Annotated in this window: 52 protein-coding genes and 1 tRNA gene (1 of these 53 running past the window's edge); 36 read left to right on the top strand and 17 right to left on the bottom strand. The window is 71.3% G+C overall.

Annotation, left to right across the window (positions count from 1 at the left end; all coding sequences use genetic code 11):
* The 3 genes from IE267_RS37445 to IE267_RS37435 all read right to left on the bottom strand — a co-directional run.
* Positions 1-116: the 5' portion of an epoxide hydrolase family protein gene (locus tag IE267_RS37445; RefSeq protein WP_189766316.1), read on the bottom strand. 1,036 nt of this gene lie to the left of the window's left edge; 116 of the gene's 1,152 nt are visible here — the first part of the coding sequence; the start codon lies at positions 114-116; its stop codon lies beyond the left edge, outside the window.
* 434 nt (positions 117-550) lie between these two features.
* Positions 551-877 (bottom strand): hypothetical protein, encoded by a 327-nt coding sequence (locus IE267_RS37440; protein WP_189766315.1) that lies wholly within the window; start codon positions 875-877, stop codon positions 551-553.
* A 232-nt stretch (positions 878-1,109) separates the two neighbouring features.
* Positions 1,110-1,183 (bottom strand) — tRNA-Gly (locus IE267_RS37435).
* A 501-nt stretch (positions 1,184-1,684) separates the two neighbouring features.
* On the opposite strand from IE267_RS37435, the gene dcd reads away from it, so the two are divergent.
* Both dcd and IE267_RS37425 read left to right on the top strand, forming a co-directional pair.
* A complete protein-coding gene (gene dcd, locus IE267_RS37430; protein ID WP_167158741.1) occupies positions 1,685-2,260 on the top strand; it encodes a dCTP deaminase in 576 nt (191 codons plus the stop codon).
* Positions 2,261-2,262: 2 nt separating this feature from the next.
* The gene (locus IE267_RS37425; RefSeq protein WP_189766314.1) at positions 2,263-2,769 is read left to right on the top strand and encodes a phosphoribosyltransferase; all 507 of its coding nucleotides are present in this window, start codon (positions 2,263-2,265) and stop codon (positions 2,767-2,769) included.
* A gap of 69 nt (positions 2,770-2,838) precedes the next feature.
* Here IE267_RS37425 and IE267_RS37420 read toward each other — a convergent pair whose 3' ends face one another.
* Positions 2,839-3,807 carry a Yip1 family protein gene (locus IE267_RS37420; RefSeq protein ID WP_167158743.1) on the bottom strand — a complete coding sequence of 323 codons (969 nt, stop codon included), beginning with the start codon at positions 3,805-3,807 and terminating at the stop codon, positions 2,839-2,841.
* A gap of 294 nt (positions 3,808-4,101) precedes the next feature.
* On the opposite strand from IE267_RS37420, the gene IE267_RS37415 reads away from it, so the two are divergent.
* Positions 4,102-5,202, top strand: a complete 1,101-nt coding sequence (locus tag IE267_RS37415) for a GVDTG sorting domain-containing protein (protein WP_189766313.1) — start codon at positions 4,102-4,104, stop codon at positions 5,200-5,202.
* 103 nt (positions 5,203-5,305) lie between these two features.
* Here IE267_RS37415 and IE267_RS37410 read toward each other — a convergent pair whose 3' ends face one another.
* Complete coding sequence (locus IE267_RS37410; RefSeq protein ID WP_189766312.1) at positions 5,306-7,621, bottom strand: (Fe-S)-binding protein; 2,316 nt, start codon at positions 7,619-7,621, stop codon at positions 5,306-5,308.
* Positions 7,622-7,871: 250 nt separating this feature from the next.
* On the opposite strand from IE267_RS37410, the gene IE267_RS37405 reads away from it, so the two are divergent.
* The 9 genes from IE267_RS37405 (at position 7,872) to IE267_RS37365 (ending at position 17,144) form a co-directional block, all read left to right on the top strand.
* Positions 7,872-8,729 (top strand): NAD-dependent epimerase/dehydratase family protein, encoded by an 858-nt coding sequence (locus IE267_RS37405; RefSeq protein WP_167158749.1) that lies wholly within the window; start codon positions 7,872-7,874, stop codon positions 8,727-8,729.
* A gap of 13 nt (positions 8,730-8,742) precedes the next feature.
* Positions 8,743-9,780 carry an MraY family glycosyltransferase gene (locus IE267_RS37400; protein WP_189766311.1) on the top strand — a complete coding sequence of 346 codons (1,038 nt, stop codon included), beginning with the start codon at positions 8,743-8,745 and terminating at the stop codon, positions 9,778-9,780.
* Positions 9,781-9,909: 129 nt separating this feature from the next.
* On the top strand, positions 9,910-10,680 hold the full coding sequence (locus tag IE267_RS37395) for an FkbM family methyltransferase (protein ID WP_229861650.1): 771 nt from the start codon (positions 9,910-9,912) through the stop codon (positions 10,678-10,680).
* Between the two features lie 204 nt (positions 10,681-10,884).
* The gene (gene dnaK / locus IE267_RS37390; RefSeq protein ID WP_161245284.1) at positions 10,885-12,738 is read left to right on the top strand and encodes a molecular chaperone DnaK; all 1,854 of its coding nucleotides are present in this window, start codon (positions 10,885-10,887) and stop codon (positions 12,736-12,738) included.
* Positions 12,738-13,376, top strand: a complete 639-nt coding sequence (grpE, locus tag IE267_RS37385) for a nucleotide exchange factor GrpE (RefSeq protein WP_161245285.1) — start codon at positions 12,738-12,740, stop codon at positions 13,374-13,376. The genes dnaK and grpE overlap by 1 nt, the downstream gene beginning before the upstream one ends.
* Positions 13,377-13,421: 45 nt before the next feature.
* Complete coding sequence (gene dnaJ / locus IE267_RS37380; RefSeq protein WP_167158755.1) at positions 13,422-14,609, top strand: molecular chaperone DnaJ; 1,188 nt, start codon at positions 13,422-13,424, stop codon at positions 14,607-14,609.
* 1 nt (position 14,610) lies between these two features.
* Positions 14,611-15,078, top strand: a complete 468-nt coding sequence (locus IE267_RS37375) for a heat shock protein transcriptional repressor HspR (RefSeq protein WP_167158757.1) — start codon at positions 14,611-14,613, stop codon at positions 15,076-15,078.
* Positions 15,079-15,225: 147 nt separating this feature from the next.
* A complete protein-coding gene (locus IE267_RS37370; protein WP_161245288.1) occupies positions 15,226-16,200 on the top strand; it encodes a helix-turn-helix transcriptional regulator in 975 nt (324 codons plus the stop codon).
* A 113-nt stretch (positions 16,201-16,313) separates the two neighbouring features.
* Entirely contained in the window at positions 16,314-17,144 is an 831-nt protein-coding gene (locus tag IE267_RS37365; RefSeq protein ID WP_167158759.1) for a helix-turn-helix transcriptional regulator, read from the top strand.
* A gap of 5 nt (positions 17,145-17,149) precedes the next feature.
* Here IE267_RS37365 and IE267_RS37360 read toward each other — a convergent pair whose 3' ends face one another.
* Entirely contained in the window at positions 17,150-18,127 is a 978-nt protein-coding gene (locus IE267_RS37360) for a helix-turn-helix transcriptional regulator (protein ID WP_202518835.1), read from the bottom strand.
* Between the two features lie 334 nt (positions 18,128-18,461).
* On the opposite strand from IE267_RS37360, the gene IE267_RS37355 reads away from it, so the two are divergent.
* Complete coding sequence (locus IE267_RS37355) at positions 18,462-18,794, top strand: Rieske (2Fe-2S) protein (protein WP_100573747.1); 333 nt, start codon at positions 18,462-18,464, stop codon at positions 18,792-18,794.
* 109 nt (positions 18,795-18,903) lie between these two features.
* On the opposite strand, the gene IE267_RS37350 is transcribed toward IE267_RS37355, so the two are convergent.
* Positions 18,904-19,317: a pyridoxamine 5'-phosphate oxidase family protein gene (locus IE267_RS37350; protein ID WP_167158761.1), complete on the bottom strand. Its 414-nt coding sequence runs from the start codon at positions 19,315-19,317 to the stop codon at positions 18,904-18,906.
* Between the two features lie 139 nt (positions 19,318-19,456).
* Between IE267_RS37350 and clpB the strand changes: the two genes are divergently transcribed.
* Both clpB and IE267_RS37340 read left to right on the top strand, forming a co-directional pair.
* A complete protein-coding gene (gene clpB / locus IE267_RS37345) occupies positions 19,457-22,063 on the top strand; it encodes an ATP-dependent chaperone ClpB (RefSeq protein ID WP_167158763.1) in 2,607 nt (868 codons plus the stop codon).
* 121 nt (positions 22,064-22,184) lie between these two features.
* Complete coding sequence (locus tag IE267_RS37340; RefSeq protein ID WP_161245293.1) at positions 22,185-22,727, top strand: type III secretion system chaperone family protein; 543 nt, start codon at positions 22,185-22,187, stop codon at positions 22,725-22,727.
* Positions 22,728-22,766: 39 nt separating this feature from the next.
* Here IE267_RS37340 and IE267_RS37335 read toward each other — a convergent pair whose 3' ends face one another.
* A complete protein-coding gene (locus tag IE267_RS37335) occupies positions 22,767-23,807 on the bottom strand; it encodes a putative hexosyltransferase (protein ID WP_308428887.1) in 1,041 nt (346 codons plus the stop codon).
* Positions 23,808-24,087: 280 nt separating this feature from the next.
* Entirely contained in the window at positions 24,088-25,302 is a 1,215-nt protein-coding gene (locus IE267_RS37330) for a pyridoxal phosphate-dependent aminotransferase (RefSeq protein WP_189766309.1), read from the bottom strand.
* Positions 25,303-25,413: 111 nt separating this feature from the next.
* Between IE267_RS37330 and IE267_RS37325 the strand changes: the two genes are divergently transcribed.
* The 14 genes from IE267_RS37325 to IE267_RS37260 all read left to right on the top strand — a co-directional run bounded on the left by IE267_RS37325 (position 25,414) and on the right by IE267_RS37260 (position 39,933).
* The gene (locus IE267_RS37325; protein ID WP_189766308.1) at positions 25,414-25,716 is read left to right on the top strand and encodes a hypothetical protein; all 303 of its coding nucleotides are present in this window, start codon (positions 25,414-25,416) and stop codon (positions 25,714-25,716) included.
* Positions 25,717-26,108: 392 nt separating this feature from the next.
* Positions 26,109-26,633 (top strand): DUF2617 family protein, encoded by a 525-nt coding sequence (locus IE267_RS37320; RefSeq protein ID WP_161245296.1) that lies wholly within the window; start codon positions 26,109-26,111, stop codon positions 26,631-26,633.
* Between the two features lie 84 nt (positions 26,634-26,717).
* Positions 26,718-28,295, top strand: a complete 1,578-nt coding sequence (locus tag IE267_RS37315) for a polyamine aminopropyltransferase (protein WP_189766307.1) — start codon at positions 26,718-26,720, stop codon at positions 28,293-28,295.
* 138 nt (positions 28,296-28,433) lie between these two features.
* Entirely contained in the window at positions 28,434-29,315 is an 882-nt protein-coding gene (locus IE267_RS37310; RefSeq protein ID WP_308428886.1) for an SRPBCC family protein, read from the top strand.
* 78 nt (positions 29,316-29,393) lie between these two features.
* Complete coding sequence (locus IE267_RS37305) at positions 29,394-30,182, top strand: aldose epimerase family protein (RefSeq protein WP_189766305.1); 789 nt, start codon at positions 29,394-29,396, stop codon at positions 30,180-30,182.
* 24 nt (positions 30,183-30,206) lie between these two features.
* On the top strand, positions 30,207-30,755 hold the full coding sequence (pyrE, locus tag IE267_RS37300) for an orotate phosphoribosyltransferase (RefSeq protein WP_161250388.1): 549 nt from the start codon (positions 30,207-30,209) through the stop codon (positions 30,753-30,755).
* 290 nt (positions 30,756-31,045) lie between these two features.
* A complete protein-coding gene (gene fbaA, locus IE267_RS37295; RefSeq protein ID WP_100573756.1) occupies positions 31,046-32,068 on the top strand; it encodes a class II fructose-bisphosphate aldolase in 1,023 nt (340 codons plus the stop codon).
* Positions 32,069-32,298: 230 nt separating this feature from the next.
* On the top strand, positions 32,299-33,447 hold the full coding sequence (locus tag IE267_RS37290) for a MalY/PatB family protein (protein WP_189766304.1): 1,149 nt from the start codon (positions 32,299-32,301) through the stop codon (positions 33,445-33,447).
* Positions 33,448-33,509: 62 nt separating this feature from the next.
* Complete coding sequence (locus tag IE267_RS37285) at positions 33,510-34,964, top strand: MFS transporter (protein ID WP_167159753.1); 1,455 nt, start codon at positions 33,510-33,512, stop codon at positions 34,962-34,964.
* Between the two features lie 283 nt (positions 34,965-35,247).
* Positions 35,248-35,661 carry a DUF3151 domain-containing protein gene (locus tag IE267_RS37280; protein ID WP_189766303.1) on the top strand — a complete coding sequence of 138 codons (414 nt, stop codon included), beginning with the start codon at positions 35,248-35,250 and terminating at the stop codon, positions 35,659-35,661.
* 197 nt (positions 35,662-35,858) lie between these two features.
* Positions 35,859-36,761 (top strand): DUF3152 domain-containing protein, encoded by a 903-nt coding sequence (locus tag IE267_RS37275; protein ID WP_229861648.1) that lies wholly within the window; start codon positions 35,859-35,861, stop codon positions 36,759-36,761.
* 102 nt (positions 36,762-36,863) lie between these two features.
* A complete protein-coding gene (locus tag IE267_RS37270; protein WP_373304638.1) occupies positions 36,864-37,724 on the top strand; it encodes a tryptophan 2,3-dioxygenase family protein in 861 nt (286 codons plus the stop codon).
* Positions 37,717-38,907 carry a kynureninase gene (gene kynU, locus IE267_RS37265; protein WP_189766302.1) on the top strand — a complete coding sequence of 397 codons (1,191 nt, stop codon included), beginning with the start codon at positions 37,717-37,719 and terminating at the stop codon, positions 38,905-38,907. The genes IE267_RS37270 and kynU overlap by 8 nt, the downstream gene beginning before the upstream one ends.
* 135 nt (positions 38,908-39,042) lie before the next feature.
* On the top strand, positions 39,043-39,933 hold the full coding sequence (locus IE267_RS37260; RefSeq protein ID WP_189766301.1) for an alpha/beta hydrolase: 891 nt from the start codon (positions 39,043-39,045) through the stop codon (positions 39,931-39,933).
* 28 nt (positions 39,934-39,961) lie between these two features.
* On the opposite strand, the gene IE267_RS37255 is transcribed toward IE267_RS37260, so the two are convergent.
* Together IE267_RS37255 and IE267_RS37250 are read right to left on the bottom strand one after the other, a co-directional pair.
* Entirely contained in the window at positions 39,962-41,152 is a 1,191-nt protein-coding gene (locus tag IE267_RS37255) for an SGNH/GDSL hydrolase family protein (protein WP_189766300.1), read from the bottom strand.
* 131 nt (positions 41,153-41,283) lie between these two features.
* Complete coding sequence (locus tag IE267_RS37250; protein WP_167158782.1) at positions 41,284-41,853, bottom strand: TetR/AcrR family transcriptional regulator; 570 nt, start codon at positions 41,851-41,853, stop codon at positions 41,284-41,286.
* A gap of 87 nt (positions 41,854-41,940) precedes the next feature.
* Here IE267_RS37250 and IE267_RS37245 point away from each other — a divergent pair, with 87 nt between their 5' ends.
* From IE267_RS37245 to IE267_RS37225, 5 genes are all read left to right on the top strand, one after another.
* Complete coding sequence (locus tag IE267_RS37245; protein WP_189766299.1) at positions 41,941-42,438, top strand: FBP domain-containing protein; 498 nt, start codon at positions 41,941-41,943, stop codon at positions 42,436-42,438.
* A 141-nt stretch (positions 42,439-42,579) separates the two neighbouring features.
* Positions 42,580-43,986, top strand: a complete 1,407-nt coding sequence (locus IE267_RS37240; RefSeq protein ID WP_373304637.1) for a sensor histidine kinase — start codon at positions 42,580-42,582, stop codon at positions 43,984-43,986.
* Positions 43,983-44,648, top strand: coding sequence for a response regulator (locus IE267_RS37235; RefSeq protein ID WP_167158786.1), 666 nt, complete (start codon positions 43,983-43,985; stop codon positions 44,646-44,648). The genes IE267_RS37240 and IE267_RS37235 overlap by 4 nt, the downstream gene beginning before the upstream one ends.
* Positions 44,649-45,427: 779 nt before the next feature.
* Positions 45,428-46,177, top strand: a complete 750-nt coding sequence (locus IE267_RS37230) for a chitinase (protein ID WP_167158789.1) — start codon at positions 45,428-45,430, stop codon at positions 46,175-46,177.
* 191 nt (positions 46,178-46,368) lie between these two features.
* Entirely contained in the window at positions 46,369-47,601 is a 1,233-nt protein-coding gene (locus IE267_RS37225) for a cytochrome P450 (RefSeq protein ID WP_189766298.1), read from the top strand.
* An 18-nt stretch (positions 47,602-47,619) separates the two neighbouring features.
* On the opposite strand, the gene IE267_RS37220 is transcribed toward IE267_RS37225, so the two are convergent.
* Both IE267_RS37220 and IE267_RS37215 read right to left on the bottom strand, forming a co-directional pair.
* On the bottom strand, positions 47,620-49,245 hold the full coding sequence (locus IE267_RS37220; RefSeq protein WP_189766297.1) for an ABC transporter permease: 1,626 nt from the start codon (positions 49,243-49,245) through the stop codon (positions 47,620-47,622).
* Positions 49,242-50,147 (bottom strand): ABC transporter ATP-binding protein, encoded by a 906-nt coding sequence (locus IE267_RS37215; protein ID WP_189766296.1) that lies wholly within the window; start codon positions 50,145-50,147, stop codon positions 49,242-49,244. Before IE267_RS37215 ends, IE267_RS37220 begins: the two co-directional genes overlap by 4 nt.
* 75 nt (positions 50,148-50,222) lie before the next feature.
* On the opposite strand from IE267_RS37215, the gene IE267_RS37210 reads away from it, so the two are divergent.
* The gene (locus tag IE267_RS37210; RefSeq protein ID WP_189766295.1) at positions 50,223-50,810 is read left to right on the top strand and encodes a GbsR/MarR family transcriptional regulator; all 588 of its coding nucleotides are present in this window, start codon (positions 50,223-50,225) and stop codon (positions 50,808-50,810) included.
* Between the two features lie 55 nt (positions 50,811-50,865).
* On the opposite strand, the gene IE267_RS37205 is transcribed toward IE267_RS37210, so the two are convergent.
* On the bottom strand, positions 50,866-51,672 hold the full coding sequence (locus IE267_RS37205; protein WP_229861647.1) for a diacylglycerol kinase family protein: 807 nt from the start codon (positions 51,670-51,672) through the stop codon (positions 50,866-50,868).
* A gap of 176 nt (positions 51,673-51,848) precedes the next feature.
* On the opposite strand from IE267_RS37205, the gene IE267_RS37200 reads away from it, so the two are divergent.
* Positions 51,849-53,132, top strand: a complete 1,284-nt coding sequence (locus IE267_RS37200) for an adenylosuccinate synthase (RefSeq protein WP_167158801.1) — start codon at positions 51,849-51,851, stop codon at positions 53,130-53,132.
* Between the two features lie 112 nt (positions 53,133-53,244).
* Here IE267_RS37200 and IE267_RS37195 read toward each other — a convergent pair whose 3' ends face one another.
* The 3 genes from IE267_RS37195 to IE267_RS37185 form a co-directional block, all read right to left on the bottom strand.
* Complete coding sequence (locus tag IE267_RS37195; protein ID WP_189766293.1) at positions 53,245-54,111, bottom strand: immunity 49 family protein; 867 nt, start codon at positions 54,109-54,111, stop codon at positions 53,245-53,247.
* Positions 54,112-54,116: 5 nt separating this feature from the next.
* Positions 54,117-56,744: a hypothetical protein gene (locus IE267_RS37190; protein WP_189766292.1), complete on the bottom strand. Its 2,628-nt coding sequence runs from the start codon at positions 56,742-56,744 to the stop codon at positions 54,117-54,119.
* A partial coding sequence (locus IE267_RS37185; protein WP_229861646.1) for a DUF6507 family protein occupies positions 56,741-57,233 on the bottom strand: 493 nt, incomplete at its 5' end. The genes IE267_RS37185 and IE267_RS37190, both read right to left, overlap by 4 nt.

The following is a 57,233-nucleotide window of genomic DNA, read 5'->3' as shown; positions in this document are numbered from 1 at the left end:
TCCGATCCGGCGCCGGGCACCGGATACGGCGTGCGGGTGCGGGCGAGACGCTCATGCAGGTCGTCGAGGTCGGACTGCGGGACGTGAATCCGAAACGGGCTGATGTCGGCGCACATGATCACGAATATATGGGCATTCCGGACAGGCTGCCATGGGTGAGCCGAAGAGACCGTGCCGCATGCGCCCGGGACGGTGGGCCCACGGTCCGGAAGGCCGCCGCTCCGGGTGACCGGCGAGCGTCGGGTGAGTTCCGGGGCCGCGTTCCTGGTCGGCGCCGCTGAGTCGCGCCGACCTCCGGCCGCGCGGCGAAGGGCCGGGCGCGAAGGGCCGGGCCGAGAGGGCGGCGCTGGGTGGCCGAAGCCGTCCAACGTGCTTGCGCCTGCGGCCTGTTGGGTGTCGGCGCGGGGGACGGAGGGGCGAGCGTCCACTCCCGAGCGCCCACCCTCTCGTCTTCCCCCGCGCCCATGGTGGCGGCAGCGGTGGCCGTAGGGGTGCCCGCCGGTGCCCGCTCGTCATGCACGGGCACCAGCGACCGCTGCTGCGAACCCCGTCAGGAGAAGACGACGGAGCTGAGCTTGAGCTTGTCGCCGAGCTTGGCGCCGGGCTTCATGACGAAGTAGGTGTCGCCTTCGCAGTCGGCCTCAAGGAAGGCGGTCACGGTGGAGGTGGTGAAGTTGCGGGGCGAGTGGCCGGGGCTGTCCGTCGAGGTACCGGGCAGGTTGACGCAGCGGGCGCTCACCGGGTCGGAGATGGCGGCGTCCCGGCCCGTGCTGGTCTTGTAGAAGAAGTCGCCGGTGGTGGCGTGGGCGGAGGACGGTACGGCCAGGGCCAGCAGGAGCGCGCCGGCGGCCGCGCCGAGGGTCTGGTGAAGACGCATGAGTTCGATGTCCTTCGGTGCAGGGAACGATTCGGCCCGAGCCTGCCGCTGTTCCGTCTCCCCGAAGCCTGCGGCCACTCCGCTTAACCCGGTTGAAGCAATGATGAATCGATCCTGCCCCGCTGTGTGGGTTACGTCGTACCAAGCGGTGCCCGCGGCACGCGCACGGCACGCGGCCCCGACCGGCCCGGACAACGAACAAGGCCCCGGTCGCTGACCAGGGCCTTCGTTGTGGAGCGAGTGACGGGAATCGAACCCGCGCTCTAAGCTTGGGAAGCTTATGTTCTACCATTAAACTACACTCGCATGATCGTTCCCCATGGGGGAGCGGTCGTCGCTCACTCTACCTCATGCCCGGCCCTCGGTGGATTCGCCGAGGGCCGTCGTGCTGTCGTGGGCCCGGATCGCCATGCGGGTGGCGGGAGTTGGGGCGTACGGTGGAGGGCGTGCGCGGGGGGCGGAGTGCCGCGTGCGATCGCGCCCCGTTCATCCCCTAATGTGGTGTTTTCTCCGTCCACGCTTGTTGGGGAAGGGACTTGAGCGACTTGATGGACTCGCTGGAGCGCACCGTCGTCCGTTGCGCCGAGGGGCACGTCTTCACCACGGATTCGTTTCCGATGCAGCAGCTCGGCGCCGAGCGGATCGGGCCTGGCCGGCTGATCCGGTGTCCGAGGTGTGCGCGTTTGCGGCATGCCGTGCCGGTGGCGGTCGGGCAGAGGTAGGGCCCGGCCGGTAACGGCGGTGGAGCACAGGCGCGCGGGACCGTCCGATTGGGGCGGGGCCGCGCGCCTTGCGTATCCTCGGTGCGTGCTTCTCTCAGACAAGGACATCCGGGCCGAGATCGACTCCGGGCGGGTACGGATCGATCCCTACGACGAATCCATGGTGCAGCCGTCCAGCATCGACGTGCGCCTCGACCGCTTCTTCCGGGTGTTCGAGAACCACCGCTACCCGCACATCGACCCCGCCGTCGAGCAGGCGGACCTCACCCGGCTCGTCGAGCCGGAGGGGGACGAGGCGTTCATCCTGCACCCCGGTGAGTTCGTGCTCGCCTCGACGTACGAGGTCATCACGCTCCCCGACGACCTCGCCAGCCGCCTTGAGGGCAAGAGCTCGCTCGGGCGCCTCGGGCTGGTCACGCACTCCACCGCCGGGTTCATCGACCCCGGGTTCTCCGGCCACGTGACCCTGGAGCTCTCCAACGTCGCCACGCTGCCGATCAAGCTGTGGCCGGGGATGAAGATCGGGCAGCTGTGTCTGTTCCGGCTGTCGTCGTCCGCCGAGGAGCCCTACGGGTCCCAGCGGTACGGCTCGCGTTACCAAGGCCAGCGTGGGCCCACCGCCTCGCGGTCCTTCCTCAATTTCCATCGGACCCAGGTGTGAGCATGAACGACCAGAACGACCTGCGCGAGAACCTCACGTACGAGAAGTTCGGCGGAGCCATCCGCGACCTCGCGCAGACCATCGCCGACGACGGCTACGAGCCCGACATCGTGGTCTCCATCGCGCGCGGAGGCGTGTTCGTGGCCGGCGGGCTCGCCTACGCCCTGGACTGCAAGAACATCCACCTGGTGAACGTGGAGTTCTACACCGGCGTCGGCACCACCCTCGAAATGCCGGTCATGCTGGCCCCCGTGCCCAACGCCATCGACTTCTCCGGCAAGAAGGTGCTGATCACGGATGACGTGGCCGACACCGGCAAGACGCTGAAGCTGGTCTACGACTTCTGTCTCGACCACGTCGCCGAGGTGCGCAGCGCGGTCATCTACGAGAAGTCCCACTCCCTCGTGAAGTGCGAGTACGTGTGGAAGCGCACCGACGAGTGGATCAACTTCCCCTGGTCCGTCGAGCCGCCCGTCGTGCGCCGCGAGGGCCAGGTCCTCGACGCCTGATCCCGCCGCGAGAACGTCGAAGGGCCCCGCCGGGCCGCAGCCCGGCGGGGCCCTTCCACGTGTCCGCCGCTAGATCGTGCCCAGCTTGATCAGGGACAGCAGCGCGACCAACTGGATCGCCGAGGCGCCGAGCGCCTTCGGCCAGGGCAGGTCGTGGGACTTGCTCACCATCGACGTGAACAGGGCGCCGGCCGCCAGCCAGGTCGCCCAGCCCAGCACCTGGACCACGCCGTTGTCGCCGCCCAGGAACAGGGCGAGCAGCAGGCGCGGCGCGTCCGTCAGGGACATGATCAGCATCGAGAGGCCCACCGTGGGCTGCCACGCGCCGTCGCCGCCCAGCTGGCGGGCCATCGTGTGGGTCACCGCACCGAGGATCAGGCCGCCGATCACGAAGACGACGCCGGTGATGAGGACCACCGGGATCGCCTTGGAGAAGGTGGTGCTGATGACGTCCTCGCGGGCCTGGTCGAAGCCGAAGATCGCCAGCATTCCGTAGAGGAACGTGATGATCAGCGCCGGGCCCCACACCGGGTAGTCCCGCATCTGCCAGAAGGTCGGCCCCGGGCGCGTCACGATGCCGGACAGGAGTTCCTTCCACGGCAGCCGGGGGCCGCTGGGCTGGGCCGGTGCGGCGCCCGCGCGGTAGGTTGCGCCGTCGCCGTACGGGTCCTCGCCGACGCTGAACGCCTGGGTGTGGCCCGGGTTGTTCGCGTACGGGTCCTGGGCGGGGGCGTAGCCCTGCGGCCGGCCCTGACCCGGTCCCTGGCCCTGGTAGTACGGGTCGCCGAAGTACTCCGGCTCGTCCTGCTGCGGGTAGGGCTGCCCGTACTGCGGCTGTCCGTTCCCGTACTGCGGCGGCTGTCCCTGCCCGTAACCCTGCGGTCGCTGCTGTGCGTGCCCCTGCCCATGCCCGTACTGCGGCTGCTGCCGGTCGTCCGGCCACTGCTGTGCCGGTGCCTGCTGCTGCCCTTGCTGTTGCGGTTGCCGCGGGGGGCGGTTGTTGTCCCGGCCGCCGCGTCCGATCCTGAATCCAGCCACGAATCGAACGTACCTGTTCCGCGGGGATGCCAACCGGGGGGCGGCCGGAACCGGACGCCTTTGCGGCTGACCTGTGACATCCCCTAGGGGGCCGGGAATCCGGGGCGTTTTGGTTGAATCCAGCCCGATTTACACGGCTGCGCCCGAAGCTGACGGTAGCCGTTACATTGCCTACGCATTACGCAAACACGGCACTCGTAGCTTTGTTGATGTCGCCGCCATAAACCTCATCAGATGCGGCATGTGCGACATCACAGACAGGCTTCACGCTCAACGTTACGAGGAAGATCAGCCATGCGCGCCACCCGCCGAACCATCCGCACCGCCGCCATCGCCACCGGAGCCATCGCCGCTCTCGCCCTCCCGGCCGGTGCCGCCTTCGCCGACTCGCCCGCGACCCCGTCCGACGCGCAGCTCCAGCCGCACGGACAGGCGGGCGACGAGACCCCCAAGTCCGACGTGCTGCCGGGCACGGACAAGGGCGACGAGTCGAAGAAGGACGAGTCGGAGAAGGGCGACGAGGCGAAGACGGACGACGCCAAGAAGGACGAGGCCAAGAAGGACGACGCCGGCAAGGGTGACAAGAAGGACGACACCCAGAAGGACGTCCGCGCCTTCGTGAAGTCCGTCAAGCTCGCCGACGGCTCCGTCGCCAAGGTCTACAAGCTCGGCCAGAACCACTACGAGGCCGAGATCTGGGCCAACGGCAGCAAGCTCGACACCCTCGTCGCCAAGGGTGCCTCGGCCGCCGGCCAGAACAACGGCCTGCACGTCGTGCTGAACCCGGACGGCACCGTCACCTCCTGGGTCGACGGCGGCAAGAAGAAGGACGAGAAGAAGGACGACAAGCGGGACGAGCGCAGGAAGGACGAGCGCCGGAAGGACGACAAGAAGTCCTACGTCATCTCCTCCGTGAAGATCACGATGCCCGACGGCCGGATCGCCAAGCTGATCAAGACCAGCAACGGCCCGCGCGTCGAGATCTCCATGGCGAACGGCACCTTCCTCGGCGCGATCGACCCGAAGGACCCGTCCGCGCTCAACGACGGCTGGACGTACAAGATCGTCAATGCCGGCAAGGGCTTCTACAAGTTCGTCGTCATCGACGGCCGGAACGGCGGCAACAGCTGGGTCTACGACTTCGGCGGCAAGCTGATCGAGAAGTACACCGTCCAGAAGGACGGCAAGAAGGCGCAGCCGCACCGCGACACGAAGACCGCGGACCGGACCACGGCCAACGTCGTCCCGAAGGGCGGCGTCAAGGCCGGTGCCGAGGGCGTCTCCAACGGGTCGTCCGACCAGACCCCGATGCTCGCCGCCGGTGGTGGCCTGGCGGCGGCCGGTGCCGCGGGCCTCGGCTTCGCCATGCTGCGCCGCCGCGGCAGCCAGGGCTGATTCTCCGGCCCCGGGCGCGACGGGGCCTCCCGGCACAACGGAAAGCGGCCGGCTCTGCCTTCGGGCAGAACCGGCCGCTCCCGGGTGCGGGGCTACCGGGTGACTACTTGACCGGCTCGGGCTCCGGCTCGCTCTCGGCCTCGGCGGCGCCCGCCGGGTCGACCGGGGTCTTCACCGAGTCGAGGAGCAGCTGCGCCACGTCCACGACCTGGAGGTTCTGCTTGGCTTTGACGCCCGTGGAGGAGCCACTTTCGGATGCAGCCTTCTTGCCGTTGACCGAGTCGGTCAGCATGACCAGGCAGAACGGGCAGGCGGTGGAGACGATGTCCGGGTTGAGGGACAGGGCCTCGTCGACGCGCTCGTTGTTGATGCGCTTGCCGATCCGCTCCTCCATCCACATGCGCGCACCACCGGCGCCGCAGCAGAAGCCGCGCTCCTTGTGGCGGTGCATCTCCTGCTGGCGCAGGCCCGGGACGGCCGACATGATCTCGCGCGGGGGCGTGTAGACCTTGTTGTGACGGCCCAGGTAGCAGGGGTCGTGGTAGGTGATCAGACCGTCCACCGGCGTGACCGGGACCAGCTTGCCCTCGTCGATGAGGTGCTGGAGCAGCTGGGTGTGGTGGATGACCTCGAACTCGCCGCCCAGCTGGGGGTACTCGTTCGCGATCGTGTTGAAGCAGTGCGGGCAGGTCGCGACGATCTTCTTCGCGGACTTCGGCTTCTTCGTCGACTCGTCTTCGTCGTCCTCGCCGTACGCCATGTTCAGCATGGCGACGTTCTCCTGGCCGAGCTGCTGGAACAGCGGCTCGTTGCCGAGGCGGCGGGCCGAGTCACCGGTGCACTTCTCGTCGCCGCCCATGATCGCGAACTTGACGCCCGCCATGTGCAGGAGCTCCGCGAAGGCCTTGGTGGTCTTCTTCGCCCGGTCTTCGAGGGCGCCCGCGCAGCCGACCCAGTACAGGTAGTCGACCTCGGTGAGGTCCTCGATGTCCTTGCCGACGATCGGGACCTCGAAGTCGACCTCCTTGGTCCACTCGACGCGCTGCTTCTTGGCGAGCCCCCAGGGGTTGCCCTTCTTCTCCAGGTTCTTGAGCATCGTGCCCGCCTCGGACGGGAACGCGGACTCGATCATCACCTGGTAGCGGCGCATGTCGACGATGTGGTCGATGTGCTCGATGTCGACCGGGCACTGCTCGACGCAGGCGCCGCAGGTGGTGCAGGACCACAGGACGTCGGGGTCGATGACGCCGTTCTCTTCGAGGGTGCCGATCAGGGGGCGCTCGGCCTCGGCGAGGGCCGCCGCCGGGACGTTCGCCAGCTGCTCCTCGGTCGCCTTCTCGTTGCCTGACCCCGCGCCGCCAGGCGCTGATGGATCCTGCTTGCCGCCGCCGGCCAGCAGGTACGGGGCCTTGGCGTGCGCGTGGTCGCGCAGGGACATGATCAGGAGCTTGGGCGAGAGCGGCTTGCCCGTGTTCCAGGCGGGGCACTGCGACTGGCAGCGGCCGCACTCGGTGCAGGTGGAGAAGTCGAGGATGCCCTTCCAGGAGAAGTGCTCGATCTGCGAGACGCCGTAGACGTCGTCCTCGCCCGGGTCCTCGAAGTCGACCAGTTCGCCGTTGGAGGCCATCGGCTGGAGCGCGCCGAGCGCGACGCCGCCCTCGGACTCGCGCTTGAAGAAGATGTTGGGGAAGGCCAGGAAGCGGTGCCAGGCCACGCCCATGTCGGTCTTCAGCGCGACGGTGATCATCCAGATGAAGGACGTCGCGATCTTCAGGCCGGCGAAGAAGTAGGTGAGGTTCTGGAGCGTGGAGAGGTCCATGCCGCGGAACCAGGCGACCACCGGGTACGAGACGAAGAACGAGGCCTCGTAGCTCTCCACGTGGTGCTGGGCGCCTTCGAGGGCGTGCAGCGTGAAGATGCAGATGCCGACGATGAGGATGACGGCCTCGACGAAGTACGCCTGGCCGGTGTTCGAGCCCGCGAACCGGGACTTGCGGCCCGGGCGGCCCGGACGGTTCAGCTGCCGGATGACGATGAGCGTCAGGATGCCGAGCGTCGTCATCGTCCCGAGGAACTCGACGAACATGTTGTACGGCGGCCAGTCTCCGATGACCGGCAGAATCCAGTCGGCCTTGAAGAGCTGGCCGATGGCGTTGACGATCGTCAGGAGCAGCGAGAAGAAGCCCACGGCCACGAACCAGTGCGCGAAGCCGACGATGCCCCACTTGTTCATGCGCGTATGGCCGAGGAACTCCTTGACCACGGTGATCGTGCGCTGCGTGGGATCGTTCGTGCGGGTGCCGGCCGGGACGTTCTGGCCGAGCCGCACGAAGCGGTAGATCTGCACGACGGCACGGCCGAACAGCGCTACGCCGACCGCGATTAGGACCAGCGACACGATGATCGCGGCGAGTTGCATGAGGGGGCTCCTCGGGCCTGCGAGGTGGGTTACGGGGGACGGGCTCGAACGGATTACTAAGCAGTAACTTATCCAGTCCACCTGAGCGTACCCACTTCCATGGCCGCACTGTAGCCGCGCAGGCGGTGATCTGTGTCGCTCAGCGTGCCCTTGGTCGTCGCCGGATATCCATCGTGTTATTCACCACATATGGGGACATAACAAACTAACTTGTTGTCGGCCACGACGATCGAACCGAATGGGCGTCCCCATGCCAGCTCCCGCCACGTACCTCGTCACCGGTGGTGCCGGATTCATCGGCTCGCACCTGGCCGATGCGCTGCTCGGCCAGGGCCACACCGTGATCGTGCTCGACGACCTGTCCACCGGCGCCCGCGCCAACCTCGCCGACGCCTGGTCCGATCCCCGGCTGCGCTTCGTACGCGGCTCGGTCCTCGACGAGCGCCTGGCCGACGAACTCGTCGCGCGCTGCGACACGGTGGTCCATCTCGCGCCTGTCACCGGAGCCATCGGCGCGACCGCGCTGCGGCACGGCGTCCGGCACCTGACCGCGGCGGCCGACGGCCGCGGCGAGGCGGCCTCGGGCGCCACCGTCGTACGCCTCGGCGACACCGTCGGGCCGCGCCAGTCGCCCGCGCACGTCACCCTGCTCACCCGTCTGGTGCGCCGCGCGATCGCGGGCGAGCCGGTCTCCGTGCACGGCGACGGGGCTCGCACCCGCCGCTTCCTCGACGTCGCCGACGCGGTCGAGGCGCTGCTCGCGCTGCTCGCCCACCCGGGCGCGGCGGGCGCCGAGTTCGACATCGCGGGGCAGGAGGAGATCGCCGTCCTCGACCTCGCCGAACGCACCGTGGCCCGCAGCGGTTCAGCCTCGCCGGTGCGGTACTTCCCGTACGTCGTCGACGGCGTCCCGCACGGCACGTCCGCCGGGGCCGGGGACCGGCCGCTGGACGCCGCGCCGCTGCGCGAGCTGACCGGATGGCGGCCCGCCCGCGGCCTCGACGACATCCTGGACGCGGCCATCGACCGGGCCCGCGACGAGGCCCCCGTCGTCCTGCCCGGCTTGCGAGCGCCCGCCGCTTCGCCGGCCGGCCAGCACCTCGGCTGAGGGGGCGGCCGACATGCTGCACGGGCTCGCGGCCGCGACGGCGGCCCTCGTACTGACCGCGCTCCTCGCCGGCCTGGGCCGCACCTTGATGCTGAGGTTCGGCCGCAAGGGCGGCGACGCCACCCCGCACCTCGGCGGCATCGCCGTCGCGCTCGCCACCCTCGGCGTCGCCTGCGCGGGACCACTGCTCGGCGTCGCCGAACTGGGCCCGGGCGTCGCCCCGTTGCTGGCCGCGGCCGGCGCGGTCGCGCTGCTCGGCCTGCTCGGCGACCTGCGGCCGCTGGGCCTGCGGGTCCGCATCGTGGCGGAGGCGGGCGCCGCCACCGTCGTGGTCACCCTGGCCGGGCTCTCACCGGGCACGGGCGCCCTCGCGGTCCTGTGGATCGTGTTCGTCACCCACGCCTTCCAGCTCCTGGACCACTCCGACGGGGCGATGGGCGCGGTCGCCGCCGTCACCGCGCTCGGTCTCGCGGTGTGCGCCATCGCCGAGGGGCACCCCGGACACGGCCTGCTCCTGAGCGTGCTGGCCGCTGCCCTCACCGGGTTCCTGCTGCACAACTGGCACCCGGCCCGCATCCATCTCGGCGACTGCGGCTCGCTGTTCACCGGATTCCTGCTCGCCTCGTCCGCGGTCACCGTGCACACCGGGGCGCCCGGGGCCCGCACCGGCGCGGAACTCTTCGCGCTCACGCTCCTCGTCCTGACCGACACCCTGCTCGTCCTGGTGTCCCGCCACCGCGCGGGCCGGCCGCTGCTGCGCGGGGGCGGCGACCACATCGCCCACAGGCTGCGCAAACTCGGCCTCACCCCGCAGGGCTCGGCCGTCGTGCTCGGCGTCGCCTCGCTGGCCGCCACGATCGTCGGGCTCCAGTTCCACGACGGGCGCATCGCCCCCGTGGTCGCGCTGCCGCTCGCCCTGCTCGTCCCCGTCGCGGTGGTGCTGCTCCTGCGGGTCCCGGTGTACGGGCCCGCCTCGCGGCGCCGCACCCCTCGCGCCCGCGCCCCGCAGAGCGAGAGCGCCCCCGTCGACCTGGCCCGGGGCCGGGGCTGAACCCCGCCCCCGGCGGCAGCCCGCCCCCGGCGGCAACCCGCCTCCGGCAACCCGGCTCCGGCAACCCGCCTTCGGCAACCCGCCCCGCCAGCAAGCAACCCGCCTCCAGCAGGGAGCAGTACGCCCGTGATGACCACCCTCCTGCACCGGCTGCACCGCGCACTGCGCCGCCTCGGCATCGACGTGGTCCGCCACCGCCCCGGCGGCCACGCCCTGGTCCGGCTGCTCGCCCGGTACGAGATCGACCTGGTCCTCGACGTCGGCGCGCACCGCGGCGACTTCGCCGCCCGGCTGCGCGAGGCCGGCTACCGCGGCCGCATCGTCTCCTTCGAGCCGCTGCGCCAGCCCCGCGCCGAACTCCGCCACCGCGCCGCCCTCGACGACACCTGGAGCGTGCTGCCGTACGCGCTCGGCGACCGCTCGGGCACCGCGACCCTCAACATCTCCGGCGACTGGGGCCCCGCGAGTTCCCTGCGCGCGATGCTGCCCCGGCACCGCGCGGCGGCCCCGCGCACCGCGTGCACCGGCGACGTCATCGTGGAGACGCGGCGCCTGGACGAGCTGTGGGAGCAGGTCACCGCGCCCGGCGAACGGGTCTTCGTCGCGCTCGACGTGCAGGGGTACGAGGCCCAAGTCCTGGACGGGGCAGGGCGGTTCGCGGACGAGATCTGCGGGGTGCGGATCGGGGCGCCGCTGGTGCCGCTCTTCGAGGGCGCCGAGCTCTTCGACGAGCTGCTCGCGCGCACCCGCGACGGCCTCGGCCTGACCCTGATGTCCCTGGAGCCCGGCTTCACCGATCCGCGCGACGGCCGGCTGCTCCAGTGCGACCTGGTGCTGCTGCGCGAGGACGGCCCGGCCCCCGGCGAGCAGGTGCCCGCGCAGGCCGCCGCGGTGGTGTGAGAGCGTCGAACGGGGCACGATGAGACATACTCCAGCGCGAACCGGGTAAGCCTAGAAAGCGCCCCTGACCTGCGCTTATGACTCCTCTTGCAGATAAGCGCAGGATAAAACTTGAGTCGGCTGCACTCAGCTCTGTTGACGCGGCGGGAACGGTCATGCATCCTTGAGCCAGATCCACTCAAGTAGTCATCTGGAGGAATCGAAATGGCACGTGCGGTCGGCATCGACCTGGGCACGACTAACTCCGTCGTCAGCGTTCTTGAAGGCGGCGAGCCCACCGTCATCACCAACGCAGAGGGCGCCAGGACCACGCCGTCCGTCGTCGCCTTCGCGAAGAACGGCGAGGTGCTGGTCGGCGAGGTGGCCAAGCGCCAGGCGGTCACCAACGTCGACAGGACCATCCGGTCGGTCAAGCGCCACATGGGCACCGACTGGAAGATCGAGCTCGACGGCAAGAGCTTCAACCCGCAGCAGATGAGCGCCTTCATCCTGCAGAAGCTGAAGCGCGACGCGGAGGCCTACCTCGGCGAGAAGGTCACCGACGCGGTCATCACCGTGCCGGCGTACTTCAACGACTCCGAGCGCCAGGCGACCAAGGAGGCCGGCGAGATCGCGGGCCTCAACGTCCTGCGCATCGTCAACGAGCCGACGGCCGCCGCTCTCGCCTACGGCCTCGACAAGGACGACCAGACGATCCTCGTCTTCGACCTCGGTGGCGGCACCTTCGACGTGTCCCTCCTGGAGATCGGCGACGGCGTCGTCGAGGTGAAGGCCACCAACGGTGACAACCACCTCGGTGGTGACGACTGGGACCAGCGCGTCGTCGACTACCTGGTGAAGCAGTTCCAGTCCGGTCACGGCGTGGACCTGTCCAAGGACAAGATGGCCCTCCAGCGCCTCCGCGAGGCCGCCGAGAAGGCCAAGATCGAGCTGTCCTCGTCCACCGAGACCTCGATCAACCTGCCCTACATCACGGCGTCCGCCGAGGGCCCGCTGCACCTGGACGAGAAGCTCACGCGCGCCCAGTTCCAGCAGCTCACGTCCGACCTCCTGGAGCGCTGCAAGACGCCGTTCCACAACGTCATCAAGGACGCGGGCATCAACCTGTCCGAGATCGACCACGTCGTTCTCGTCGGTGGTTCCACCCGCATGCCGGCCGTCGCCGAGCTCGTCAAGGAGCTGACCGGCGGCAACGAGGCCAACAAGGGCGTCAACCCGGACGAGGTCGTCGCCATCGGCGCCGCCCTGCAGGCCGGTGTCCTCAAGGGCGAGGTCAAGGACGTCCTGCTCCTCGACGTCACCCCGCTGTCCCTCGGCATCGAGACCAAGGGAGGGATCATGACCAAGCTCATCGAGCGCAACACCACGATCCCGACCAAGCGGTCCGAGATCTTCACGACGGCCGAGGACAACCAGCCGTCCGTGCAGATCCAGGTCTACCAGGGCGAGCGCGAGATCGCGGCGTACAACAAGAAGCTCGGAATGTTCGAGCTGACCGGTCTGCCGCCGGCCCCGCGCGGTGTCCCGCAGATCGAGGTCGCCTTCGACATCGACGCCAACGGCATCATGCACGTGACCGCGAAGGACCTCGGCACGGGCAAGGAGCAGAAGATGACCGTCACCGGCGGCTCCTCGCTGCCGAAGGACGAGGTCAACCGCATGCGTGAGGAGGCCGAGCAGTACGCGGAGGAGGACCACCGCCGCCGCGAGGCCGCCGAGAGCCGCAACCAGGGCGAGCAGCTCGTCTACCAGACCGAGAAGTTCCTCAAGGACAACGAGGACAAGGTCCCGGGCGAGGTCAAGACCGAGGTCGAGGCCGCCGTCGCCGAGCTGAAGGAAAAGCTCAAGGGCGAGGACTCGGCCGAGATCCGCACCGCCACCGAGAAGGTCGCCGCCGTCTCGCAGAAGCTGGGCCAGGCCATGTACGCCGACGCCCAGGCCGCGCAGGGTGCCGCCCCGGGTGCCGAGGGCACCGAGCAGGCCCACCCCGCCGGTGACGACGACGTCGTCGACGCCGAGATCGTCGACGACGAGAAGCCGAAGGGCGGCGCCGCCTGATGACGGAGGAGACCCCGGGCTTCGAGGAGAAGCCCGACGTCCCCTCCGGCGCTCAGGAAGACGCCGAGCCGAAGGCCGCCGACTCCTCCGAGGAGGAGAAGGCGGCCCCGGCCGGGGACGCTGCCAAGGACATCGCCCTGCAGGCCCAGCTGGACCAGGCCCAGACGGCGCTCACCGAGCGCACCACGGACCTCCAGCGCCTCCAGGCCGAGTACCAGAACTACCGCCGTCGCGTGGAGCGGGACCGCGTCACGGTCAAGGAGATCGCCGTCGCCGGCCTCCTGACCGAGCTGCTGCCCACGCTCGACGACATCGGCAGGGCCCGTGAACACGGCGAACTGACCGGCGGCTTCAAGTCGGTGGCCGAGTCTCTCGAGACGGTCGCCGCGAAGATGGGCCTCCAGCAGTTCGGCAAGGAGGGCGAGCCCTTCGACCCGACGGTCCACGAGGCCCTGATGCACAGCTACGCGCCGGACGTCACCGAGACGACCTGCGTGGCGATCCTGCAGCCGGGCTACCGGATCGGCGAGCGTACGATCCGCCCCGCGCGGGTCGCGGTGGCCGAGCCCCAGCCGGGTGCGGCCGCCAAGGAAGAGAAGTCGAGCGACGAGGAGAGCGGTGGCCCCGACAAGGGCTGACGCAGCGGTCATGAGAGCCGTGATCGTCCGGAAGGAGGGACGTCGATGAACACGAAGGACTTCGTCGAGAAGGACTACTACAAGGTTCTCGGCGTCCCCAAGGACGCCACGGACGCCGAGATCAAGAAGGCGTACCGCAAGCTCGCGCGCGAGAACCACCCCGACGCCAACAAGGGCGACACCAAGGCGGAGGAGCGCTTCAAGGAGATCTCCGAGGCGAACGACATCCTCGGCGACCCCAAGAAGCGCAAGGAGTACGACGAGGCGCGCGCCCTGTTCGGCAACGGAGGCTTCCGGGCCGGACCGGGCGCGGGCGGCGGCAGCTTCAACTTCGACCTGGGCGACCTGTTCGGCGGGCAGCAGCCCGGCGGGGGCGGCGCGGGCGCCGGCGGCTTCGGCGGCGGGCTCGGCGACGTGTTCGGCGGCCTGTTCAACCGGGGCGGCGCGGGCACCGGCCAGCGCACCCAGCCGCGCCGCGGCCAGGACCTGGAGTCCGAGGTGAGGCTCAGCTTCACCGAGGCGGTCGACGGGGCCACGGTCCCGATCCGGCTGTCCAGCCAGGCCCCCTGCAAGGCCTGTTCGGGCACCGGCGACAAGAACGGCACCCCCCGGGTGTGCCCGACCTGCGTCGGTACGGGGCAGGTCTCGCGCGGCTCGGGCGGCGGCTTCTCGCTGACCGACCCGTGCGTGGACTGCAAGGGCCGCGGCCTGATCGCCGAGAACCCCTGCGACGTCTGCAAGGGCAGCGGCCGGGCGCGCTCCTCGCGCACCATGCAGGTCCGCATCCCGGCCGGCGTCAGCAACAACCAGCGCATCCGGCTCCGCGGCAAGGGCGCGCCGGGCGAACGGGGCGGCCCCGCGGGCGACTTGTACGTCGTGGTGCACGTCGACGCGCACCCGGTATTCGGCCGCAAGGACGACAACCTGACGGTCACCGTGCCGGTCACCTTCACGGAGGCGGCTCTCGGCGCCGAGGTCAAGGTGCCCACGCTCAGCGGTCCGCCGGTCACCCTGAAACTGCCCGCGGGCACCCCCAACGGCCGTACGATGCGGGCCCGCGGCAAGGGCGCGGTCCGCAAGGACGGCACCCGGGGCGACCTGCTCGTCACGGTCGAGGTGGCCGTGCCGAAGGAGCTGGACGACAAGGCCCGCGAGGCCTTGGAGACCTACCGCGAGGCGACCGCGGGCGAGGACCCGCGAGCAGAACTGTTCCAGGCCGCGAAGGGAGCATGACATGGATCCCCGCCAGCGTCGGCAGCCTCAATTCGGCGGCCGGGCGTACGAGTTGACCGACGAGACGCCGGTGTACGTCATCTCGGTGGCGGCCCAGCTCTCCGGTCTGCATCCGCAGACCCTGCGGCAGTACGACCGCCTCGGCCTGGTCTCGCCCGACCGCACGGCCGGGCGCGGCCGGCGCTACTCGGCCCGCGACATCGAACTGCTGCGCAACGTCCAGGAGTTGTCGCAGACCGAGGGCATCAACCTGGCGGGCATCAAGCGCATCATCGAGTTGGAGAACCAGGTGGCGGCGCTCCAGGCCCGGGTCGCGGAGCTGTCCTCCGCGGTCGAGGGCGCGGCCGTCGCGATGCAGCAGCGCGAGGCCCAGGTGCACGCCTCCTACCGGCGGGACCTGGTCCCGTACCAGGACGTCCAGCAGACCAGCGCGCTGGTCGTCTGGCGGCCCAAGAGGTCCTCGGAGTAGCCCTGCCGGGGCCAGCTCCTGACAGCGCGTCACAGGCCCGTCGTCCCGTTCCGGGGCGGCGGGCCTCGCGCGTGCCGAGCCGTCGTGAACCGGCAACCCGATCGGGATAAGGTCATCGGTCTCGGTGGCAGGGAGGCGGGCAGGGGCATGTCGGAGCAGGTGGCGCATCCGCACGGCGCGGACCGGCTGTGTCCGCCCGCGGAACGGGCGTACGCGGACGCGCTGCGGGCCGGGCGGATCGCGCGCGAGGACGCGCGCGAGGCCACCTGCCTGATCGACCTGGGCCTGCTGCACCCCGACCCGGCCGCCCTCGACTGGCTGCTCCCGACCTCCCCGCAGGCGGTGATGGCCCGGCTGCTGCGCGGCGTCCACGAGGACATCGCGGCGAGCCAGGCCCGAACGGGCGTGGTGGCGGCGGCGTTCGAGCGCTTCGCCGCCCTCGGCGCGCCGGCGGCGGCCGACAGCGAGGCCATCCGCGTCCTGGACGGCATCCCGCGCATCAACGCGGCCATCGACGACGCGATAGCCGGCTGCACCACCGAATCGCTCACCATCCAGCCCCGCGGCATCCGGCCCGAGCACATCCTGTCGCAGGCCCTGCCCCGCGCCCTGGACATGCTGGACCGGGGAGTGCGCATCCGCACCCTCTACACGCACGTGGCCCGCCACGGCCCCGGACTCCACGACTATCTGCACCAGTTGGATGGCCGGGCGGTGGAGGTGCGCACCCTGGACGAGGTCACCGACCGGCTGCTGCTCTTCGACCGTACGGTGGCGATCATCCCCGCCGCCGCGGACGACACCAGCGCCCTGGAGCTGCGCCATCCGGCGCTCGTCGAATACCTCGCCACCGTCTTCGAGCGGCTGTGGCGGCTCGCGGTGCCGCTGAGCGACGCGGTGCCCGCGGCCACCGACTTCGAGGGCATCACGCACCGCGAGCGGGTCATCGCGGCGCTGCTCGCCGAGGGCCACCAGGACGCGGTGATCGCCCAGCGGCTCGGCATCAGCGTGCGCACCTGCCGCCACCACATCAGCCGTCTCGCCGCGGCGCTGGGCAGCTCCAGCCGCACCCAACTCGGCGTCCGCATAGCCCAGTCGGGCCTCGACGCGCACCCCCGCTGATCCGCGGTGCACCGGCATGCGGACATGTCGTCCTTTATTCCGCCTCCAGTTGATGCAGTGCAGCAACATGATGGTGGTGGCCGAGCGGCTCCCGATGCATCGTGGTGGGCAGTATGAACAGCTCGACTCACGGGGATGCGGGGCCGGACGGCGGCGTGGTGGACGCCGCGGCCGTGGCCCTGCTCGTGCGCGGCATCCACGACGGCCTCGCCGAGACGCGCCGCCGCGCGGGCGCGGTGGCCGAGGCCTTCGAGCGGTACGCCTCGCTCACCCCGGGCGCCCCGCGGCCGGGACAGGCCGTCCGGGTGCTCGACGGCTTCGAGGCGATCGACGGGGCCATCGCCGAGGCCTCCGCCGGCTGCGTCACCGAGATGCTGACCGTGCAGCCCGACGGCATCCGCTCGCCCAGCATCCTGGCGCACGCCTCCACCCGGGACCCGGCGCTGGTGGCCCGCGGCGCCCGGATGCGCACCCTGTACACGCACGTCGCCCGGTACGGACCGGCCCTGGGCGCCTATCTGGAGCGGCTCGGCGACGGCGCCGAGGTGCGCACCCTGGACGAGGTCATCGAGCGGATGATGGTCTTCGACCGCACGGTGGCGTTCCTGCCCGCCAACCCCGAGCGCACCAGCGCTCTGGAACTGCGCCAGCCTGCGCTGGTCGGGCATCTGGTGACGTACTTCGAGTGCCTGTGGAACCGGGCCGTCCCGCTGTCCGAGCCCGTCCCGGCGGCGACCGGGATCGCGGGCATCACGCACCGCGAGCGGGTCATCGCGGCGCTGCTGGCCGAGGGCCACCAGGACGCGGTCGTCGCCCAGCGGCTCGGCATCAGTGTGCGCACCTGCCGCCACCACATCGGCCGCCTCGCCGAGGCGCTCGGCACCTCCAGCCGCGCCCAGCTCGGCGTGCGCATCGCCCGGGCCGGCCTCGGCGGCCCGGCGTGAGCGGCTCAGGCGTCCTTGTCCAGGATGCCCGACTGGGCGATGAGGTAGCCGAGTTGGGCCCGGCTGCCGCTGCCGAGGGCCGCGGCGAGCTTGGCGATGTGCGCGCGGCAGGTGCGGACGTTCATGCCGAGCCTGCGCGCTATGGCCTCGTCGACATGGCCCTCCACCAGGAGCTTGGCGATGGAGCGCTGGACGCCGGTGATGCCGGCCGTCTCCAGGTGGTACGGCACCTCGTCGTCCCACGGGACGGCGTACTGCCAGAACTGGTCGAAGACCCCGACCAGGTACTGCACGAGCCCCTCGTGGCGCAGTTCCAGGGCGACTTGGCGGTCGCTGCGGGCGGGGATGAAGGCGACCTTGCGGTCCATGATGATGAGCCGGTCGATGATCTCTTCCAGGGTGCGCACTTCGAGACCGTACGGAGCGATCCGTTCCACATAGCCGATGGTGGCACTGTGGTGGCGGGCGGTGTGCTGGTAGAGGGTGCGCATCTGGACACCGCGGGCGACCAGCGGTTCGATGCGCCGCAGGGCGGCCTCGAAGGTCTCGGGGCGGCGGCCGCTGCCGGGCTGGATGACGAGGAGTTCCTCGCTGCACTCGTCGATCACGCGGTCGAGCGTCGCGTTGATCAGTTCCAGGCCTTCGAGGACGGTGATCGCGTGGGTGCCGCTGAGCGAGGGCGTCGCGATCGACATGAACGGCTCGAAGGTGTTGGCGAGGGCGACCGAGAGCTTGCGGCGCTCCTGGATCTCGCGTTCCAGCGGCTGGGTCAGCAGGTTGAGCACCACGGTGGGTGGAACCGGCCGCAGCAGCTGGGCGTCGTCGGGATCGGGGCGCAGCAGGGTCAGGTCGACCAGACACGGGGCGGAGTCGGCCTCTGAGCGGGTAATCCCGCCCGTACGCAGGGCAAGGGCGTACAGAGCCGTTCCTGTCTCGCACAGATCAACTGGGCCGTGATCGTGTCCTATATGCCCCTGTTTCAACCTAGTTGCACCCCCCTCATCCTTTTGAATTACAGGAACATGATGCCTGGCTGCGCTGGTGGAAGTGGTCGGAGTGGGCCATCGTCGTATCCGCGGGGGGAGGTAATGATCAAAAGAGGTGGAGATCGGCCATGAGCAGGATGGTTCGAGCACTAAGCACGACAGCCGTTGTGGCGGCTGCTCTCTGCGCTCTCTCGGCGCCTGGGGACATTTCTTGGGAGACCCACCCCGCGAAGTCCGGAGTCACGACCGCCCAGGACATCAGCTGGGAGATCGCACCGAAGGGCGCGAACACGGACATCTCCTGGGAGTCCGCACCTGCGGGTGCTGTCGCATGAGCTTCCCGCCCGACGACCGCACCTTCCGGCGCGAAATGGCCACGGCCTACCGCTCGGGGTGGCATTTCATCGACCTCGCCACAGCAGTTCCGTTCCGTGGCGATTCGTTGATGGTCACCCTGCTCGGTGAGCCGATCCTGATCGCCCGTGAGGACGACGAGGACGTACGTGCCTACCGATGCCTGCGCCGGCCGCGCGGGGCGCCGCAGCCCATTCGCTGCGTGGTCCGGTACGGCATGGTCTTCGTCAATCTCGACCAACGTGACCACCAGCTTTTCGAGTCGGAGACACAGCCCGATTCATCCACCGCCACCCCCCGCAGTGCCTGACGCGATCCCCCGTCGTTGTACATCGCGCAGGTGCTTCCCCCACACAGCGGCGCCATCGTGGACCTGAACACGGTGGCGCCGCTGTGCTGCCCGGGGACGGAAGACCCCGTCAGGCGTTGCCCATCGCCCGGGTCAGCCTGATCTCGATCAGCACCCGCTGCGGGTTCTCCCGCGGGACCCGCTGGTAGCGCTCGGTGTAGCGCGCCTCCGCGTCCGCGATCAGCTCGGGTTCCGTGCGGATGAACGCGCGGCCCTCCAGCGTGGCCCAGCGCCTGCCCTCCAGCTGGCAGAGCGCGACCCGCGCGCCCGCCGGATCCGCCTCGGCCGCCGCCCGGATGTTGGCCACTTTTCGGCTGCCCCCGCTGGTGATGATCCGCGCCAGACCCGCCTCCGGGTCGTAGGTCGCCCCCACCGGCACCACGTGCGGCGAGCCGTCCGGCCGCGGTGTCGTCAAGGTGCAGATGTGGCGCTCTCGCCAGAAGCTGAGATAGGCACTGTCGGGCCTGCGTACGTCATGAGCCATGGCCCAGAAACCTAGCGCAGCCGGCCCTTCCCTCATTCCTTCCCCCGCCTTGAGCGGAATGGGCTCAACTTTGTGTACGTTGGAAGGGTCATAGGAAGTGCCGCCATGACCGACGTACGACGAGGAGGAGCGAACGCACGTGGATGCCGAGCTGACCAACAAGAGCCGGGACGCGATCAACGCCGCGAGCAGCCGGGCCGTCGCCGGGGGCCACCCGGATCTGACTCCCGCGCATCTGCTGCTCGCACTCCTGGAGGGCGAGGACAACGAGAACATCGTCGACCTGCTGGCCGCGGTGGACGCGGACCAGGCCGCCGTGCGCTCCGGCGCCGAGCGGCTGCTGGCCGCGCTGCCCAGCGTGACCGGCTCGACCGTCGCCCCGCCGCAGCCCAACCGCGAGCTCCTGGCCGTCATCGCGGACGCGGACCAGCGCGCCAAGGAGCTGGGGGACGAATACCTGTCCACCGAGCACCTCCTCATCGCCCTCGCCGCCAAGGGCGGGCAGGCCGGTGAGATCCTCTCCGGGCAGGGGGCGAGCGCGAAGAAGCTCCTTGCCGCGTTCGAGACGAGCAGGGGAGGGCGCCGGGTGACCACACCCGACCCGGAGGGTCAGTACAAGGCGCTGGAGAAGTTCGGTACGGACTTCACGGCGGCCGCACGCGAGGGCAAGCTCGACCCGGTCATCGGCCGGGACCAGGAGATCCGCCGGGTCGTCCAGGTGCTGTCCCGGCGCACCAAGAACAACCCGGTGCTCATCGGCGAGCCCGGCGTCGGCAAGACCGCCGTCGTCGAGGGACTCGCCCAGCGCATCGTGAAGGGCGACGTACCGGAGTCGCTGAAGAACAAGAAGCTGGTCTCGCTCGACCTCGGCGCGATGGTCGCGGGCGCGAAGTACCGCGGCGAGTTCGAGGAGCGCCTCAAGACCGTCCTCTCCGAGATCAAGGAGAGCGACGGCCAGATCATCACGTTCATCGACGAGCTGCACACCGTCGTCGGCGCGGGCGCCGGCGGCGACTCGGCGATGGACGCGGGCAACATGCTCAAGCCGATGCTGGCGCGCGGCGAGCTGCGCATGGTCGGCGCGACCACGCTCGACGAGTACCGCGAGCGGATCGAGAAGGACCCGGCCCTGGAGCGCCGCTTCCAGCAGGTCCTGGTCGCCGAGCCGTCCGTCGAGGACACCATCGCGATCCTGCGCGGGCTCAAGGGCCGGTACGAGGCACACCACAAGGTGCAGATCGCGGACAGCGCGCTCGTCGCCGCCGCGACCCTGTCCGACCGGTACATCACCTCCCGCTTCCTGCCGGACAAGGCCATCGACCTCGTCGACGAGGCGGCGTCCCGGCTGCGCATGGAGATCGACTCCTCGCCGGTCGAGATCGACGAACTCCAGCGCTCCGTCGACCGGTTGCGCATGGAGGAGCTGGCGCTCAAGAACGAGACCGACGCCGGTTCGCTCCAGCGCCTGGACAAGCTCCGCAAGGACCTCGCCGACAAGGAGGAGGAGCTGCGCGGCCTCAACGCCCGCTGGGAGAAGGAGAAGCAGGGCCTCAACCGGGTCGGTGAGCTGAAGGAGAAGCTCGACGACCTGCGCGGCCAGGCCGAACGCGCCCAGCGCGACGGCGACTTCGACACCGCTTCCAAGCTCCTGTACGGCGAAATCCCGGGCCTGGAGCGGGAGTTGGAGGAGGCCGCCGAGGAGGAGGCCGAGCAGGAGAAGTCCAAGACGGGTGACACCAAAAGCGGGATGGTCAAGGAGGAGGTGGGCCCCGACGACATCGCGGACGTGGTCGGCGCCTGGACCGGCATCCCCGCCGGACGCCTGCTGGAGGGCGAGACGCAGAAGCTGCTTCGCATGGAGGACGAGCTGGGCAAGCGCCTGATCGGCCAGACGGAGGCCGTGCGCGCGGTCTCGGACGCGGTGCGCCGCACCCGGGCCGGCATCGCCGACCCCGACCGGCCGACCGGCTCGTTCCTCTTCCTCGGCCCCACGGGCGTGGGCAAGACCGAGCTCGCCAAGGCCCTCGCCGACTTCCTCTTCGACGACGAGCGGGCCATGGTCCGCATCGACATGTCGGAGTACAGCGAGAAGCACTCGGTGGCCCGCCTGGTCGGCGCGCCTCCCGGCTACGTCGGCTACGAGGAGGGCGGCCAGCTCACCGAGGCCGTCCGCCGCCGCCCGTACTCCGTGGTGCTCCTGGACGAGGTCGAGAAGGCCCACCCCGAGGTCTTCGACATCCTGCTCCAGGTCCTCGACGACGGGCGCCTGACCGACGGGCAGGGCCGCACGGTCGACTTCCGCAACACCATCCTGATCCTCACCTCCAACCTGGGCAGCCAGTACCTGGTCGAGCCCTCGACCAGCGAGGAGGTGAAGAAGCAGCAGGTCCTGGACGTGGTGCGGGCCTCCTTCAAGCCGGAGTTCCTCAACCGCCTCGACGACCTGGTGGTCTTCTCGGCGCTCACCAAGGACGAGCTGTCCCACATCGCGGGGCTCCAGATCGAACGGCTCGCCAAGCGTCTCGCCGACCGCCGGCTCACCCTGGAGGTCACCCCCGAGGCCCTGGCCTGGCTCGCCGAGGAGGGCAACGACCCGGCCTACGGCGCGCGTCCGCTGCGCCGCCTGATCCAGACCGCGATCGGGGACCGGCTCGCCAAGGAGATCCTGGCCGGCGAAGTCCGCGACGGCGACACGGTTCGGGTCGACCGATTCGGGGAGGGGCTCATCGTGGGGGCCGCGAAATAGCGCCGATCGGACCTCCCGGCCCCGATTCGGTCAGCTCCTGGCGGATACCCGGGGTCGGGGCTTGCCAGCCCTGCCCCGGCATGGGGGAGGATGACCGGAACCGTACGAAGGAAGATTCACGATGAGCATCGACCCGTCCTCGATTCCGAATTTCGGGGCTCAGCAGGGCCCGCAGCCCGGCGGCGCGCCGACCGGGCCCGTCGTGCCCGACCAGGATCTGGTGAAGCAGCTCCTGGACCAGATGGAGCTCAAGTACGTCGTGGACGACGAGGGCGACCTCGCCGCGCCCTGGGAGGATTTCCGTACGTACTTCATGTTCCGCGGCGACGACGACCAGCAGGTCTTCTCGGTGCGGACGTTCTACGACCGGCCGCACAGCATCGACGACAAGGTCCAGATCCTGGAGTCGATCGACGACTGGAACCGCCGCACCCTGTGGCCCAAGGTCTACACGCACACCCACGACGACGGCACCGTCCGCCTCATCGGCGAGGCGCAGATGCTGATCGGCACCGGTGTGGCCCTGGAGCACTTCGTGTCCTCCACGGTGAGCTGGGTGCGCGCCTCCATCGAGTTCGACAAGTGGCTCCTGGAGCAGCTCGGCCTGGAGAAGGACGTCGACGGCGACGAGGGCGAGGAGTCCGGCACCCCGGACGCCGAGTGACGCGTTCGCGCGCCTGACGCGTCCTTCGTGCCCGGCGCCTCACAGCGCCATGGAGGCCCGCGTCAGCAGATAGGCCCCGTAGCAGAACGAGAGCCCGGCCAGGGCGACGGTCACCGCGACCGCCGCCCGGGGCCGGGCTTTCGTCAGTGCGAGCGCCGGCGGGATCAGGAGCGGGAAGGCGGGCAGCAGGAAGCGCGGCTTCGACTCGAAGTAGCCGGCCCCGCCGACCGTGATCAGGACGAGCACCCCGGTGTAGACGAGCAGCGGCAGCGACGGCCGGTCGAGCGCGTACAGCACGAAGAGCAGCACCATCACCGCGGTGAGCAGCGCCGCCATCGGGAAGCCCAGCTCGAACGGGAAGGTCGCGAGCCGTTTGGCGAACCGCAGCGTGCCCATGCCGAAGTCGAACCGGGACGTCCAGCCGGACTGCACCGCGAAGTAGCCGCCGAGCGGGTCGCCCTCGCGCACCCCCACCCACAGGACGTAGCCGCACCAGCCGAGCGGCGCGAGCAGCGCCCCCGCCCAGGGCCGCCAGGATCGGTCATCGCCGCGCCGGATCTCCACCGCGGCGGCCACCAGGACCGCCGCGGCCACCGCGATGGCGTTGGGCCGCGCGAGCCCGGCGAGCAGCGCGAGCGAGCCCGCCCACAGCCAGCGGCGCTCCAGGACCGCCCACAGCGACCAGGCCGCAAGGGCCGTCATCACCGGCTCGGTGTACGCCATCGTGAGGACGACGGCGTGCGGGAGCAGCCCCCAGAGCAGCACCAGGAGGGTGCCGACGGGCCGGCCGTACAGGCGCTCGCCGATCAGATAGATCGCGCAGGCCGCGGCGGCCGCCGCCGTCCACGACAGGAGCAGCCCCGCGGTGCCGCCGGTGACCGGCAGGACGGTGGTCACGGCCCGGATCAGGCCCGGGTAGAACGGGAAGAACGCCAGGTCGCTCTGGACCGCGCCGTCCGGCCAGAACAGCGTGCGGCCGTATCCGTGGGCGGCGATCCGGGTGTACCAGTCGGCGTCCCAGGCGGTGGCGAGCCGGGCCCGGGGCGCCATGTCGCGGTGCCAGGCGGCGGCCGCGAACACCAGGAGTCCGGTCAGCCGCGCCGCGGCGAACAGGCCGAGCGCGGGGGCCGCCCGGCGCAGGGCGGCCGCGCAGCGCGAGGCGCTCGTGATGCCGCCGGCCCCGCGGAAGCGGGCGTGAGCGGTGATCTCGGCGGACAGGGGGCACCTCCGGGCGCGCGTGATCGGTCAGACCGACCATCGGCGCGGAGCCCGCGTCCCGCGACCGCAGCGCCCCCGACCGGGTGGAACTCCGCCCGCCCGGCGGTGCGCAAGCGGGTCACGGGGACCGCGCGCGCCCCGCCTAGCCGGCCAGTGCCTTGAGGCGGGCGACCGCCTCTTCGAGTACCGCCGTCTGCTTGCAGAAGGCAAACCGGACAAATGGCGCACCTTCCTCGCGGTGATCGTAGAAGACCGCGTTCGGGATCGCCACGACGCCGCAACGTTTCGGCAGGGCGCGGCAGAACGCGAAGCCGTCGCTCTCGCCCAGCGGGCGGATGTCGGTGGTCACGAAGTAGGTTCCGGCCGGCCGGAACACCTCGAACCCGGCCGCCGCGAGCCCGGCGCTCAACAGGTCCCGCTTGGCCTGGTGGTCCGCGCGGAAGTCGTCGAAGTAGGCCTCCGGAAGCCGCAGCGCCTCGGCCACCGCGTACTGGAAGGGCCCCGAGCCCACGTACGTCAGGAACTGCTTGGCCGAGCGGACGGCGGCCACGAGCTCGGGGGCCGCGGTGATCCAGCCGACCTTCCAGCCGGTGAACGAGAACGTCTTGCCGGCCGAGCCGATGGTGACCGTGCGCTCGCGCATGCCGGGGAAGGACGCGAGCGGAACGTGCTCGCCGCCGTCGAAGACGAGGTGCTCGTACACCTCGTCGGTGATCACCAGGAGATCGCGCTCGCAGGCCAGCTCGGCGACCGCGGCCAGCTCCGCGCGGCTCAGGACCGTTCCGGTCGGGTTGTGCGGCGTGTTGAGCAGGATCAGGCGGGTGCGCGGGGTGATCGCCGCGCGCAGCTCGTCCAGGTCCAGCGCGAAGTGCCGGTCGGCACCCCCACCGAGGGCCCCCTCCTGCGGACGCAGGGTGACGGGCACCCGGGTGCCGCCCGCCATCGCGATGCACGCGGCGTACGAGTCGTAGTACGGCTCCAGGGCGACGACCTCGTCGCCGGGTTCCACGAGGGCCAGCAGGGACGCGGCGATCGCCTCCGTGGCGCCCACGGTGACGAGCACCTCGCGGTCCGGGTCGTACGCCAGGCCGTAGCGGCGCAGCTGGTGCTCGGCGATCGCGGTGCGCAGCTCGGGGACGCCGGGGCCGGGCGGGTACTGGTTGCCGTGCCCCTCGCGCAGGGCGCGGACCGCCGCCTCCCGCACCGCCTCGGGGCCGTCGGTGTCGGGGAAGCCCTGACCGAGGTTGATGGACCCGGTCTGCTGGGCGAGGGCGGACATCTCGGCGAAGATCGTCGTGCCGAACTCGGCGAGGCGGCGGTTGAGGAGGGGGCGCGCGCTGGAGGTCATGACGGCCATCCTGCGGGCAACCTCTGGAGTTGCTCAAGTGTGCTTTGGCGCTCGGAGCCCGAGGGCATCCACCTTCCACGCGGGACGACGGGGGACCGCTGGAGAGAAGGACGGTGGGGGATGGACATCGCGATCGTGCTGGGAATCGCCGCTCTGGTGGTGCTGCTCGTCGTGGCGGCGCGGCGGCGGCGCGGGCCCGCGCGGCGACGCGGACGCTCGTCGGCGGCCGGGTCCTCCGCCGCGGGGGCGAGCTGGTGGGCCGGCGGCGGCTCGGACGGCGGGAGTTCGTCGTGCGGCAGCGGAAGCGGCGGCGGGCACCACGGGGGACACTCGTGCGGAGGCAGTCATTCCTGCGGAGGCGGCGGCCACTCCTCGTGCGGCGGCGGCTCGTCCTGCGGGGGCGGCGGCTGCGGTTCGAGCTGAGGACCCCATTCGGCCGTCGACCGTGCGAGTGCATCGCGCCGACCGCCGGCGGGAGCGACGGGTGACCGGGTCACGGCGGTCGCGGCTGACACGGGGCAGCCGATTCCGCCGCCGGTTCCGCCCGTTGTGCGCCCGGTCGGTCACGGCCGGCCGGGCGCCTTCTTTCACGCCGGTAGTTGAACGTTTGAACCGAGTGGCCCCCGAGGGGATGGAAACCCCATCAAGTTGGGTAAAAAAGCTGTGAGCGCCGCGCACTTCATGATTCCCTCGCAGATGAGAAACGACGCAGCCTTCGGACTCCGGGCGATCAGACAGCGGTCCCCGTCCTTCGTTGCGGTCCGAGGCGACCTCGGCCACCCACCCGCCACATGTGTGTTTTGCGGAGCCCCTCCATGCTCACGACCCTCAAGACCGCCTATACCGACACGCGTGCCGCCGACCTCGCCTGGGCGCTGGGCCGCGAGCCGCTGCCCGCCCTTGCCGTGCTCGACCTCGAACTGTCGGGCGCCAAACTCCAGTTGAGACTCCTCGGCGCCTCCCACCAGGTGCTCCTCGACGAGGAGCGCGGCACCTGCTCGGAGACCGTCGCCTGCATGCCCGGCAGCAGCACCCCGCTGCCGCTCGGCGTGGCGAAACGGCTCGGGGAGTGGGACTACGAGTTCGCCGCGCGCGTCGAGACGCTCTCGCACGGCTCGTTCGCGGGGCGTGCGCAGGAGCTCCTCGCGCTCGTCGCCGATCACCCCAACGGACTAGCGGGAACGTTTCCTGGATCCCCGCACGCGTTCACCGCGATGCTCGCCCAGCGCGGCGAGGGACAGGTGTGGTGGCGTACCTGGCACGCCTATCCGCAGGAGGGCCAGTTGGTGGTGACACGGACCCGGGTCGGCGTGCGGGTGGCCACGCCCGCCGGGCTCTGAGACCCCCGATTCCCCTGCGGTCGGCTCCAGTTGAACCCGTGTGGGTGACATGAAGCGAACGGAGCGTCACGTAGCGTTCGGCAGGTGATCGAACCGCTCCCCGCTCCCGTGAGTAGTCCGCGGTCGGGCCGGTTCCTCGTCCTGGCCGTCGTGTTCGTCTGCGCGGCCTGCGGACTCGTCTACGAGCTCGAACTGGTCGCCCTCGCCTCGTACTTGATCGGCGACTCCGTCACCCAGGCCTCCGTCGTCCTCTCCGTGATGGTCTTCGCGATGGGCGTCGGCTCGCTGCTCGCCAAACAGCTGCGCTGCCGGGCCGCCGTCGGCTTCGGCCTCATCGAGGCCACGCTCGCCCTGGTGGGCGGCTGCTCGGCGATCGCCCTGTACGCCACGTTCGCCTGGTTCGGCGGCTCGCGGTACGCGCTCGTCGCCTTCTCGCTCGCGATCGGCATACTGATCGGCGCCGAGATCCCGCTCCTGATGACCCTCATCCAGCGCGTCTCGCGGCGCGCCGCGGGCGACGCGATCGGCACGGTCGCCGATCTGTTCGCCGCGGACTACGTGGGCGCCCTCGTCGGCGGCCTGGCGTTCCCCTTCCTGCTCCTTCCCCAACTCGGCCAACTGACCGCCGCGTTGCTCACCGGCGCGGTCAACGCGGTGGCGGGCGGCTCGCTCGTGCTGCTGCTCTTCGGCCGCGACCTGTCGCCGCGCGCCCGCTGGGTCCTGATCGGTGCCAACGCCGTCGTCCTCGCGGTGCTCGCGCTGACCACCGCGATGGTCGGCGACTTCGAGCAGGCCGCGCGCCGCGCCGTGTACGGCGGGCAGGTGCGGGTCGCCGTCCAGACCCGCGTCCAGGAAGTCGTCCTGACCGGCAGGGGCGGCGCCCCGCTCGACCTGTTCCTCGACGGGCGGCTGCGGATCGACGGCCGCGACGAGTCCCGCTACCGCGCCGCCCTGGTGGCGCCCGCCCTCGATGCGGGCCCGCACGGCCGCGTCCTGATCCTGGGCGGCGGCGACGGCCTGGCCGCCCGCGAGGTGCTGGCCCGGCCCGGCGTCCGCTCGGTCACCCTCGTCGAGCTCGACCCGGAACTGGTCCAACTGGCGCGCCAGGAACCGCAGTTGGCGGCCCTGAACGCGCACGCCTACCGCGACCCCAGGCTGCGCACGGTGATCGCCGACTCCTTCGGCTGGCTGCGCGGCGACGGCTACGGCGCGGGCACCTACGACGTCATCGTGTCCGATCTGCCCGACCCCGGCATCACCGCGAGCACCAAGCTCTACTCGCAGGAGTTCTACGGGCTCGCCTCCCGGCTGCTCGTGCCCGGCGGGCGGCTCGTGGTGCACGCGGGCCCGGTGGCGGGCCGCTCGCACACGTTCTGGACGGTCGCCGCGACGGTCCGCGCAGCCGGCCTGGACACCGTCGAATACCGGGCGACCGGCAGCGGCGCCGGGTACACCGCGGGCCCCGACCGCGCCTCCGACTCGGCGAGGTCCCCCCGCGACTGGGGCTTCGTCCTGGCCACCCGGCCCGCCCCGCACCCGTTCACCACCGGCGCGGCCGGGCCCCGCGCCGGGCTGCGGCTGCCGCTCGGCAGCGAGCCGCTGGCCCCGCCCCGGGACGCGGTCCCGCCCTCGACGCTGGTGCACCCCCGGTACGCCGACTGAGACGCCGCGCGCGGCCGGTCCGGGTGGCGCGCGGCGGGGCTGAGGCGCGTGTCGCGCAAGGGGCGACAGGGATCGGCGCCGCGTTTGCGCAGACGTGGCGGCCGGTGCTGGGTAGGCTCGATGGCTATGGAGCATGAGGTGTTCGTTCCGGTTGAGGCCCAGTCGCTCCGGCAGACGCTGCGCGACCCCGGCCTGGTCGCGCGCTGTGTGCCGGGGCTCCAGCAGGATGCGGGCGAGCCGCCCATCGCGGGCCGGCTGAAGGTCCGCCTCGGCGGGAGCACCATCACCTACCGGGGCGCCCTGCGCATCACCGAGCAGGGCGAGGACGTGTTCTCCTTCGAGGGCGAGGGCGTCGAGGTCCGCGGCGCGGGCGCCGCCCAGCTCACCCTGACCGTGCGGCTCGCGGACGCCCCCGGCGGCACCACCCTCGCCTTCGCGGGCACGGCCCTGGCCGAGGGCCGGGCCAACGACGTACCGCACGACGCGGCCGTGGCGTCCGCCCTGCGCCTGCTCGACCGGTTCGCCGCGCAGCTGGCCCGCCCCGCCGCCCCCGAACAGCCGGACCCCGCGGCCGCGGCCGACGACCCGGGCGCCCCGAAGGCGCAGGCGGCCGACACCGACCTCAACACGGACCTGGAGGGCTCGGACCACGTGCCCGCCCGGGACCCGGACCGCGTCTCGGGCCTGGACGCCCAGCTGGACGGCGCCCTCGACGCCGATGAACTCGCCTCCGTCTTCGACGCCGAGGTGCCACCGCCGTCCCTGGACCCGCTCGCCGACGAGGAGTTCTCCATCGAGGTCGGCGAACCCGTCCCCGTCGAGGCCGCGCACGCCCGCCGCACGATGATCGGCCGCAGCGCCGAGGAGGTCGACCACGCGCCGCCGCGCGGCCGGTACGCCCCGGTGCCCGCGCCCTCGGGCAGCACCGCGAGCGCCACGCTGCGCTGGGTCGCCCCGGCGGCCGCCCTGGCGCTCGCCTCCGCGGTCGTCGTCGGCCGCGTGCTGCGCCGCCGGCACTGAGCGGCCGGGCGTACCTGTCCGGCCCAATGGCGCGGGCATTGGTCCCAAGGCCGGGGGCCACCGGCTAGGGTCGAAGGCGTGAGCAGTGACCAGATCAAATTGGGCGTCGGCGCAGCTGAATTGACCGTCGACGCGGGCAACGGCTGCCGGATCAGCAGCCTGGTGATCGACGGCACCGAGGTGCTGCGCCAGGGCGACAAGTACGGCTGCTTCCCGATGGTGCCGTGGTGCGGCCGCGTCGAGAACGGCCAGTTCCGCGACGGCGGAGTGAAGTACCAGCTCCCCCTCAACTCGCCGCCGCACGCCATCCACGGCACCGCACGTGACCATGCGTGGAAGACCGCACGGGTCTCGGGCACCGAGGCGGTGTTCACCTACGAACTGGCCGAACCCTGGCCGTTCAGCGGCAAGGTGACCCAGATCTTCGAGCTGACGCCGGACGCGCTGACCGTGCGGATGGGCGTCGAGACGTACGACAACTCCTTCCCGGCACAGGTCGGCTGGCACCCCTGGTTCCAGCGCGAGATCGACGGCAGCCGGGTCGGGCTCGCCTTCGACCCCGCGTGGCAGGAGGAGCGCGGCGAGGACCACCTGCCCACCGGGCGGCGGATCGACCCGCTGCCGGGCCCCTGGGACGACTGCTTCGGGATGCCCGACGGCGTCGACGTCACGCTCACCTGGCCCGGCCTCCTGGAGCTGAAGGTGACCAGTCCCACCGAGTGGGTCGTCGTCTACGACGAGCAGGCCGAGGCCGTGTGCGTGGAGCCGCAGTCTGGTCCGCCCAACGGGCTCAACACGCTGCCCCGCCTGGTCACCCCCATCGAGCCGCTGGAGCTGGCGACGACGTGGAGCTGGCGCCGCCTCTAGGACGCCGCCTTTAAGCTGACTGCCATGACTGACGTACGCGCTGACCTGCTCCAGCAGATCCAGGACAAGGCCGTGGTGCACGGCAAGGTGACCCTCTCCTCCGGGATCGAGGCCGACTACTACGTCGACCTGCGCCGGGTCACCCTTGACGGCGTTGCCGCGCCGCTGGTCGGCCAGGTGATGCTCGACGTCACGGCCGACTTCGACTTCGACGCGGTCGGCGGCCTGACCATGGGTGCCGACCCGGTGGCCGGCGCGATGCTGCACGCCGCCGCCGCCCGCGGCCGCACCCTGGACGCCTTCGTCGTCCGCAAGGCCGCCAAGGCGCACGGCATGCAGCGCCAGGTCGAGGGCCCGGACATCAAGGGCCGCCGGGTCCTGGTGGTCGAGGACACCTCGACCACCGGCGGCTCGCCGCTGACCGCCGTCGAGGCGGTCCGCGCGGCCGGCGCCGAGGTCGTGGCCGTCGCCACGATCGTGGACCGGGCGACCGGTGCCGCCGAGAAGATCACCGAGGGCGCGGGCGTGCCGTACGTCTTCGCCTTCTCCTCGACGGAGCTGGGCCTGGCGTAGGGGCGGGGCCGAGCCCCGTAGGGGCGAGCGCACGGTCCCGCGTAAAGCGCGCGGGGGCCGGTGACCCGGGGCGCGAAAGTCGTGACCTAGGTCCCGGCCTGTTGCGACCGGCGCGCTGACCTGCGGATTCTTGAAAGGGCGGGCTGTTTCACGTGAAACAGCCCGCCCTTGGTGCGTCCGCCGGGTGGAGCCGGGGGCAGAGTCTGGAAAGATAGGCCGCGACGATGACGTCGCCCCCAGGTCAGGGCCAGCACATATCGCACACCCCGCACATCACAAGGAGCGGACAGATGCCCATCGCAACCCCCGAGGTCTACAACGAGATGCTCGACCGGGCGAAGGCAGGCAAGTTCGCCTACCCGGCCATCAACGTGACCTCGACCCAGACCCTGCACGCTGCGCTGCGCGGCTTCGCGGAGGCCGAGAGCGACGGCATCATCCAGATCTCCACCGGTGGTGCGGAGTTCCTGGGTGGCCAGTACAACAAGGACATGGTCACCGGCGCTGTCGCCCTGGCCGAGTTCGCGCACGTCGTCGCCGCCAAGTACGACATCACGGTCGCGCTGCACACCGACCACTGCCCCAAGGACAAGCTGGACGCCTACGTCCGCCCGCTGATCGAGGTCTCCGCCGAGCGCGTGGCCCGTGGGCTGAACCCGCTGTTCCAGTCCCACATGTGGGACGGCTCCGCCGAGACCCTCGCGGACAACCTGGCCATCGGCCAGGAGCTGCTCGCGAAGGCCGCCGCCGCGAAGATCATCCTTGAGGTCGAGATCACCCCGACCGGCGGCGAGGAGGACGGCGTCAGCCACGAGATCAACGACGAGCTGTACACGACCGTCGACGACGCGCTGCGCACCGCTGAAGCGCTCGGCCTGGGCGAGAAGGGCCGCTACCTGCTGGCCGCGTCCTTCGGCAACGTCCACGGCGTCTACAAGCCGGGCAACGTCGTGCTGCGCCCCGAGCTGCTCAAGGACCTCCAGGCGGGCGTGGGCGAGAAGTACGGCAAGGCTTCGCCGTTCGACTTCGTCTTCCACGGCGGCTCGGGCTCCACGGCGGAGGAGATCGCGACCGCCCTGGAGAACGGCGTCGTGAAGATGAACCTCGACACGGACACGCAGTACGCCTTCACCCGGCCGGTGGCGGACCACATGTTCCGCAACTACGACGGGGTGCTGAAGGTGGACGGCGAGGTCGGCAAGAAGTCGACGTACGACCCGCGCACCTGGGGCAAGCTGGCCGAGGCGGGCATGGCCAAGCGCGTCACGGAGGCCTGCGCGAACCTGCGCTCGACCGGTACGAAGCTGAAGTAAGCACGTCGTACGCGACCGCTCGCGTACGTCCGGGCCCGGTGTCCCCCTCGGCGGGGGGCGCCGGGCCCGGCCCGTTTCCGGGCTCGGACACGCGGACGCCGTTCACCCGGCACAGGCACCACCCACCGGCACCAGGCACCGGCATCAGACGCACAGGCACCAGGCACCGGCATCAGACGCACAGGCACCAGGCACCAAGCACAGAGGCTCAGAGGCTCAGAGAGGCACCCATGACCACGTACGACTTCGACGTCCCCGTTGACCGACGCGGTACCTGGAGCATCCAGTGGGACGGGGTGGCCACCCGGTTCGGGGCGGACGGGCTGCTCCCGTTCACCATCTCCGACATGGACTTCCCCTCCCCGCCGGAGGTCATCGCGGCGCTCCAGGAACGGATCGCGCACGGGGTGTTCGGCTACACCGACTGGCAGAACGAGGAGTTCCGCTCGGCCATACGCGACTGGTACCGCGCCCGCCACGACACCGAGATCGACACCGCGCGCCTGGTGTACGCGCCGTCCGTCCTCAACCAGCTCTCCCAGCTGCTGCGGATGTGGACCGAGCCGGGTGACGCGGTCGTCGTCCACACCCCCGTGTACGACGGCTTCCGCAAGGCGGTCGACGGCCTCGGACGCGAGCTGCGCGGCGTACCGCTCGACGACCCGGAAGCCCTTGAGGCGGCGCTCGCCGGACCGCGCAGCCGGGTGCTCCTGCTGTGTTCGCCGCACAATCCGACCGGGCGGGTGTGGACGGAGGCCGAGCTGTCGTCCTTCGCCTCGCTCGCGGCGCGGTACGGGGTCGCGGTGATCAGCGACGAGATACACGCGGACTTCGTCCACGACGGCCACCGCCACCTGCCCTGGACCCGTTTCGGGCGGGGCCGGTGGGCGCTGATCACCTCCGGCACGAAGTCGTTCAACTTCCCCGCCCTGACCGGGTCGTACGGGATCGTCGGGGACGCGGCGGACCACGCGGAGTTCATCCGCCGGATGGAGACGGGCGAGGGGCTCGCCTCGCCGGCCGTCCTCTCCCTCACGGCGCACATCGCGGCGTACCGGTCAGGTGCGCAGTGGCTGGACGCCGTCCGGGCGTATGTGGCGGGCAACCTGGCGCTGGTCGCCGAGCGCCTCGACTCGGCCTTCCCCGAGCTGAGTTGGGCTCCTCCGCAGGCCGGGTATCTGGCCTGGATCGACCTGCGGCCGCTGGGTGTGGCGGAGGGGACGCTGCAGCGGGAGCTGGTGGACGTGGAGAAGGTGGCGATCATGCCGGGCGGGGTGTACGGGGCGCCGGGGTTCGTGCGGCTGAACGTGGGCTGTGCGCGGGGGAAGGCGGAGGCGGGCGTGTCGGCGCTGTGCCGCGCACTGACCCGGCTGAGGTGACCCCCCGGGTTTCGCGAAGGGGCGGGGTGGGGGACAGTCGTGCTGTGGCGGACAACGTACGCATGGGCACCGGCCCCGGCCGCTGGGTGCTGCTCACCACCGTCCTCGGCTCGGGCATGGCCCTCCTGGACTCGACCGTCGTCAACGTCGCGCTGCCGCACATCGGCGCCGACCTCGACACCGACATGGCCGTACTGCAGTGGACCGTCAACGCCTACATGCTGACGCTGGCCGGCCTCATCCTGCTGGGCGGCGCCCTGGGCGACCGGTACGGACGGCGGAAGGTGTTCGTGATCGGGGTGGTCTGGTTCGCCGCCGGCTCACTGCTGTGCGGCCTCGCCCCCAACGCCGGGGTCCTCATCGCCGCCCGCGCCCTGCAGGGCATCGGCGGCGCCCTGCTCACACCCGGCTCCCTCGCCATCATCCAGTCGGGCTTCCACCCGGACGACCGGGCCCGCGCGGTCGGCGTGTGGTCCGGGCTCGGCGGGGTGGGGGCCGCCGTCGGCCCGTTCCTCGGCGGCTGGCTGGTCGACGGCCCCGGCTGGCGCTGGGTTTTCCTGATCAACGTGCCGCTCGCCGTGCTGTGCGTGGCCGTCGCCCTGCGCCACGTACCCGAGTCGCGCGACCCGCACGTCCACACCGGGCGCTTCGACGTGACCGGGGCCGCGCTCGGCGCGCTGACCCTCGCCCTGGTGACGTACGCGCTGATCGAAGCCCCGGGGCAGGGCCCGTCCCGCCTGGTCATCGGGGCGGGAGTGGCCGGGCTCGGGCTGGGCGGCGCGTTCGTACGGCGTGAGCGGCATCTGGCCGACCCCATGCTGCCGCCGGACATCTTCCGCTCCCGTACGTTCACCGCGGTCAACGTGGTCACGGTCTGCGTGTACGCCGCCTTCGGCGGGTTCTTCTTCCTGGCCGCCCTCCAGCTCCAGGTCGTCGCCGGGTACTCGGCGCTCGGCGCGGGCGCCGCCCTGCTGCCCACGACCGTTCTGATGCTGCTGCTCTCGGCCCGCTCCGGCGAGCTCGGCCAGCGGATCGGGCCGCGCATCCCGCTCACCGTCGGCCCGCTGCTCTGCGCGACGGGGATGCTGTTGATGCTGCGCGTGGGGGAGCACGCGTCGTACGTACGGGACGTGCTGCCCGCGCTCGTGGTGCTCGGCCTCGGCATGGTGACCCTGGTGGCGCCGCTCACCGCGACGGTGCTCGCCTCGGTCGACGAGGGGCGGGCCGGGCTCGCCAGCGGCATCAACAACGCGGCCGCGCGTGCGGCGGGCCTGATCGCGGTCGCCGCGTTGCCGCTGGCCGCGGGGATGGGGCCGGAGGCGTACCGCTCGGCGGCGGAGTTCGGGTCCACGTTCCGGCGGGCCATGCCGATGTGTGCGGGGTCGCTGGTGCTGGCCTCGTTGGTTGCCGTGCTCAGTGTGCGGCGGCCGGAGGGGGTGTCCGCGGAGCCCCAGTGCCGCATGCAGGCCGGGGTCTCCGGTCCGGCGATCGAGCCCGGCCGGGGCGAATCGGCCTAGCCGGGGGCGGTTTGCCCGCCCTCCCGCCCGTTGCCCGGGGTTGGTTGGTTCCGGGTCCCCCCTGGGGCTCCGCCCCAGACCCCGTTCGCGCCTTAAGGGCGCTCGTCCTCAAACGCCGGACGGGCTGTAGGTGCCCCAGTGCCGGTGCGGTCTGGGGGCGGAATTCCCGGGCGGGGTGTAGGTGCCCCAGCACCGGTTCGGTCAAGGGTCGGTACCCGGGGGCCGGGTGGGAGGCCCGGTGCAGCGCCCGGTCGTGGGGAATCGCGGTGGCAGACTGGGCCGCATGTCCATTCACGAGAACCTCCTCGGGGGCCCCGCCCCGACCCTGCTGCCCGACGACCCGGAGCCCCGCGAACTGCTGGCCTCCGGCACCGCGCCCGCCGACGTCGCCGCGAAGTACCCCACCTCCTCGCTCGCCTGGGCGCAGCTCGCCGACGACGCGTTCGACGGCGGCCGCACCGTCGAGTCGTACGCCTACGCCCGTACCGGATACCACCGCGGTCTGGACTCGCTGCGCCGTGCCGGGTGGAAGGGGCACGGCCCGGTGCCGTGGGAGCACGAGCCCAACCGCGGCTTCCTGCGCGCGCTGCACGCCCTCGCGCGCGCCGCGCAGGCGATCGGTGAGGACGCCGAGTACGAGCGCTGCACGTCCTTCCTGCGGGACTCCTCGATGCTCGCCGCCGACACCCTGGGCTGAGCCACCGCGGCCGGGGCCCGCCCCAACCCTGGCCGAAAGGGAACGCCCTGGCCGTCCGTGACATCTGTATGTCTGACACGGACGGCCCGGGCAGCCGCGTACGGCACGATCGCGCGCCCGGCCGCATCGACAGGCTGGCGCAGAGGCCCCACTCCTCTCCCCCCAACTCCAGCCGGGGACAAGGGGAGAACTCCGTCTTGGGCAAGCGAGGCGCCCGCAGCAACACCGGCCGTACCGGCGCGGTCGGCGGCCGTACGGAAGCGCGTGAGCGGCAGCATCCACCGCGACGGCGGGACGGACGCGGACCCGGGCGCCCGCGCGTCCTGCTCGTCGTGGGCGCGCTGCTCGGCGCCACCCTGATCGGCGGGGTCGCGCTCGCCCAGTGGCCCGGCGGCGGGGGCCACGAGCCCGCCGCGGAGCCGGGCAACATCGCCGCGAGCCCCATGGAGGAGCGGCCCCCGCTGCCCCTCGACGCGCCGCCTGCCAAACCTTCGCCGTCGCCGGGCACCTCGGGCAGCCCGAAAGCCGACGCCGTACCGCTGTCGGGGCCCGGCACCTTCACCACCGCCCAGGCGTCCGGAAGGATCGTCGGCACCGGCGGGCCGCTGCGCCGCTACCAGGTGCAGGTCGAGGACGGCGTGGACGTCTCCGCCAAGCAGGCCGCGCTCGACATCCAGAGCATCCTGTCCGACCCGCGCAGCTGGGCCGCGCACGGCAAGGGCCGCTTCCAGCTGGTGTCCGGCGGCGCCGACGTCGTGATCAAGATCGCCACGCCCAGGACCACGGACAAGCTGTGCGCGGTCAACGGCGACACCGGCGGCGAGCTGAACTGCGAGGTCACGGGCGGTGTCATCGTCAACCTCAAGCGCTGGGTGACGGGCTCGCCGCAGTACGACGGGCCGCCCGCCGAGTACCGCCACCTGATCATCAACCACGAGATAGGCCACATGATCGGCTACCACCAGCACATGGCCTGCCCGGGCGCCGGAAAGCTCGCCCCGGTGATGATGCAGCAGATCAAGGGCCTGAACGGCTGCAAGTCCAACGCCTGGCCCTACACCTCGGGCGGGACGTTCGTCACGGGGCCCTCGGTGCCCTGACGAAGCGGACGGAACCGTGTTTATGATGCGGGTGGGGACCGGGGCTCCGATGCCGACCTAGGAAGGGGCGGACCGCTACCCGGACACATCGAGGAGACAGCGATGTCATCAAAGATGTCCGAACCGGTCGTGCCACCCGAAGAGGGTGACGAGCCGGAGACCCCGAACCTGGACTTCGAGGGCACCACTCCGTACGAGGACTACGTCCAGGCGGACGTCCTCACCCACCTCCAGCACCTGCGCTCCGACGACCCGGGTGAGATGGTCTTCCTGGTCACCACCCAGGTCATGGAGCTGTGGTTCACGGTCATCGTGCACGAGTGGGAGACCGCGTCGCGGGCGCTGCGCGCGGACCGCATTCCGGTCGCCGTCGACGCCCTCAAGCGTTCGGTGCGCGAGCTGGAGGCCCTGAACGCCTCGTGGACGCCGCTGGCGCAGCTGACCCCGGCCCAGTTCAACTCCTACCGCTCCGCGCTCGGCGAGGGCTCCGGGTTCCAGTCGGCGATGTACCGGCGGATGGAGTTCCTGCTCGGGGACAAGTCCGCCTCGATGCTGGTGCCGCACCGGGGCGCGCCCCGGGTGCACGCCGAGCTGGAGAAGGCGCTGGGCGAGCCGAGCCTGTACGACGAGGTGCTCGCGCTGCTCGCCCGCCGCGGCTACCCGATTCCGGCGGAGGTCCTCCAGCGCGACCTGACCCTCAAGTACGAGCCGGACGCCCGCGTCGAGGCGGTCTGGACCGAGCTGTACACGGGCGACCAGAACGCCGAACTGGTGCGCCTGGGCGAGGCGTTGACCGATGTCGGCGAACTCGTATGGCGCTGGCGCAACGACCATCTGGTCGCGACCCGGCGGGCCATGGGAGCCAAGACCGGCACCGGTGGTTCGGCCGGGGTGGCCTGGCTGGAGAAGCGGGCCACCAAGAGCGTCTTCCCCGAGCTGTGGACCGCGCGCAGCCATGTCTGAGGTGCTGGCCAAGAAGGCCGCGGCGCTGGACGCCGCAGACGAACTCGCCCCGCACCGAGACCTGTTCACGCTCGACGAGGGCGTGGTCTACCTCGACGGCAACTCCCTGGGGGCGCTGCCCCGGCACGTCCCGGCACGGATGCAGGACGTGATCGCACGCGAGTGGGGCCACCTGCGCATCCGCTCCTGGGAGGAGAGCGGCTGGTGGACCGCGCCGGAGCGCATCGGCGACCGGATCGCCCCGCTGATCGGTGCCGGTCCCGGCACGGTGGTGGTCGGCGACTCGACGAGCGTCAACGTCTTCAAGGCGCTGGTCGCGGCGGTGCGCATGGCCGGTGAGGGCCGGGACGAGATCCTGGTGGACGCCTCGACGTTTCCCACGGACGGCTATGTCGCCGAGTCCGCAGCGCGCATGACGGGCCGTCAGATCCGGGCGTTGGCGCCGGCGGAGATCGTCGCCGCCCTCGGGCCGCGTACGGCCGCGGTCCTGGTCAACCACGTGGACTACCGCTCGGGCCGCCTCAACGACCTGCCCGGTATGACGGCGGCGATCCACGCGGCCGGGGCGCTCGCGGTCTGGGACCTGTGCCACAGCGCGGGCGCGCTGCCGGTCGGGCTCGCCGCGTACGACGTCGACTTCGCGGTGGGCTGCACCTACAAGTACCTGAACGGCGGCCCGGGTTCACCGGCCTACCTCTACGTGCGCGCCGACCACCAGGCGCGCTTCGACACCCCGCTGCCCGGCTGGAACTCGCACGAGGACCCCTTCGGGATGCGGCCGGCGTACGTGCCGGGCGACGGCGCCACGCGGGGCCGGGTCGGCACCCCGGACATCCTGTCCATGCTGGCCCTTGAGTCCGCCCTCGACGTGTGGGACGGCGTCCCGGTCGAGGCGGTCCGCGCGAAGTCCCTGGCCCTGACGGACTTCTTCCTGGAGTGCGTCGAGGCGTACGTCCCGGCGGGCAGCGTGTCGTCGGTGACTCCCGCCGCCCACGCGGAGCGCGGCAGCCAGGTGTCCCTGAGCTGCGAAGGGGCGGGCGAGGTGATGCGCGCGCTCATCGACCGGGGCGTGGTCGGCGACTTCCGCCGGCCCGACGTCCTGCGCTTCGGCTTCACCCCGCTGTACGTGGGCTTCGCGGACGCGGAGCGGGCGGCGGCGGAACTCGCGGCGCTGCTGGGCTGAGCCGAGCGGGCCGGGTTCGGGGGCGGTGGGCCGGGAGGAGTCCGGCGCACCGGCCCCGCGGGTGTGCCGCGGACGCCCTGGTAGCGTCCGTGGCACCCGGGTGATCAACCGGCTTGGCCTGGCGAAAGGTTGGGAATGACGGATCCCGCAGAGCGTGACATGGATCCCGCGGAGCGTGACGCGGCCGAAGAGGCCTCCGCCTTCTCGCACCCCGCCGTCGCCCCCGACGCCACCGCCTCCTACGGCGACCATCCCGACCAGGTCATCGACTTCTACGCCCCGCGCGGACCCGGCACCGGCGCTCCTCTGGTGGTGCTGTTGCACGGCGGTGCCTGGCGGGCCCCCTACGACCGGGCGCACGTCACTCCGCTGGCCGACTTCCTGGCCCGGCGCGGGTTCGCCGTCGCCAACGTCGAGTACCGGCGCGGGAGTCTGCTGCCGCAGCAGGGCGGCGAAGGGCCGGTGGCGGGGCGCTGGCCTGACACCTTCGACGACGTGGCCGCGGCCCTGGACGCACTGCCCGCCCTGGCGCGTGACGCCGTCCCGCAGGCCGACCCGCGCCGCACCGTTCTGACCGGGCACTCGGCGGGCGGCCACCTCGCCCTGTGGGCCGCGGCCCGGCACGTGCTGCCGCCCGACTCCCCGTGGTACACCCCCTACCCGGCGGCCCTGCGCGGCGTCGTGGGCCTCGCCCCCATCGCCCACTTCGCCACCGCGGTCGAGCTCGCGGTGTGCTCCGGAGGTGTACTGCAACTCCTGGGCGAGGGAAGCGAGTTGGGGGAACGCGCCGCCTTCGCCGACCCCGCCGCCCTGCTGCCGACGGGGATCGCCACGGCCGTCGTGCAGGGCCGCGAGGACATCGTGGTGCCCCAGGCCGTGGCGGAGGCCTACGTGGACGCGGCGGCGAAGGCGGGCGAGATGGTGGGCCTGACCCTCCTGGAGGGTGTCGGCCACTTCCCGCTCATCGACCCGGCGGCCGACGCCTGTGCGGTGGTGGCCGAGGAGATCGCGCAACTGGCGTACTAGGCCGACGAGGGCTCGTGCCGGATTCCCGTCAGCCGTCCTGGGCGTCCCTGGGGCGGAATGCGCCCTGCCGGAAGGCCAGTTCGGCGAAGCGCTCGCCCATCAGGCGGTGGGTCCCGGCGTCCGGGTGCAGGGCGTCGGGGAGCGGGACTTCGGCCGCGTCCCGCTCGCCGTACAGCGAACGGCCGTCCAGATAGTGGATGTTGGGATCGTCCGTGGCCCGTGCCGCCACGATCGAGGCCAGCTCGTCCCTGATGACGTTCAGGGTGAGCTTCCCGGCCGCCCGCTCCGCCGGGTCGCCCTCCGCCCGGAAAGACAGCCTGCCGGCGGCGAGCGCCGTGAGGTCCATGGCGCAGGGGCCCGGGGTGTCCTCGTGGATGGGTGCCAGGACGGGCGAGACCACCAGGAGCGGGGTGGTCGGGTGGCCCTCGCGGATCGTGTCGAGGAAGCCGTGCACCGCCGGGGTGAACACCCGCAGCCGCATCCCGTCCACGTTGACCAGGTTGATGCCGATCTTGACGCTGATCAGATCCGCCGGGGCGTCCCGCATCGTCCGCGCGGTGAACGGGTCGAGCAGGGCGCCGCCGCCGAAGCCGAGGTTGACCAGCTCGACCCCGCCGAGTGCCGCGGCGAGGGCGGGCCAGGTGGTGCTGGGGCTCGCGGCGTTCGAGCCGTGGCTGATGGAGCTGCCGTGGTGCAGCCACACCCTGCGGCCCCGGTCGGGCAGCGGCTCCACGGGGGCGTCGGTGCGCAGGGCGACGAGTTCGGTGGTCTCGTTGTGGGGCAGCCAGATCTCGACGTCCTTGTCCTCGCCGGAAAGGTCCGTGAAGCACAGGGTGCCGGGCTCGCCGGGCCGGTGGTCGGCGGTCCCGGCGGCCATGTCGATGGTCAGGGTGTGACCGCCGCCGACGCTGCCCCGGCCGGCCAGGCGCCCGTCGACGACGAGGTCGTACACGCCGTCGGGCTGGGCCGGGGTGCCGACGTACGCGCGCTTGGTGGGCAGCGTGTCCAGTTCGATGGTGGTGGCCCGGGTGCGGAAGGCGAGGCGCACGCCGGAGGGCTGGGACTCGGCCATGGCGACCTGGGCGTCGGCGCCCCGGGCGAGGGCGGCCGCGGGCAGCCGGTGCGGCAGCACGCCGTGAGCGGTGTGCTCCAACTCGATTGCTCCGCGCAGGAGTTCGCCGGTTATGGGGGTGGTGGTCGTGGTGGTCGTGGTGTGCACAGGGTCACCGCTCGGGTTCGGGCCACCGCTCGGGTTCGGGGTGGGGATCTGCTTCGGGCCACCACTCGGGCTCGGGGTGGGGATCTGCCTGGGGGTGGAGACGGGTTTCGGGGCGGAGGCCGGGCGGGGCTTCATGGTGTCGGCCAATTGCGCAGGAGGGCGTCGAGCGCGTCCAGGGTGCGGTCCCAGGTCTCCTGGGTGTCGGGGGCGCTGTGGCTGAACCCGCCGCCCATCTCCAGGGTGATGTAGCCGTGGAAGACGCTGCCGAGCAGCCGTACCGCATGCGTCTGGTCCGGCTCCGGCAGGTCGTAGCCGCGCAGGATCGCGCGCGTCATCTGCGAGTGCCTGCGCCCCGCGCTCGCGGCCGCCGCCTCGGGGTCCAGCCGCAGCTGGGCCGCGGCGTAGCGGCCGGGGTGCTCGTGGGCGTAGTCGCGGTAGACGTTGCCGAGCGCGGCCAGCGCCTCCTTGCCGGAGCGGCCGGCCACGGCGTCGGCGGCCTGGACCGCGAGCTCTTCCAGGGCGAGCAGGGCGAGCCTGGTCTTGAGGTCCTGGGAGTTCTTGACGTGCGAGTACAGGCTCGCGACCTTGACGTCGAAGCGGCGGGCCAGCGCCGAGACGGTCACCTGCTCGAAGCCGACCTCGTCGGCGAGCTCGGCGCCCGCCCGGACCAGGCGGTCGGTGGTCAGTCCTACGCGTGCCATGCCCTTCCTCTCCCTGGGTGCTGCGCTCTCTTGCCTGAACCTATTATTGATTTGCCTACAAGCTTTAGGCAAATTACCGTGAGGTTCATGAAGCCGCTGACCGAACAAGACATCCGTGCCGCCTTCGTGAACTGCACCAAGGGCGAGGCCAAGCGCCTGTCCGTGCCGCGCGACCTGGCCGACCGGCCCTGGGACGACCTGGACTACCTCGGCTGGCGCGACCCGCAGGCCCCCGACCGCGGCTACCTCGTCGTCGAGCTCGACGGCCGCCCGCAGGGCCTCGCGTTGCGCTGCTCCAGCGCCGTCCCGGGCCAGCAGCGGCGGAGCATGTGCTCGATGTGCCTGACCACCCACTCCGGTGGCGTCGCGCTGATGGTCGCGCCGAAGGCGGGCAAGCCCGGCAAGGAGGGCAACTCGGTGGGCGCCTACATCTGCGCCGACCTCGACTGCTCGCTCTATGTCCGCGGCAAGAAGGACGCGGGGGTGGGGGCGCGGCTGCACGAGACGCTCACGGTGGAGGAGAAGATCGGGCGGACGGTGGCGAACGTGGCCGCGTTCGTCGCCAAGGTGACCGCGGCGGCGTGACCGCACACCCCGGTCCGACGGGCCCGGGCGTGCGGGGCCCGGCCGGGGCGGACGGGTCCCCGCGTAGTCCCTGAGGCGGACCCCGAAGTATCCGTATCCAGCCGGACGCCGCGGCCCGGACCGCCGCCTACCGTGGTGGGTGTGAACGAGACGATCAGGCCCCGGCAGGGGAGCGGCAGCACAGCAGCGGGCGGCGTGGCCGAGCGCACCCCGGAGTTCCGGTGGGCGATGGACGCGTACGCGGGGCTGCGCGGCGATCTGTTCCACGACGCGTTCGCCTACCGGCCGCTCCCGCCCCGGCGGACGGACGGCCCCATAGCCCGGATGCTCCCGGGCCGGGCCCGCGAGATCGTGGGCTGGCTGCCGCACGCGGTGGTCTGCTTCCTCGCGTTCTGCGCGATGACGTTCGGCTACGAGCGCAGCCTGAGCGGACTCACCGGGGGCTTCGCCTTCCTGGTGAGCGGGATGCTGCTCGCGGTGCCGGTGGTCATGACGCTGGTGCGCCCCATCGGCGCGTTCTGGCTGTCCTGCGGGGCGCTCCTTTTCACCGGGATGATGGGGAACCACGGCAGCATGACCCCCTGGACCCCCGGGTCCGGCCTCATGCACCTCACCGTCCTGGCCGTGGTCGCGCTGCGCACCCGCCCCCGCATCGCGCTCAACATGTGGCTGGTGACCTTCGGCCTCAGCGTGGTCCTGAGCGTGCTCCGCGGCCGTGCCCACACCCTCGGCAGCGTGCAGGTGGCGATCTTCTACGGCATGGTCCTGCTGGTCATCTCCGTCGGGCACATCCGCAAGGACGCCGAGCGGCAGGTCAGCGCGGAGAAGTCGGTGACCGCGGTCGAGCGCGACCGGCGGACCGTCCTGGAGGAGCGCACCAACATCGCGCGCGAGCTGCACGACGTGGTCGCGCACCACATGTCCGTGGTCGCCATCCAGGCCGAGGCCGCGCCCTACCGGGTGGAGAACCCCCCGCCCGAGCTGGCCCAGGCCTTCGCCACGATCCGCGAGAACGCGGTGGCCGCGCTCACCGAACTGCGCCGGGTGCTCGGTGTCGTACGCGCCGAGGACTACGAGGCGCCGGACGCCCCCCAGCCCACCCTCGCCGACCTGGACGGCCTGCTGGCCAACGTCCGCGAGGCCGGGCTCCCGGTCGAGAAGGTCGTCACCGGTGCGGTACGGGAACTCCCGCAGGGCGTCGAGCTGTCGGCGTACCGGATCATCCAGGAAGCCCTCAGCAACACCCTGCGGCACGCGCCCGGGTCGGGGGCACGGGTGGAGATCGGGTACGTTCTGGGCGGGCTCGGCCTGCGGATTCTCAACGGCCCCGCGACCAGCGAGGCGGGCCCGTCGCAGGGGTCCGGACACGGTCTTACGGGCATGGCGGAGCGGGTCGCGATGCTCGGCGGGCAGATGACCGCGGAGCGGACGGCGGAGGGCGGTTACGAGGTGACCGTCTTCATCCCGGTGGCGGCCGCGGAGCCGGATCGGGAGCCTGAGCCGGAGCCGGGAGTGGACCTGGCCAAGAGGACGGAAGAGCGGACATGACGATCCGGGTGCTGATCGTCGACGATCAGATGATGGTGCGCGAGGGCTTCTCCGTACTGCTCGGCGCACAGCCGGACATCGAGGTCGTCGGCGAGGCGGTCGACGGGCGCGAGGCGGTCGCCCAGGTGCAGGCGCTGCGGCCCGACGTGGTCCTGATGGACATCCGGATGCCCGGCATGAACGGCATCGAGGCGACGCGCGAGATCGTGGCGGCGGACGACTCCTCGAAGGTGCTCGTGCTGACCACGTTCGACCTCGACGAGTACGTGTACCAGGCGCTGCGGGCGGGAGCGTCTGGCTTCCTCCTGAAGGACGCCTCCGCGCGCCAACTCGCCGATGGCGTAAGGGTGGTGGCCTCGGGGGAGGCGCTGCTCGCCCCCTCGGTGACCCGGCGCCTGATCAACGAGTTCGCGCGGGTCGTGCCGTCCCAGCGGGCCGGTTCCCCGGGGGTGGGACAGGTGGAGGAGCTGACCGATCGCGAGACGGAGGTGCTCGTTCTGATCGCCCAGGGCCTTTCGAACCTGGAGATCGCGGATCGGCTGGTGGTGGCGGAGTCGACGATCAAGACGCATGTCAGCCGGGTGCTGGTGAAGCTCGGGTTGCGTGACCGTACGCAGGCGGCGGTGTACGCGTACGAGACCCGCCTGGTGACTCCGTCCTAGCCGGGGGGTTTGCCCACCCTCCCGCCCGTGACCCGGGGTTGGCTGGTTCCGGCCCCTGGGGCTCCGCCCCAGACCCCGGGAGTCGCCCCACCCCACCCCTTCCCGCAACCCTCCGGGGGTTGAAGTGCCCCTGGGGGCTCCGCCCCCAGACCCCCGTTCGCGCCTGAACGGCGCTCGTCCTCAATCTCCCCCAAGGCCTTAAGGGCCAGGGGGGACCCCCATGACGGGCTGAGGATGCCTGCGCAGCCCAGCACCGAAGCTTCTAGGGGCGCGAGGAACTGCGCGAGAAGCGACCGCGGCCCGCGGACGGAGTCGGGTTTAGGGGCGCGGGGAACTGCGCGACCAGCCACGCACGGTGCGAGGCCAACAGGGGGTTGGGGGCGCGAGGAACTGCGCGAGATGCGACCGCGGTCTGCGGACTGAGACGGGTTTAGGGGCGCGGGGAACTGCGCGCCCAGCCACGCACGGTGTGAGGCCGAAAGGGGGTTGGGGGCGCGGGGAACTGCGCGGACGGCCCCGCACGGTCTGCGGACGGAATCGGGGGCAGGAGCGCGACTGCGTCGCCCGATGGGTCGTCCGCTCGGGGAGTGCGGTGCGAACCTGCAAGTCAACGTGCCGAAGGCATAGGCAACCTGCGGGTGACAGATCGCCAACTTCCGGCGGAATGGGGCGAATCTGCATCAGACTCTGGCATGGCCCCCGCCAGTGGGGGCTCAGCCATCCGAGATGTTTCCCTCGGCGTCCCATGCGGCGCGGTCCGCGCCGGTGAAGGAGTGCAGATGTCCCTGTCTCGTTCCCTGTCCCGCTTCGGAACCCGCTTCCGCTCCGGCGCGGTCGCCGGGCTGGGCGCTACCGCGGTGCTGGCCGGTCTGGTGGCCGCGGTGCCGGCGGTGCCCGCCTCCGCCGCCGGATCGTTCGTGGTCAGCCAGGCGCAGTTCGACCACATGTTCCCGGGCCGGAACTCCTTCTACACCTACCAAGGGCTGACCCAGGCGCTCGGTGCGTACCCCGGGTTCGCGAACTCAGGTGACGGGGCGACGCGCAAGCGCGAGGCGGCGGCGTTCCTGGCGAACGTGAGTCATGAGACCGCCGGGCTGAGGTACGTGGTCGAGCAGAACAAGGCGAACTACGGTCATTACTGCGACCGCAGCCAGCCGTACGGGTGCCCGGCCGGTGACAAGGCCTACTACGGCCGCGGGCCGCTCCAACTGAGCTGGAACTTCAACTACAAGGCAGCCGGTGACGCCCTGCACATCGACCTGCTGCGCGACCCCTACAAGGTCGAGCGTGATTCCGCGGTGGCCTGGAAGACCGGGCTGTGGTTCTGGAACAGCCAGAAGGGCGCGGGCAGGACGACACCGCACGACGCGATCGTCCACAACAAGGGGTTCGGCGAGACGATCCGCAGCATCAACGGCGACCTCGAATGCAACGGGAAGAACCCCGCCGAGCGCCAGGACCGGATCAACCTCTTCGAGAAGTTCACCCGCGACCTCGGCGTCAGCGCCGGCGGCAATCTGTCCTGCTAGGCAGTGCCGTCCGGCCGGCCCGACGCCGGCCCGGGTGTGCCGTCGGCCGACGCGTCGAGGCGCCGGCCGACGGCTGCTCCCGGACCCCTCCAGGGCACGGCGTAGACGCGGGGTCCGCGGTCGACGGCCGATGGGTTCGAACCGCCCCGCCCCCTTGATCTCCCCGGGGGTGACCCCGGATCGTCGAGCCCATGCACCCCATCCCCTTCCGCCCCGCCGAGCGCGACTTCATCGCCAACCCCTACCCCGCGTACGAAGAACTCCGGGCAGGGGGCCGCATCCACCACTACCCGCCCACCGGGCAGTGGCTGATCCCCCACCACGCCGACGTCCGCACCCTGCTCCGGGACCGGAGGCTGGGCCGCACCTATCAACACCGGTTCACCCACGCCGAGTTCGGCCGGACACCACCGCCCCCGGCGCACGAACCGTTCCACACCCTCAACGACGGCGGCATGCTGGACCTGGAGCCCCCGGACCACACCCGGATTCGCCGGCTCGTCTCGCAGGCCTTCAACCCCCGCACCGTGGAGCGCCTCGCCCCGACCGTGCGCCGCCTCGCCGCCCGCCTCGTGGACGACTTCCGCGCGGCCGGCGGGGGCGACCTCGTGGCCGAGGTCGCCGAGCCCCTCCCCGTCGCCGTCATCGCCGAGATCCTCGGCATCCCCGACGCCGACCGGCACCTGCTGCGTCCCTGGTCCGCCGCGATCTGCGGCATGTACGAGCTCGACCCGGGCGAGGAGACCGCGGCCCGAGCCGTCCAGGCCTCGGTCGAATTCACGTCGTATCTAAGGGAGTTGATCGCCGAGCGGCGCAAGAAGCCCGGCCGGGACGACCTGATCTCCGCCCTCATCGCCGCGCACGACGAGGAGGGGGGCGAAACGAGCCCCCGCCGCCTCACCGAGCAGGAGATGATCTCCACCTGCGTGCTGCTCCTCAACGCCGGCCACGAGGCCACCGTGAACACCACCGCCAACGGCTGGTACGCCCTGCTCCGCAACCCCGCCCAGCTCGCCGCGCTCCGGGCCGCGCCCGATGCCCTTCTGCCCACGGCCATCGAGGAGTTGATGCGGTACGACACCCCGCTCCAGCTCTTCGAGCGCTGGGTGCTCGAAGACATCGAGTTCGCCGGGCAGACGCTGCCTCGCGGCAGTGAGGTCGCCCTGCTCTTCGGGTCCGCCAACCGCGACCCCGCCCGGTTCGCCGACCCCGACGCCCTCGACCTCACCCGTGCGGACAACCCGCACATCTCCTTCGGCGCGGGCATCCACTACTGCCTCGGCGCCCCGCTCGCCCGGCTCGAACTGGAGGCATCCTTCGGGCAGTTGCTCGGGAAGATGCCCGAGCTGCGGCTGACGGCCGAACCCGAGTGGGGACCCGGGTTCGTCATCCGGGGGCTCAAGGAGCTCCGGGTGGAGTGCTGAGCCATCCGCGAACCGTCCTCAGCCCACCACGTCCCGGCGCCGCAACGCCCCGACCCCCGCCCCGGTCAGCACCGCCGCGAGCGCGGTCAGGAGCAGTACCGGGGACCACGCCATCCCCACCCCCGGCAGCTTGGGCAGATGGCCGAAGGGGGACACGTCCAGGACGGCGGCCGGCAGGTTCAGGGCGGGGCCGATCCAGCCGAGGGCCAGGCACAGGGAGACCACGCCGAGGGCCCCCGGGGCGAGCCGGGGGAACGCTCCGTACAGCAGTACCGCGAGCCCCGACAGGGTCCAGATCGCGGGGAGTTGGACCAGTGCCGCGCCCAGGAGGGGGCCGGCGTCGCCGCCGTGGCCGGCTGCCAGGCCGAGCCCCCCGACCGTCATGATCAGGGCCGCCCCGCCGAACGCGATCACCAGATGTCCGGCCGCCCACCGCACCCGGCCCACGGATGCCGCCAGGACCGGCTCGGCCCGCCCGTCCGTCTCCTCGCCGTGCAGCCGCAGCACCGACGAGACGGCGTACAGCGCCGCGACCATCCCCAGCATGCCGACCATCGTGGCCAGGAACGCGTCGGTCAGCCCGCTCTGCCCGCCCATCCGCTGGATGATCTCCCGGGTCCGCGCGTTGTCGCCGACCAGTGCCGCCGCCCCGTCGGCCATCCGCCCGAACAGCAGCCCGGCCAGCGCGAATCCGACGGCCCACCCGAGCACCCCGCCGCGCTGGAGCCGCCAGGCCAGCCCGTACGCCGTCGTGATGCGTCCTTCGGCCGGACCGGGCCGCGGCGGCACGAAGCTCATCCCGATGTCGCGGCGTCCGGCCAGGACGTAGGCGACGGCCCCCTGCGCGAGGGCCGTCGCGACGACGAGCAGCAGTACCCACCAGCGCTCGCCCGCGTAGGGCCGTACGTTCTCGGCCCAGCCCAGCGGGGAGAGGTGGTCGAGTACCGAGGAGGCGTCGCGGGTCGCGGTGTCGCCCGCCGCCCTCAGCAGGAACGCCGCCCCGAGGACCGCTCCGGTGAGGCCCTTGGCGAGCCGGGCGCTCTCCGTCAGCTGGGCCATGATCGCCGCCATGGCCGCGAACAGCATCCCGATCGCCCCGATCGTCAGACCGAGCGCCGCCGAACCGGCCGCGTTCCCGGTCGACTCGGCCAGCCCCGCCGTGACGATCGACGCCACCGCCGCGTCGGCGACGAACGCCGCCAGCAGTGCGGACGTCAGGGGGGCCCGGCGGCCCACCATCGCCGACGACAGCAGTTCCTGACGGCCCGTCTCCTCTTCCTCCCGGGTGTGCCGCACCACGATCAGAAGGCTCATCACCGCCGCCAGTACGCAGCCGAACCCGCCGAACCGCCACGCGGTCAGGGCGCCCGACGAGTCGCCGAAGACCGGGCCGTACAGGGCCCGCAGCGAGCCGTTGCCGCTCATCGAGCGTGCCACGTCCGCGCGTTGGGCGGCCGTCGGGTACACCTTCTCCAGGGTGCTCGCGCCACTCGCCACGAGCCCGCCCAGCGCGATCGCCCACACCGGGATCAGCACCCGGTCCCGACGCAGAGCCAGCCTCAACAGGGCCCCGGTGCCTGCGAGTTCATCACCCGGGCCCTTCCTCCTGGCGGCCGTGGCGGGTACGGCGGCCGGGCCGGTCATCGCGCGGCCACCTCCTCGGCCCCCGTGTAGTGGCGCAGGAACAGCTCCTCCAGGGTCGGCGGCGTCGAGGTCAGGGACCGCACGCCCGACGCGGTGAGCGAGCGCAGCACCGCGTCCAGCTTGTCCGTGTCGACCTGGAGTTTGACGTGGCGGCCCCGCACATCGAGGTCGTGCACACCGGGAAGGTGCGTCAACCCGGCTGGGGCGCTTGCCAGTTCGGCGGTGACGGACGTCCGTGTCAGGTGGCGCAGCTCCGCGAGGGAGCCCGTCTCCACCGTCCGGCCCCGGCGGATGATGCTGACCCGGTCGCAGAGGCTCTCCACCTCGCTCAGAAGGTGCGAGGAGAGCAGCACGGTCCGGCCGCGGTCGCGCTCCTCCTTGACGCAGTCCTGGAAGACCTCCTCCATGAGCGGGTCGAGCCCGGAGGTCGGCTCGTCGAGGATCAGTACGTCGACGTCGGAGGCGAACGCGGCGACCAGGGCCACCTTCTGCCGGTTGCCCTTGGAGTAGGTGCGGCCCTTCTTCGTCGGGTCGAGCTCGAAGCGTGCGACGAGGTCCCGGCGGCGGGCAGGGTCGAGTCGGCCGCCCCTCAACCTGCCGTACAGGTCGATGACTTCACCGCCGGAGAGGTTGCGCCACAGGGTCACGTCGCCGGGCACGTACGCCACGTGGCGGTGCAGGTCCACGGCGTCGGCCCACGGGTCGCGGCCGAGCAGCCGCGCCGTGCCGGAGTCGGCACGCAGCAGGCCGAGCAGCACCCGGATGGTGGTGGACTTCCCCGAGCCGTTGGGGCCGAGGAAGCCGTGGACCTCGCCGGCCTCGACGGCGAGGTCGAGCCCGTCGAGGGCGTGGGTGCGCCCGAACGACTTGTGCAGTCCGGCGACCGCGATTGCCTTCGTCATGTTTTTGAACGTACTGTACTTTCACGAAGTTGTGAAGATAAGGAAGCGTATGAAGGAGCCGATAGGGTCGAGGCCATGAGCGGTGTGGACAGCGCGGAAGACGGCGTGGAAGACGGCGTGGACGAGGAGCAGCAGGTGCCGGACGGGGCGGACGCGGTGGGCAGGCCGCAGGGGCGGGACGAGGACGCGGTGGGCAGGTTCGTCGAACGGTTCGCCTCCGAACTCGCGGAGGCGGGCATGCAGCGGATGGCGGCCCGCGTCTTCGCGGCCCTGCTCGTCTCCGAGGCCGGCTCGATGACCTCGGCCGAACTGGCCTCGGCGCTGCGGATCAGCCCGGCCGCCGTCTCGGGCGCGGTCCGTTACCTGTCCCAGGTCAACATGGTCGGCCGCGAACGCGAGCCCGGCTCCCGGCGCGACCGGTACGTCCTGCACAACGAGCTCTGGTACGAGACCTTCACCAACCGCGACCGGATACTGACCCGCTGGGAGCAGGTCATGCGGGAAGGCGTCGCGAGCGCGGGCGGCCCCGGCACGGCGGCCGGGGCGCGGATGGCGGAGACGGCGGCGTTCTTCACGTTCCTGCACGGCGAGCTGTCCCAGCTGATGGACCGCTGGCGCGAGCACCGCACCACCCTCGACCTCCCTCCGATCCCACCCCGCTGATCGCGGAGCTCCCACCCCGCTGATCGCGGGGCCCCTTCGTCGCGGGGCCCCGGGGTCAGGTGGGCAGGACCAGCTCCCAGGCGGCCGCCCGCACGGTCCACGTCCGCGTGCGGACCGGGCCCGCCACGATCTGGTCCGCCCGGTAGCGGAAGCCGCCCACCGGGCCCGAGATCGTCACGGCCCGCGCCGCCGCCCGCGCCCGCTCGCCGGTGCGCCCGTGCACCACCACCTGCGCGAGCCCGTCCGCCGAGGCCACCGACACGCCCGCCACCGGCCGGTCCAGGTCGCTGAGGAGCACCCCGTCGGCCTCCACGCGCAGCCGGTGCGCGACGGCCGCGGACACCGGGGCCGGCGCCCGCACCAGGGAGCGCAGCGCCGAGCGGGCCGCGCCCCACACCGTCGGCGGCGCGGGCCGGGCCCGGACCGGATGCGGGGCGGGGACGCGGAGCGCGCCGAGCACCACCTGGTCGCTGTCGTCGACGAGGAGGTCGAGCCGGCGCCCGGCGCCCTCCAGGGCGGCCCGCGCGGCCGCCACCGCGCCCAGCGGCACCCCGAGCGTGCGGGCCAGCTCCAGGGAATCCGCCGAGCCCACCGGAACCAGCGCCAGAGCGCCCCGGTCGAGCTCACGCTCCCGGTACAGGGTGGTCACCGCGCGTAGCAGCGCCTGGTCGTCGCCGACCACCACGGTGCGCCGTCCGCCCCTGCGGGCCAGTGCCTTCGCGAACTCCTGTGGCCCCTCGGGCCAGCAGATCTTCGCCTGTGCTCCCGCACACAGCACATCTTTCGCGATCCGTACGGACTCGCCGTCAATACGGCGGGCGACCGGGTCGATGAGCACGACGAGCTGGTGCGCAGCCGACACCTCGGTCCTTCCTCGGGTAGCATCTTTGTGCAAGAGCCCCTTGCGCTATTGCGCCAGGGGCTTCGTCTATTCCGGGGCAAGCGTTCTTCGGTTCAGGCCCATGGTGTACGCATCCACATATGGAACGCGTATGCCCCTGACCTTGGACATGCCCCGCCCGGAAGGGGTGTACGCCTGTGCCCGCACTTGTGCTGCTCGGTGCTCAGTGGGGTGACGAGGGCAAGGGAAAGGCCACCGACCTCCTCGGTGGATCCGTTGACTATGTGGTGCGTTACCAGGGCGGCAACAATGCCGGCCACACGGTCGTCGTAGGCGACCAGAAGTACGCGCTGCATCTTCTCCCTTCCGGGATCCTCTCACCGGGGTGCACCCCGGTGATCGGTAACGGAGTCGTCGTCGACCCGGCGGTCCTGCTCTCCGAGCTGAGCGGACTGAACGAGCGAGGCGTCGACACGTCCAAGCTCCTGATCAGCGGTAACGCTCACCTGATCACGCCGTACAACGTCACGCTCGACAAGGTCTCCGAGCGCTTCCTCGGCAAGCGCAAGATCGGAACCACCGGCCGCGGCATCGGCCCGACCTACGCGGACAAGATCAACCGCGTCGGCATCCGCGTCCAGGACCTCTACGACGAGTCGATCCTGGAACAGAAGGTCGAGGCGGCCCTTGAGGGCAAGAACCAGCTGCTCGCCAAGGTCTACAACCGCCGCGCGATCGAGGCCGGGAAGATCGTCGAAGAGATGCTCCAGTACGCGGAGCAGCTCAGGCCGTTCGTCGCCGACACCACGCTCATCCTGAACAAGGCGCTCGACGACGACAAGGTCGTGCTCTTCGAGGGCGGCCAGGGCACCCTGCTCGACGTCGACCACGGCACGTATCCCTTCGTCACCTCCTCGAACCCGACCGCGGGCGGCGCCTGCACGGGTGCGGGCGTGGGCCCGACGAAGATCAGCCGCGTGATCGGCATCCTCAAGGCCTACACGACCCGTGTCGGCGCGGGCCCGTTCCCGACCGAGCTGTTCGACGAGGACGGCGAGGCGCTGCGCCGCATCGGCGGCGAGCGCGGTGTCACCACCGGCCGTGACCGCCGCTGCGGCTGGTTCGACGCACCGATCGCCCGGTACGCGACCCGCGTGAACGGCCTGACCGACTTCTTCCTCACCAAGCTGGACGTGCTGACCGGCTGGGAGGAGATCCCGGTGTGTGTCGCGTACGAGATCGACGGCAAGCGCGTCGAGGAACTCCCGTACTCCCAGACCGACTTCCACCACGCGAAGCCGATCTACGAGAAGCTGCCGGGATGGTCCGAGGACATCACCAAGGCCAAGACCTTCGACGAGCTGCCGAAGAACGCGAAGGCCTACGTGAAGGCCCTGGAGGAGATGTCCGGGGCGCCGATCTCCGCGATCGGTGTCGGCCCCGGCCGTACCGAGACGATCGAGATCAACTCCTTCCTGTAGGCGAGCCGGCGGGGGGACCCGCAGGCGCGTGATCCGACGAGCGGGGCTTCGGGCGGCCGGTTGGCCGTCCGAAGCCCCGCTCGGTCGTTTCCCGGGCGCATCCGCCGGCTGTCTACGTCGGGAACTCGCCGAGCCAGCTGCGGTCGAGCAGGTTCTCGGGGAGGTACTCGGACTCGATCGTGATCGGCCGCCCGGCGTCGTAGCCGAGGCAGGCGAGGGCGAGCGGGGCGAGGGCGATGGCCCCGTCGAGGTCCTCGGCGCGCTCCGCGTCGGCGGTCCAGTACTCGTGGTGCAGCTGGACCGCTTGGAGAAGGGCCTTGTCGAACTCCTCGTGGTCCTGGGTGATGAAGCGGTAGAAGACGTTCAGCGGGGGATAGAGGATCTTGAGCATCAGCTCACGGTCGACGAACCGCAGGTTCTCCGGGTTGGTGCCGTCGAACGCGGCGACCAACTTGTCGCCCAGGCCCTCGCGTTCGAGCCAGTACGTCTGGAGCGCGTCGACCCAGTGGTAGATGTACTCCTCGAACTCGGCCCCCGAGCCGCGCAGCAACTCCAGCGGCACGTTGGCCAGTTGGGTCATCCGGGCCTGGTCGCGGCAGATGATGGCGAGCCAGAACGCCTGGAGCCAGGTGCCGGGGTCGGTGAAGTGCGTGGGCCCGCCGAGGGCGGGGACGGTCCGCTTCTCGTGCGCGATCATGCACTCGACCGTGGTCCCCTCCGGCGCCGTCGCGGAGGCGAAGAGCGCGGACCCGGTCTGCATGGCGGCGACCCACGCCTCCCACGTCTCGCTCGCGTTCGCGGTCGGGTCGTGGAGGCAGTGCGTGAAGGCGGTGCTGAGCGTGCTGCCGAAGGAGAGTCCGAACATGTCCGGCGCCTGCTCGACGCGCTCGATCTCCTGAAGCGTCTGCTCGTCGATCTCCGCGAGCCACTCGGCAGAGTTCTCGCCCGGGTCGTACGGCGTGCGGGAAATCTGGGTCATCCGGGTTACTTCCTAACCGAGAGGTCGAACTCTTTCATCTCGTAGCCAGCGTACTTAGCGCCGTCCGAGTCGGCCTTGACCAGGACGTAGTCGACCTTCCCGTCCTGGAGCGCCTTCTTGAGGTTGGCCATCAGTGCCGCTTCGGCCCTGCCTTCGGGCGACCCCTTGGCCTTCTTGGCGCGCTTGTCCATCTCCTTGAGGATCGTTTCGAAGTATTCACGCGTGCCCTGCGTCACCCTTCGACCGGTCAGACCCTTGCGCGTGCCCAACGAGGCCGTCTTCGAGCCCTTGGCCTCCACGACCAGGTAACGGCCGTCCTTGGTCACGTAGATCTGGTCGAACCGGTTGTTGCCGAACGCCCCGTCGTCCACCCGCTTGGCGCCGGGGAAGTGCTCGGGCACCGCGTGGTACTCGGCCACCTCCTCACCGAACAGCTCGCTCTGCTTGCCCATTTGGCCGTGCAGCGGCGAGTGGTGCGCGTCGGCCTGCGCCATGGCATCGGCCAACTCCGGTGTGGGGTGGGCCGCATACGCCTTTTCGGCAGCCTCCAGCTGGTCCTCCGCGGCCCGGTCGGCCGCGATGGCGTGATCGCGCCTGGCCGCCTGGTCGTCCAGATGCTGCAACGCATCGTGGGTCAGACCGGCCCGGGTTCCGGGGGCGCGGTTCGGGCCGTAGACGTAGTGCTCGCGGATCGCCGGCGGAAGATTGTCCGTGGCGATCCACTTGCCGGGGCGGGACGGGTCCTTGCTCAGCTGCGGGAGCTCCTGCCCGTATCCCCCGTCCACCTTGCTGAAGCGCCGGTAGCCGTTCGACCGGTAGTGCTCCTTGAACCACGCCGGGTCGCTGTTGGCGCGCTCCACCTGCTGGCGCTTGATCTCCAGTTCCTGCTCGGTCGTGCGGCGGCCGGCCGGCGGGTCGGCGTCGTGGCCGCCGCCGGGCGTGCCGTGCTCGCCGGGCACGTGACCGCCGTCGTTCCCCGCGCCACCGCCGTGGCCGGACTCGTGGCCGCCCGAGCCGCCGTCGTGGCCGCCCGTGCCGTGGCCGCCGGAGTGGGTGCCGGCCTCCCCGGTGTGGCCTGCGGCGTGGCCCGCGGTGTCGCCCGCCGCCGGAGTTCCGCCGTGCGTCCCGCCCGTCGCACCCCGGTCGAGGTCGTTGGCCGCGCCCCGGCCGAGGTCGTGCGCGGTGCCGCCGGGGGCGTGGCCCAGGTCGTGGGCGGTGCCGCCGGGCACGTGTGCGCCGGCGAGCGCCGGTTCCTTGATGGCTGCGGGGGTGGGTGTGTCGATGTGGGGGAGGGTGTTTTTGAGGTGGGCGATGTCGTCGGCGCTGAGTTCGACTTTGGCTGCGGAGGTGGTGCCGTCGGGTTTGATGACGGTGCCGTCGTCGAGGTTGAGGCGGCTGCCTCCGGGCCATTCGATGTAGTTGCCTTTGACGACGGGGAGGTCGGCGTTTTTGGCGTAGGTGCCGTCGATGTTGAAGGTGCCGCCGTGGGCGAGGACGTCGGCGTAGCGGCCGTTGGTGATGTTCTTGAGGTTGCCGAAGAGGTCGCCGACTTTGATGACGCCGAATTTTCCGGCTTTGGCGATGTAGGTCATGGGGTCGACGACTTTGGCGACCTTGCCGGTGACGGAGAGGACCTTGGCGACGGCTCCGCCCTTGGCGGCGCTGCCGGCGCCGCCGGTGAAGACGGTGGTGAGGACGTTGAAGGTGACGCCGCCGGCGGCGCGGGCCGGGTTTTTGCCCCATTCGTCCCAGGCGACGAGTGCTTTGCCGGTTTCCTTCATGGCGGTGCGGGAGTCGCGGAGCCAGGAGGGGAGTTGTTTGTCGGGGACGGTCCAGAACATGCCGCCGAGGGGGGTGGCGGTGATGGCGAGGCCGGTGGCGAGTTTGGCGAGGCCGGTCCAGGCCTGGCCGGCTTTGTCCCAGCCGTCGGTGCCGACGAGGGTGCCGAGGCCTTTGACGGTGCCCCAGATCCCGTCGACGATGAATCCGTCCCAGACGAATGATTTGGTCTGTTCCCACAGCCAGCGCAGGCCGGTGTATTCGCGTTGGGCGTGGCCGCCCCAGGGGGTTTCCTCGGCGTGCTGGAGGGCGTCGGCGGAGAATCCGTACATGCCGGGTTTGTGGGTGCCGTCGTCGACGGTGAGTTTGCTGCCGTTGACGAGGGCGGTGATTTTGTCGTGGCAGGCGCGTTCGGCGTCGGTGAACGCGGCGACGGTGGCGCCGACGTCGCTCATGAGGCGTTCGTTGTGGTCGATCTTCTTCTGGTCGCGGCGCCAGTGGTCGTCGCCGGCGATGCTGTCGGTGAACGCGAATGCTTCGGTGCGGAGGCTTTTGAGTTTGTCGACGAGGGGTTTGACCTGGGTCTCGTACTCGGTGAGGGCGGCGGCGGCTTTTTCCAGGCCGTCGGCGAAGTCGTCGGCCTTCGTCTTGACGGGCAGGGTGGTGGCGAACAGCTGGTCGGCCTCGGGTGCCTGGTAGCAGGCGGACAGGCCCTGGAATTCCTTGTGGACGTTGGAGCCGCCGTCGCGGAACTCGCCGGCCTGCTGGGTGAGGGCGGCGGCGTCCTTGCCGAGCTGTTCGAGGTTGCCGGTGAACATGGGGATGCCGGCGGGGTCGATGACGTCCTTGCTCACTTGTGGCCCCCCGGCTTGTCGGCGGGCTGCGCGGGGGGCTGTGGGACGGGTTTGCCGTCGGGGCCGAGTTCCTGGCCCTGGTCGTTGACGACGGGTTCCTTGACGGCCTGTTTCTGCTTGTTCGCGGCCATGTCGAGGTCACCCTTGACGTATTCCGTCGTCGCGTCGTACGCCCCGTTGAGTGAATGTTCGGTGCGTACGGCTATGTAGCCGAGTTCTTGTGCTTTGTGCTGCATGAATTCGCCGAGTGCGCCGCCGACGGGGCCGATGGGGGCCTCGCCGCAGTACGGGCCGGAGATGGTGCCCGCGCTGGTGGCGGCCGATTTCAGGCTTTCCTGCATCGCGGTCCCGGCCTTCGACATGCTCTCGGCCGCCGTCGCCGTCTTCTTCAACACACCCGAAACACCGGATGGTTTGATGTCCCAAGCCGACACGAAATGCTTCCCCCGTTCCCTGCCTGCTGTCCAACTGCCTTGCATGTGCCGCGCG

It is taken from the genome of Streptomyces xanthochromogenes (genome assembly GCF_014650455.1).
In the GTDB taxonomy this organism is placed as follows: domain Bacteria; phylum Actinomycetota; class Actinomycetes; order Streptomycetales; family Streptomycetaceae; genus Streptomyces; species Streptomyces xanthochromogenes.
The sequence above is the reverse complement of the archived record's forward strand: the minus strand, read 5'-3'. Positions and strand labels throughout refer to the sequence as shown.

Bases quoted from the DNA above. Each gene is read 5' to 3' on its own strand.
- kynU (WP_189766302.1), top strand. From the start codon at position 37,717: ATGTCTGAGGTGCTGGCCAAGAAGGCCGCGGCGCTGGACGCCGCAGAC.
- pyrE (WP_161250388.1), top strand. From the start codon at position 30,207: ATGACTGACGTACGCGCTGACCTGCTCCAGCAGATCCAGGACAAGGCC.
- IE267_RS37230 (WP_167158789.1), top strand. From the start codon at position 45,428: ATGTCCCTGTCTCGTTCCCTGTCCCGCTTCGGAACCCGCTTCCGCTCC.
- IE267_RS37350 (WP_167158761.1), bottom strand. From the start codon at position 19,317: ATGGCTCATGACGTACGCAGGCCCGACAGTGCCTATCTCAGCTTCTGG.
- IE267_RS37375 (WP_167158757.1), top strand. From the start codon at position 14,611: ATGGATCCCCGCCAGCGTCGGCAGCCTCAATTCGGCGGCCGGGCGTAC.
- IE267_RS37215 (WP_189766296.1), bottom strand. From the start codon at position 50,147: ATGACGAAGGCAATCGCGGTCGCCGGACTGCACAAGTCGTTCGGGCGC.
- IE267_RS37370 (WP_161245288.1), top strand. From the start codon at position 15,226: ATGTCGGAGCAGGTGGCGCATCCGCACGGCGCGGACCGGCTGTGTCCG.
- IE267_RS37425 (WP_189766314.1), top strand. From the start codon at position 2,263: ATGAACGACCAGAACGACCTGCGCGAGAACCTCACGTACGAGAAGTTC.
- IE267_RS37270 (WP_373304638.1), top strand. From the start codon at position 36,864: ATGTCATCAAAGATGTCCGAACCGGTCGTGCCACCCGAAGAGGGTGAC.
- dnaK (WP_161245284.1), top strand. From the start codon at position 10,885: ATGGCACGTGCGGTCGGCATCGACCTGGGCACGACTAACTCCGTCGTC.
- IE267_RS37235 (WP_167158786.1), top strand. From the start codon at position 43,983: ATGACGATCCGGGTGCTGATCGTCGACGATCAGATGATGGTGCGCGAG.
- IE267_RS37210 (WP_189766295.1), top strand. From the start codon at position 50,223: ATGAGCGGTGTGGACAGCGCGGAAGACGGCGTGGAAGACGGCGTGGAC.
- IE267_RS37415 (WP_189766313.1), top strand. From the start codon at position 4,102: ATGCGCGCCACCCGCCGAACCATCCGCACCGCCGCCATCGCCACCGGA.
- IE267_RS37285 (WP_167159753.1), top strand. From the start codon at position 33,510: ATGGGCACCGGCCCCGGCCGCTGGGTGCTGCTCACCACCGTCCTCGGC.
- IE267_RS37225 (WP_189766298.1), top strand. From the start codon at position 46,369: ATGCACCCCATCCCCTTCCGCCCCGCCGAGCGCGACTTCATCGCCAAC.
- IE267_RS37250 (WP_167158782.1), bottom strand. From the start codon at position 41,853: ATGGCACGCGTAGGACTGACCACCGACCGCCTGGTCCGGGCGGGCGCC.
- IE267_RS37220 (WP_189766297.1), bottom strand. From the start codon at position 49,245: ATGACCGGCCCGGCCGCCGTACCCGCCACGGCCGCCAGGAGGAAGGGC.
- IE267_RS37260 (WP_189766301.1), top strand. From the start codon at position 39,043: ATGACGGATCCCGCAGAGCGTGACATGGATCCCGCGGAGCGTGACGCG.
- IE267_RS37410 (WP_189766312.1), bottom strand. From the start codon at position 7,621: ATGCAACTCGCCGCGATCATCGTGTCGCTGGTCCTAATCGCGGTCGGC.
- grpE (WP_161245285.1), top strand. From the start codon at position 12,738: ATGACGGAGGAGACCCCGGGCTTCGAGGAGAAGCCCGACGTCCCCTCC.
- fbaA (WP_100573756.1), top strand. From the start codon at position 31,046: ATGCCCATCGCAACCCCCGAGGTCTACAACGAGATGCTCGACCGGGCG.
- IE267_RS37405 (WP_167158749.1), top strand. From the start codon at position 7,872: ATGCCAGCTCCCGCCACGTACCTCGTCACCGGTGGTGCCGGATTCATC.
- IE267_RS37395 (WP_229861650.1), top strand. From the start codon at position 9,910: ATGACCACCCTCCTGCACCGGCTGCACCGCGCACTGCGCCGCCTCGGC.
- IE267_RS37355 (WP_100573747.1), top strand. From the start codon at position 18,462: ATGAGCTTCCCGCCCGACGACCGCACCTTCCGGCGCGAAATGGCCACG.
- dnaJ (WP_167158755.1), top strand. From the start codon at position 13,422: ATGAACACGAAGGACTTCGTCGAGAAGGACTACTACAAGGTTCTCGGC.
- IE267_RS37290 (WP_189766304.1), top strand. From the start codon at position 32,299: ATGACCACGTACGACTTCGACGTCCCCGTTGACCGACGCGGTACCTGG.
- IE267_RS37280 (WP_189766303.1), top strand. From the start codon at position 35,248: ATGTCCATTCACGAGAACCTCCTCGGGGGCCCCGCCCCGACCCTGCTG.
- IE267_RS37440 (WP_189766315.1), bottom strand. From the start codon at position 877: ATGCGTCTTCACCAGACCCTCGGCGCGGCCGCCGGCGCGCTCCTGCTG.
- IE267_RS37320 (WP_161245296.1), top strand. From the start codon at position 26,109: ATGCTCACGACCCTCAAGACCGCCTATACCGACACGCGTGCCGCCGAC.
- IE267_RS37195 (WP_189766293.1), bottom strand. From the start codon at position 54,111: ATGACCCAGATTTCCCGCACGCCGTACGACCCGGGCGAGAACTCTGCC.
- IE267_RS37325 (WP_189766308.1), top strand. From the start codon at position 25,414: ATGGACATCGCGATCGTGCTGGGAATCGCCGCTCTGGTGGTGCTGCTC.
- IE267_RS37365 (WP_167158759.1), top strand. From the start codon at position 16,314: ATGAACAGCTCGACTCACGGGGATGCGGGGCCGGACGGCGGCGTGGTG.
- IE267_RS37340 (WP_161245293.1), top strand. From the start codon at position 22,185: ATGAGCATCGACCCGTCCTCGATTCCGAATTTCGGGGCTCAGCAGGGC.
- IE267_RS37330 (WP_189766309.1), bottom strand. From the start codon at position 25,302: ATGGCCGTCATGACCTCCAGCGCGCGCCCCCTCCTCAACCGCCGCCTC.
- IE267_RS37245 (WP_189766299.1), top strand. From the start codon at position 41,941: ATGAAGCCGCTGACCGAACAAGACATCCGTGCCGCCTTCGTGAACTGC.
- IE267_RS37400 (WP_189766311.1), top strand. From the start codon at position 8,743: ATGCTGCACGGGCTCGCGGCCGCGACGGCGGCCCTCGTACTGACCGCG.